Raw genomic sequence first — 46,283 nt, 5'->3', positions numbered from 1 at the left:
AACCGCTGACCTCTTGCATGCCATGCAAGCGCTCTCCCAGCTGAGCTATACCCCCATTTCACTGTACTCACTGTGCTGCCGTGTTACCGTGTGCTGCTGAAGTGCGAGCATTATAGCGGGGCTTCTTGCATTTCGCAAACCCCGTTTTGCGCAATCACAAACCTTTGTTCACGCGAGCCAAAACAGTGTCGCGGCCGAACAGTTCAAGCACGGCATCGATGGCCGGGGTCTGGAGCTGGCCGGTGACGAGCAGGCGCAGCGGCATGGCGATCTGCGGCATCTTCAGGCCGTGCGCGGCGAGCACTTCCTTGAGCATGGCAGCCAGGGCCGCCTTGTTCCACTCCACGGTCTGGCAACGCTCGGCGAAAGCGGCCAGCGCCGGACGCACGGTATCAAGCAGGTGCTGGGCCAGCAGCGCCGCATCCGGCTGCGGCTGGCGGTAGAACAGCATCGCCGCATCGGCCAGTTCGTTGATGGTGTTGGTACGCTCCTTCATCAGGGCCAGCACCGTCGGCAGCGCCGGCGCGCCGTCGAACTGGGCGCCCTGCTCTTCCATCTTCGGGCGAACCAGGCCGGCCAGGCGTTCGTTGTCGGCCTGCTTGATGTAGTGGTTGTTCAGCCAGGCCAGCTTTTCCGGATTGAACTGCGCCGCCGACGCGGTCAGGTGCTCCAGGTTGAACCACTCGGTGAACTGCGCCATCGAGAAGATCTCGTCGTCGCCGTGGCTCCAGCCCAGGCGCGCCAGGTAGTTCAGCATGGCTTCCGGCAGGTAGCCCTGTTCCGGATACTGCATCACGCTCACGGCGCCATGGCGCTTCGACAGCTTCTGGCCGTCCGGGCCCAGGATCATCGGCAGGTGGCCGTACTGCGGCAGCTCGGCGCCGAGCGCACGCAGGATGTTGATCTGGCGCGGGGTGTTGTTCACGTGGTCGTCGCCGCGCAGCACGTGGGTGATCTTCATGTCCCAGTCGTCGACCGACACGCAGAAGTTGTAGGTCGGGGTGCCGTCCGGACGCGCGATGATCAGGTCGTCGAGCTCCTTGTTGGCGATCGTGATCGGGCCCTTCACGACGTCGTTCCAGGTGACTTCGCCGTCCAGCGGGTTCTTGAAGCGCACCACCGGCTTGACGCCTGCCGGCACTTCCGGAAGGGTCTTGCCCGGCTCCGGGCGCCAGGTGCCGTCGTAGCGCGGCTTTTCCCCCAGAGCGCGCATGCGCTCGCGCATCGCTTCGACTTCTTCCGGCGAGCAATAGCACAGGTAGGCGGTGCCGGCCTCGAGCATGCCCTGGATGACCTCGCGGTAGCGGTCCATGCGCTGCATCTGGTAGAACGGGCCCTCGTCGTGCGACAGGCCCAGCCACTGCATGCCGTCCAGGATGGCCTGCACCGCTTCCGGCGTCGAGCGTTCGAGGTCGGTGTCCTCGATGCGCAGGATGAAGGTGCCGCCGAAGTGGCGGGCATAGGCCCAGGAGTACAGCGCGGTGCGCGCGCCGCCGAGGTGGAGATAGCCGGTCGGGCTCGGGGCAAAACGGGTACGGACGGTCATGGTAAAAAGCGAAAGGGTAAAGCGGCTATTTTACCGCGCCGGGCACGCCGCGCGGCGCCGTCCGTCGCAAGCATGCCACCCTGCGCGCCGGGCCCGCCCCGGGTCCGGCGCGCAGGGACTCACGTCCTTCCTTCCTTAACTGTCCGCTTCCGCCGGGGCGGGCGCGGGAGCGCCGGCGCGCTGGCTGTCGACGTAGGCCGCCAGCGCCCTCACCGTCGGGTAGTCGTAGAGCAGCTCGGCGCCGATGGGCACGCCGCTGGCCGCCTCCAGTTCGAGCGCCAGCGGCACCGAAGCGAGCGAATCGATCCCCAGGTCGCCGAAGGACGTGTCGATCCCGATCTCGGGCGCGGGCGGGCAGCGCAGGGTTCCGGTGGCTTGGTGCGGCAGCTCCCCGCCGCGCGGCGCGGCCGCCCCTTCGCGCAGCCACTTGAGCAGGCAGGCGCGCACCAGTTCGACGGTGGACGGCGCCGCGTCCGCGGGTGCTGCGTCGACGGCGCTCGGTTCGCCAGGCGCCGCTACCGCAGCGATCGGCGCGACCGGCGGCGATGCCGGCTGGTCCAGCGCGCCAGCCGCTTCCGGCGCGGCGCGGCGCAGCAGCGGGTCGAGCCGGTGCTCCTCGCCCGGCAGCCCCTGCTCGACGTCGCCGATCGCCAGCGCATGGCCGCCCACGCGCGCCAGCAGCGCCGCACCTGACGGGCAAGCCTGCACCGCCGCCTGCTCGGCGGCGATCGCCTGGCGCAGCCGCTGCAGCCTGCGCGCGGCCCACTGCGCCGCCTCGCCGCGCGCACAGGCGGCCAGCAGCGTCCAGGCGGCGAACTCGCCGTTGCGCCAGTCCTGCCACTGGCCGGCGCCGGCCGCGGGCAGCCGCTCGGGTGCCGCGCCAGGGGCCGCGGATAGCTCGCCGATCCAGCGCGCCAGGGCATTGCCGGACGTGCGCGCCAGGGCGCCCAGGTGCGCATACAGGGCTTCGCTCGGGCCTTCGAGGATGCGCAGCACGCGCGCGTCGCGCAGCAACCGCGGTGCGAGATTGTTCTCCAGGTAGCCGCGCCCGCCGAGCATCTGCATCAGCTGGTCGGCCGCTTCCCACAGCAGTTCCGACAGCACGCACTTGCAGGCGCTGCAGGCATCCTGCGGCAGTTCCCTGCCGTCGTCGACGGCGCGCGCCAGCGCCGTCACCAGCGCCTCGCCCGCCTCGATCGCGCACGCCAGTTCATGCAGGCGCAGCGCGGTCACGGCATTGTCCAGCAGGCGTCCTCCGGCGATGTCGCGCCGCTCGGCATAGCGCAGCATCAGCTGGGCGCAACGGCGCATCGCGCCGATGCACAGCGCACCGATGCCGAGGCGGGAAAACGCCATCGCGTCCTGCGCCACCTCCATGCCGGCGCCTGGCGCGCCCAGCACCTGGGCGTCGGGCACGAACACGCCGTCGAAGCGCACCGCGTTCTGCACCATCGCACGCATGCCCATGGTCAGCGCTTCCGGTCCCTGCGCCAGCCCCGGCGCGTCCTCGGGCACCAGCAGCGCGACGGTGCCGAGCGCCCTGCCCGCCGCGTCGAAGGCGCGCGCGAACACGGCTAGCACGCCCGACCACGAGGCCAGGCCGATCAGGTGCTTCTCGCCGCTCAGGCGCCAGCCGCCGTCGGCGCGCACCGCCCGGGTGCCGATCGCGCGCGGATTCGATCCCGCCTGCGGCTCGCTCAGCGCGAACGCGGCCAGCTGGCGGCCGGCGGCCAGCTGGCGGCCGGCGGCCAGCACCGGGCCCCATCGCGCGCGCAGCTCGGGCGAGCCGAAGCGCAGCAGCGCACGCAGGCCGAGGCCGTTGTGCACGCCCACCACCGTGGCCAGGGTCAGGTCGAGCGCAGCCAGCTGGGCCATCACGCGCACCAGGTCGACGGTCGCCAGCGCCTGCCCGCCGAGCTCGCGCGGCGCCTGCAGGCCGAACAGGCCGCGGTTGCCGAGGTCGAGCACCAGGTGCGGCGCCAGCGTGCGCCGCTCGTCGTCGAGGGCCGAATTGATGCGCCGCGCGCCATACTGGCGCAGCCAGCCGACCAGCGCATCGGCGCGCGCCGCGCTGGCCTCGAGGTCGGCGCGGCCGCGCACGTGCAGCAGGTGCAGCGCGCCGGCCGCCAGCAGGGCCTTGCAGCGCGCGCGCTGGACCTTGCCGCTGGTGGTGCGCGGGAACGCGCCCGACGCCGCGAACAGCAGCGTGTGCAGCGGCACGCCGATACCCGATGCCACCGCGCCGCGGATGCGCCGGCCCAGCGCCTCGACGTCGCCGCTGCGCGCAAGCGCCCGGCTGGCCTCGACCACCAGCGCCAGCCCTTCCCCGTCGGCGCCGTCGATGCCGAAGGCGGCGCAACTGTTCGGCGCCAGCACGCCCGCCGCGCGCTCGACCAGCTCCTCCACGTCCTGCGCATACAGGTTGCGGCCATGGACGATGATCACGTCCTTGCGCCGCCCGGTGACGAACAACTCGCCCTGGTGCAGGAAGCCGAGGTCGCCGCTGCGCAGGAAAGGCGCCGCCGCCGCGCTTCCCCCCTTGTCCGTCACCCGGGCGCCGAAGGCCACGGCGCTTTCCTGCGGCCGTCCGTGGTAGCCGCGCGCGACGGCCGGCCCGGCGATCCAGATCTCGCCGACACGGTCCGGCCCGGCACGCTCGCCGCTGGCCGGATCGATCGCCGCCACCGTCACGCCGGATGCCAGCGGGCCGCAGCTGACGATGGCGCGCCCATTGGCCTCGCCCGGCGCCGCCAGCCGCACCTGTCCCCGTTCGAGCGCGCCGGCGTCGAGCGTCAGGATGCGCGGGCCGCGCCCGCGCGGACCGCCGGCCACCAGCAGCGTCGCTTCGGCCATGCCGTAGCAGGGAAACAGCGCGCCGCGGCGCAGGCCGCGGCTGCCGAAAGCGGCCAGGAAGCGCTCCAGGGTCGCCGCGCGCACCGGCTCGGCGCCGTTGTAGAGCACCTCGAGGCTGGACAGGTCGAGCTGCGCGGCCTGCTCGGCGCCGATCCGGCGCACGCACAGGTCCCAGGCGAAGTTCGGCGCGCCGGTGCAGGTGGCGCGGTAGCGCGTGACCGCCTCCAGCCAGGTCGCGGGACGGCGCAGGAAGGCGCCGGGCGCCATCAGCACCGAGCGAAAGCCTAGCGCCAGCGGCGCGGCCACGCTGCCGATCAGGCCCATGTCGTGGAAGGGCGGCAGCCAGCTCACCATCACGGTGTCGGGGCCGAAACCGAAGGCCTGGCCGATCGCCGCGATGTTGGCGGCCATGTTCGCATGGGTGATCTCCACCCCTTTCGGCTGGGCCGTCGAACCGGAGGTGTACTGGAGAAAGGCCAGGGCCGCGCCCGACGGCAAGGACGGCAGGCCGGGGCCGGCCGGCGCGGCGTCGTGAGCAGTGTCGCAACCGGTGCCGCAAAAGAGCGGCGCGATACGGCCGGCGCCGGCGCGCGCCAGCGCGGCACGGGTGGGAGCCTCGTTGTCCGGCGCCGCCAGCACCAGCGCCGGCCTGGCGTCGGCCAGCAGCGCCGCCAGGCGCTCGTCGTCGCGGGGCCGGTGCGCGGGCGCCGCCGGCACCGCGACCAGGCCGGCGGCCAGGCAGGCCAGGAAGGCGGTCACGAACTCCAGGCCGGCGGGATACAGCAGCAGCGCGCGTTCGCCCGGCGCGGCGCGTTCCGCCAGCGCCGCCGCCAGCGCGGTCACGCGCGCGGCCAGGCCGGCGTAGGAGACATCGAGCGCGGCGCCGTTCTCGCGCAGGAAGGTGTAGGCGATGCGCTGCGGCGTGCGCATGGCGCGCTCGAACAGGCTGTGCAGCAGGGTCGCGCCGCCGGCGTCCATCGCCTCAGCCACGGGAGCGCTCCCCGCGTCCGGGTCCGCGCGCCGGTTCCACCCCGAGCGCGGCGCCGGCGCCGTTGACCGCGGCGCCGACCAGGCGCGCGCCATGCCGCAGCTGCTCCTTCCGATGCGCCGCCATCACCTGCAGGCGCAGCCGCGCCGCGCCCAGCGGCACGCCGGGAAATTCGACCGCGTTCACGTGCACGTTGGCGCGCGCCAGCGTGCGCCCGGCCAGGCGCGCCACCGGCTCGCTGCCGATCCAGACCGGCACGATGGCCGAAGGCACGCCGAGGCAGCGCATGCCGGTTTCGGCCAGGTGCGCGCGCAGCGCCAGCGCATTGCGCAGCAGGGCCGCGCGCAGTTCGTCGCCCTCGCGCCCTTCGACGATGCGCAGGGCTTCCAGCACGCAGGCCGCCTGCATCGGCGACAGCGCGTTCGAGAACAGATGCGGTCCGGCGAACAGCTGCAACTGGCGCTTGAGCGCGCGCGAGGCGCAGGCGACGAAGCCGCCGTTCGAGGCGAAGGTTTTCGAGAACGCCCCCATCACGATGTCCACCTTGCCCAGCATCGCCTGCGCGCCGATGCTGCCGGCGCCGCCCGGCCCGAGCGCGCCCAGGTCGTGGGCGACGTCGACCAGCAGCGTGGCGCCGTACTCGCGGCACAGGTGCTGCATCAGCGGCAGGTCGGGCACGTCGCTGTCCATGCTGAACAGGCCCTCGGTGACGACCAGGATGCCGTTCTCGGTATCGCGCGCGCGGATCGCGGCCAGCAGCTCGCGCACGTGGCCGGTGTCGAGATGGCGGTGCAGCGCGACGTTGCGCGTGCTTGCGGCCGCGCCCTGGCGCAGCGACGCATGCGCCAGCTGGTCGATCACGACGTAGTCGCGCGGGCCGACCAGTGCCGTGACGAGGCCGAACGCGGCGCCCCAGCCGGTCGGGAACAGCGTCACGTGCTGTGCGTGCAGCAAGGCGCCGAGCGCTTCCTCGAGCGCCAGCGACAGGCGGCTGTTCCCCTGCAGGACGGCCGAGCCGGCGCTGTGCGGACCGCAATCGGCCAGCGCGCGCTGCGCCGCCTCCCGTACCGCGGGATGCGAGGCCAGCGACAGGTAGTCCTGCGAAGCGAAGTTCACGCCGGGCGCGGGGCCGGCAACGGCGGCAGCGCCGCGGGCGCCCTCCTCCCTGACCTGGGCCTCGGGGCCGGGCGCGCCGTCGACCGCGCGCGCATACTGCCAGACCCCATGCGCCGCGCGCAGCGCGCACCAGGCGTCGAGCGCCTCGGTGCGGCGGATCAGGTCGGAACCGCGCGGCTGCGCGAACTGGGCGACGTTGCCGCTCAGCGCGCCGCAGCGCGAGAGCTCGGCGACGTCGTCGGCCCGCTCGAAGTGAAGCGTTTCCTCGTGCACGATGTGCTCCTCGGTAAAATGGAAAGAAGGATTCAGGCCGGCAGCGGCGCGGCCAGCCGGCCGGGCTCGCGCGCCAGCAGCGTCGCCACCTGCTCGGGCGCCAGCGGCCGGTCGAACAGGTAGCCCTGGGCGACGTCGCAATGCATCGCGCACAGGTCGGCCAACTGCTCGTTCGTCTCGACGCATTCGGCGATGACTTTCAGCTCGACGCTGTGCGCCATGGAGACGATCGCCTGGGCGATCGCATACGCGCGCGAACGGCTGTCCTGGCCGAGGCGGCGCACGAACAGGCCGTCCATCTTGAGGATGTCGACCGGCAGTTCCGACAGGTAGTTCAGGCTGGAGTAGCCGGTGCCGAAGTCGTCGATCGACACGAGCACGCCCGCCGCGCGCAATTCGCTCATGATGCGGCGGTTGCCCTCGAGGTCGTCGATCAGGACGCCTTCGGTGATCTCGAGTTCGAGGCAGCCGCAGGGCAGCCCGGTGGCCTCGACGATTTCCAGCACGCGGGCGGCGATGCTGGGGGTGCGCAGCTGGCGCGCCGACAGGTTGACCGCGATCTTCAGGCCCGGCAGCCCGGCGTCGCGCCAGGCGCGGTTCTGGGCGCAGGCGGTGCGCAGCACCCAGTCGCCGATCGGCACGATCATGCCGGTTTCCTCGGCCAGCGGGATGAAGCGGCCCGGATCGATGCGTCCGTAAACCGGGTGCTGCCAGCGCAGCAGCGCCTCGACCCCGACCACGCGGCGCGTCGCCAGGTCGACCTGCGGCTGGTATTCGAGGAACAGTTGGCCGCGCGTCAGGGCTTCGCGCAGGCCGTTCTTCAGCGCCAGCCTTTCGCTTTGCGGCGCGCTCACCGCGCTCGAATACAGCTGCACGCTGTTCTCGCCCCAGGCGCGCGCGCTGCGCATGGCGATGTCGGCGCGCTTGAGCAGGGCGTCGAGGTCGCAGTCCTCGGCCGGGTACAGCGCGACGCCGACCGACAGCGTGATGAAGCATTCGCGTCCGCTCGCCGCCAGCGGCAGGCCAAAGCGGTCGAGGATCTTCTCGGCCACCTGGCGCGCATCGGCCTCGCTGCCCAGGTCTTCCAGCAGCGCCACGAACTCGTCGCCGCTCCAGCGCGCCACGGTGTCGCAGTCGCGCAGGCAGCCGCGCAGGATGCCGCCGGCCTGCACCAGCAGCGCGTCGCCCGCCTCGAAGCCGAGGGCGTCGTTGACCTCCTTGAACTTGTTGATATTCAGGAGCAGCAGCGCGATCAGGCGCCGGTTGCGGTCGGCGCGGTCCATCGCGTGGCGCAGGCGGTCGCGCAGCAGGCGCCGGTTCAGCAGGCCGGTCAGCTGGTCGCAGTGGGCGCCGTCGAGCAGGCGGCCGACGCTCGCGCCGAGGTCGCGCGTACCCGCCGCGTCGTCCGGGGCGCCGTCGCGCAGCGTCGCCGCGACCAGGCCATCGCCCTGCCCGTGGCACACCACCCGGTTGCGCCCGCTCGACTTGGCCAGGTACAGCGCCTCGTCGGCGCGGCCGATGGCGTTGCCGATGCTTTCGCCGTTCCTGTACTCGGCAACCCCGATCGAGACCGTCAGCGAGATCTCGCTGGGACCGTCCATGCAGCGCAGCCTGGCGATCGCGGCGCGCACCCGCTCGGCCAGCACCAGCGCGTCGCAGGCCGGCGTCTCCGGCAGCATCAGCAGGAATTCCTCGCCGCCGTAGCGTCCGAAGCTGTCGCTGGCGCGCACCTGCCCCTGCACGATCCGGGCGAACTCGCGCAGCACGGTGTCGCCGGCGCTGTGGCCGTAGGTGTCGTTGATGCGCTTGAAGAAGTCGATGTCGAGCAGGCACAGGCAGAATGCGCGGCTGGTGCGGTCGCTGCGCTCCTTCTCGCGCTCGATCAGGCTGATCAGGTAGCGGCGGTTGTGCACGCCCGTCAGCTCGTCGCGGATCGCCAGCTCGTTGATCGTGCCCAGCGCCTGCTCGAGCTTGACGAAGCCCTGGGTCTTGGTCAGCTCGAACAGCAGCGCGAAGACCAGCACCACGACGAACAGGCCGAGATGGCAGACCAGGTAGAGCAGCGCCATGTCGGTGACCGGATGCTGCGGGAGCGCATGGCCGCCGGCCGCCATCATATAGATCAGGCTGGCCGCGCCGCAGCTCATCGCCAGCCAGAACAGCGCGCTCCAGACGCCGCCGAGGAAGGTCGCGACCAGGGGGCCGGTAACCAGCCAGCTGGCGGTCGGCGCGCTGATCCCGCCCAGGTTGTAGCTCAGCCAGGTGAAGTTGAAGAACAGGGCGCACAGGAACAGTTCGCGCGCGGCGCCGATGCGGCCGCTGACGCGCAGCAGCAGCGGCGAAACCAGCATGAAGGCGCAGCACAGCAGGATCTCGGTGGCGGCCGCGCCAAAGCCCAGCAGGTAATAGGCCAGCGCGTAGAAGGGCCCGGCGGTGGCCGCCAGCAGCGCGGCATTGACCACGTTTTCGGCTCGCGTGAGCGTCTCCGCCTGCTGGTGCAGACCGGCGGGAATGAACCAGTGGGTCGCAGCCAGGTAACGGCTGCTCCAGCGCGCGGAGGTACTGTTCATGGAGGCAGAGGCGGCCGGCAGCCGCCTTGACGAGTCGGTCCAAAGGCGAGTGTATGCAGGAAATTTCCTATTGGACTTATTCTGGCGCAGACGGAAGACGCTTTCGGGCCGCAACCGCACACCGTGCGCTCCGGCTGAGTTGTCAGTTTTGAAATTGTTCTCCTGAACACCATCAGTGGCTGGTTTGGCATAAAATCCGGCGTTTTCAACTTGCGGAAAATCGCGATGTCAACGGCCTCGCCCTTGCTGTCCACCCTGGAAGCCAACCTCACCTCGACGCTGGTTGCGAAGATCCGCGACTTTGCGATCTTCATGCTCTCGCCCGATGGACGCGTCGCCACCTGGAACGCCGGCGCCGAGCGCGCCAAGGGCTATTCGGCCGCGGACATCATCGGCCGCTCCTTCGAGTGTTTCTACACCGAGGAGGACCGCGCGGCCGGGGTGCCGCGCCAGGCCCTGGCGACCGCGCAGGCCGAGGGCATCTTCGAGACCACGGGCTGGCGCGTGCGCAAGGACGGCACGCGCTTCTGGGCCCACGTCGTCATCGATCCGCTCTACGACGACAACGGCGCCCTGATCGGATTCGGCAAGGTCACCCGCGACGTCACCCGCGCGCGCGATGCGCGCGAACGCGAATCGCGCGCCCAGGACGCCCTGCTCCAGGCGCGCACCGAACAGAGCCGGCACCTGCTGCGCCTGGTCGAGCAGGCCCCGGGCTTCGTCTGCTTCTTCCGCGGACCCGGCCACGTCTACGAACTGCAGAACGAATCGCACCACCGGCTCGCCGGCTACCGCGACATCATCGGCAAGCCGGTGCGCGAGGCCCTGCCCGAACTGGAGGGCCAGGGTTTCTTCGAGCTGCTCGACAGCGTCTACGCGTCCGGCAAGCCGCACGTCGGCCGCGCCATGCCGCTGGCCGTGCGCGGCACCGACGGCCGCCTGGTCGACAGCTACATCGACTTCGTCTACCAGCCCATCCTCGACGAGAACGGCCAGGTGCTCGGCATTTTCTCGCAGGGCAGCGACGTCACCGAACAGGTCCTCAACACCCGCTACCTGGCCGAGAAGCAGGCCGAGCTGGAGCAGACCATCGTCGCCCGCACCCAGGCCCTCGACGAGGCGCGCCGGGCGCTGGCGCTGGCCAACGAACTCCAGCTGAGCAATGCCTTCTTCCAGAGCCTGTTCGAACAGGCGCCCGGCTTCATCTGCGTGCTCAAGGGGCCGGACCACGTCTTCGAACTGGCCAACCATGCCTACCGCAACCTGACCGGCAACCGCGAGCTGATCGGCCGGAGCGTGCGCGCGGCGCTGCCCGACGCCGACGGCCAGGGGTTCTTCGAGTTGCTGGACCAGGTCTACCAGGCGGGCGTGCCGGTGGTCGGCCAGAGCGTCCAGCTCGAGCTGCGGGAAGGCCCCGGCAAGATCGTGACCCGCTTCATCGACTTCGTCTACCAGCCCATCCTGAACGCGCAGGGCGCGGCGGTCGGCATCTTCGTGCAGGGCACCGACGTCACCAAGCAGAAGCGGGCCCAGGACGAAGTGCAGAAATACCAGAAGGGCCTCGAGAGCCTGGTCGAAGAGCGCACCGCCGAACTGCAGACGGCGCAGGCCGCGCTGCAGCACTCGCAGAAGCTGGAGGCGATCGGCAAGCTGACCGGCGGCGTGGCCCACGACTTCAACAACATCCTCCAGGTCATCGGCGGCAACCTGCAGCTGCTGCGCGACGGCGACGGGCACGACCAGCAGGCGCTGCGCCAGCTCGACACCGCGATCGGCGCGGTCGAGCGCGGCGCGAAACTGGCCTCGCAGCTGCTTGCCTTCGCCCGCCGCCAGCCGCTGCAGCCGGTGGTCGTCAACCCGGCCCGCATCGTCCAGCAGATGGACGAGCTGCTCCGGCGCGCGCTGGGCGAGACCGTCGCCGTCGAGACGATCCGCGGCGGCGGCCTGTGGAACACCTGCGTCGACCCCTACCAGCTCGAGAACGTCATCCTGAACCTGGCGATCAATGCGCGCGACGCGATGCCGGGCGGCGGCAAGCTGACGCTCGAACTGGGCAACGCCATGCTCGACGACGAGTACGTGGCCATGCATCACGACCTCACGCCCGGCCAGTACGTGCTGATCGCGGTGTCGGACAACGGCTGCGGCATGAGCCGCGAGGTGCTCGAGCGCGCCTGCGAGCCCTTCTTCACGACCAAGCCGGAAGGCCGCGGCACCGGCCTGGGCCTGTCGATGGCCTATGGCTTCGTGAAGCAGACCGGCGGCCACTTCAAGATCTACAGCGAGCCAGGTCACGGCACCACCATCAAGATGTATTTCCCGCGCTCCTGGAAGGCCGAGGCGAACGAGCCGATCGTCAAGAGCGGGCCCGCCGCCGGCGGCAGCGAAGCTATCCTGGTGGTCGAGGACGACCCGGCGGTCCAGGCGACGGTGGTGGAAATGCTGCGCAGCCTGGGCTACAAGGTGGTCAAGGCGGACAATGCCGCGGCCGCGCTGGCGATCCTGAACAGCGGCATGCCGATCGACCTGCTGTTCACCGACGTCGTCATGCCGGGCGAGATGCGCAGCCCGGAACTGGCGCGCCAGGCGCGCCTGATCAATCCTGGCATCGAGGTGCTGTTCACCTCGGGCTATACGCAAAACGCGATCGTCCACGGCGGCAAGCTCGACGCCGGCGTGCAGCTGCTGTCCAAGCCCTACGGGCGCGACCAGCTGGCGCGCAAGGTGCGCCAGATGCTGTCGCAACCCGCGGGCGGATCGCCGCCGGCGCCGGATAGTGCGCCGGCCAGTCCGCTCGAACAGGTCGAGGCGACCCGGCGCGTGCTGTTCGTCGACGACGATCCGGACCTGCTCGGCATGAGCTGCTCGGTCCTCGAGATGCTCAACCAGCGCGTCGACGGCGCCGCCAGCCCGGCCGAGGCCCTGGCCCTGCTGGAGCGCAACGACTACGACGTGTTGATCACCGACTACGAGCTGCCGGGCATGAACGGCGTCGAGCTCGCGCGCCGGGCCAGGACGTCCCGGCCCCAGCTGAAGCTCGTGATCGCCTCCGGCTACGGGCAGGTGGAAGGCGCCGCCGGCATCGGCGCGATCACCCTGCCGAAACCTTTCTCGCCAGACGACCTGAAGCGCATCCTCGCTTAAGCGGCGCCGGCTCCCGGCCAGGCCTGCTGGATCAGTTCGACGTAGCGGCGCGCGCCCAGGCCCATGGGCCGCTCGCGCGACCAGACGATGTCGACCAGCAGGCGCACCTCGTTGCTGGCGTTCTGGAAGCCGATCTCGACCAGGGTGCCGGCCGCGATCAGCGGCTGCACCAGCGTGCGCGGCAGCAGCGCCCAGCCCAGGCCCGCCTGCACCAGCCCCAGGGTCGCCAGCTGGCTGTCGGTATGCCAGACCTGGCGCGCCAGGATAAAGCGCGAGTCGGCGCGGTTGTCGTGACGCTCGCCGGGGTGGTCATTGCTGCGGCCGGTCATGGCGACCTGGCGCAGGTCGACCATGTCTTCCAGGCGCAGCGCGTGCGCCTTCCTGCCGGGCGGCAGCAGGGCCGGCGCCAGCACGGCGATCATGGTGTCGCTGCCCACTTCCTCGAAACCTTCGCGTTCGTCGACCCGTTCGCGCTCGAAGATCAGGGCCAGGTCGGCGCGGCCCTCGTGCAGCAGCCCCAGGGCGTCGGCCTGCGGCGCCGAGATGATCTCCACCTCCAGCGAAGGAAATTCGCGCGCCAGCGTGACCAGCGGCGTGGCCCAGAGGCCGGACAGCAGCTGCGGCGCGACCACCAGCGTCAGGCGCCGCTCCAGTCCCCGGTGCAGGGCCAGCGCGTCGGCCTGCAGCTGGCGCAGCTGGCTGGCCAGGTGGCGCGCCCGCGGCTCGAGCGCACGCGCGGCGTCGAGCGGTCGCGGCTCGCGGCTGGCCCGGTCGAACAGGGGCACGCCGAGTTCGGCCTCGAGTTGCGAGATCACCAGGCTGACGGCCGACGGCACGCGCCCGAGCGCGCGGGCGGCGGCGGAGAAGGAACCGTGGTCGAGCACGGCGAGGAAGACCTTGATGTTTTCGCTGGTAAAAGCCATGAACTGTGAGAAAAACTCAAAGGAGCCAACTTTATACCTCAGGAAACACTGAGTAGACTAGCGGCCCGTGCTTTCCTGATTCGTCCATATGCAAGGTATCAAACGCAAAATCGTTTACGTGGCCCTCTACGAGGCGATCGCCATCGCCAGCATCACCGCCGCCATGACCTGGATGTCCGGCCAGGGCGCCGGACATGCGGGCATCCTGGCCGTCGCCTCCTCCGTCATCGCGATCACCTGGAACCTGGTCTACAACACCCTGTTCGAGGCCTGGGAAGCGCGCCAGCCGACGCGCGGGCGCAGCCTCGCACGGCGCATCGCGCATGCCGTCGGTTTCCAGGGCGTCATGATGCTGATCGGTATTCCGCTGTACGCCTGGTGGCTCGCCGTGTCGCTGGCGCAGGCCTTCATGCTCAACATCGGCATGATCGTGTTCTTCCTGGTCTACAGCTTCAGCTACAACTGGGTGTTCGACCTGGTGTTCGGCTTGCCGGCGTCGGCGCAGGCCAGGCTGGAAGCACTCTAAGGCTTTAGGGAGCGGCGCGCAGGGGGATAGTCCTGCGCCCGGCCCGCGCCCGCAGCTGGCCGCAGCCGCCGTCGACGTCCTGGCCGGCCGAGTCGCGCAGCTTGGTCAGCACGCCGCGCCCGTGCAGGTGGGCGGCGATCGCGCGCGCCTGGTCCCAGCTCGGGCGGCGGTAGTCCAGGTCGGGGATGGTGTTGTAGGGAATCATGTTGAGGATGGCGTACTTGCCCTTCAACAGGGCGACGATGCCGTCCAGTTCGTCCTGGCCGTCGTTCACGCCTTCGAGCAGGGTCCACTGGTACTGGATCGGATAGCCGGACAGCCGCGCGTAGTATTCGCCGAACTCGACCAGCTCGCGCGGCGACAGGCGCGGCGCGCGCGGCAGCAGCTCGGCGCGCAAATCGGCCCGGGTCGTGTGCAGCGACAGCGCCAGGGCCGGCTTCACCCGCCCTTGCGGCAGGCGTTCGAAGGCGCGCGGGTCGCCGACCGTGGAAAACACGAGATTCTTGTGCGGGATGTTCGCCTCGACGCCGAGCAGCTCGATCGCTTCCAGCACATTGTCGAGGTTATGGGCCGGTTCGCCCATGCCCATGAAGACGACCTTCTTCACCGGCCGCATGCTACGCGCCAGCACCACCTGGGCGACGATCTCGCCGCTGCCGACCTGGCGCAGCAGGCCTTCGCGCCCGGTCATGCAGAAACGGCAGCCGACCGCGCAGCCGACCTGGCTCGACACGCACACCCCGTCGCGCGGCAGCAGCACGGTCTCGACCGCCTGGCCGTCGGCGAGCCCGACCAGCAGGCGTGACGAACCGTCCTCGGCCGGATGTGCGCTGACCAGGCGCGCCAGGCCGGCCAGCTCGGCATCGAGCTCGGGCAGGGCCGCGCGTACGGTCTTGGGAAGATAATCGGCGGGCCGGCGCCGGCCGCGCTCGTGCGGCGCGCCCTGTACCCAGTCGCGCAGGATGCGCGCCTCGTGCTCGGGAAGCGCGCCGAGCGCCCGCAGGCGCTCGCGAATTGCGGCAATACGCAATGGAAGAACTTAGTCGTTCTTGACGACGATGCTCGGAAACTTGCTGCTCATGTCCTTCGCCTTGTCGGCCACCTTGATGGCGACCTTGCGCGCGATGTCCTTGTAGACGGCGGCGACCGGACCATCCGGATCGGCGACCACGGTCGGACGGCCCGAATCGGCCTGCTCGCGGATCGACATGGTCAGCGGCAGCGCGCCGAGGAAGTCGACGCCGAAGTCCTTGCACATCTTTTCGCCGCCGCCATGGCCGAAGACCGCTTCGGTGTGGCCGCAGTTCGAGCAGATATGGGTGCTCATGTTCTCCACGACGCCGATGATCGGGATGCCGACCTTCTCGAACATCTTGAGGCCCTTGCGCGCGTCCAGCAGGGCGATGTCCTGCGGGGTGGTGACGATGACGGCGCCGGTGACCGGGACGTTCTGCGACAGGGTCAGCTGGATGTCGCCGGTGCCCGGCGGCATGTCGACGATCAGGTAGTCCAGGTCGCGCCAGTTGGTCTGCTGCAGCAACTGCTGCAGGGCCTGGGTGACCATCGGGCCACGCCAGACCATCGGCTCGTCGGGGTCGATCATGAAGCCGATCGAGGACACCTGCACGCCGTGGTTTTCCAGCGGTTCCATGCTCTTGCCGTCCAGGCTTTCCGGGCGCGCGTTAATGCCCAGCATCATCGGCTGCGAAGGACCGTAGATGTCGGCGTCCAGCACGCCCACGCTGGCGCCCTCGGCGGCCAGGGCAAGGGCCAGGTTGACGGCGGTGGTCGACTTGCCGACGCCGCCCTTGCCGGACGCCACTGCGATGATGTTCTTCACGTTCGGCATGACCTTCAGGCCACGCTGCACGGCGTGCGACAGGATCTTCGTCTGGACGCTGACGCTGACGTTGCCGGCGCCCGGAATCGCCTTCACGCCGTTCACGGCCAGCGTACGCAGGGCTGCGACCTGGCTCTTGGCCGGATAGCCCAGTTCGAGGTCGAAGGCGATGTCGGCGCCGTCGACCTGGATATTCTTGATCGACCTGGAGGACACGAAGTCCTTGCCCGTATTCGGGTCGATAACTTTTGACAATGCCGCTTTGACGTCGTCTGCTGTGATGCTCATGTAAATCTCCGGATGTGATTGCGCGCAGTGTAGCAAAAAACAGGCCTTCGCTTCGGGTGTGGGCGGAATTACCGACAATACCCCCTGAGCAGGTAGGGCCATCCACCTTGGAGCCATCCGCTGGTAAAATGTTTTCTTTTATCGTCCCGAGCGTTTCCGACCATGACCCGCAAGCTGTTCGTCACCACTGCCCTGCCCTACGCCAATGCCGCCTTCCATATCGGTCACATGATGGAGTACATCCAGGCCGACATCTGGGTCCGCTTCCAGCGAATGCAGCGCGACGGCGATGTCCAACGCCAGGTCCACTTCGTCTGCGCCGACGATACCCACGGCACCCCGATCATGATCGCCGCCGAGAAGGAAGGCATCACCCCGCAGGAATTCGTGGCCAAGATCGCCGCCGGCCGCCCGCAATACCTGAACGGCTTCCACATCGCCTTCGACAACTGGTATTCGACCGATTCGCCGGAAAACGTCGAACTGTCGCAAGGCATCTACGGTAAACTCCGTGAGGAAGGCCTGATCGTCACCAAGACCGTCGACCGTTTCTACGATCCGGTCAAGGGCATGTTCCTGGCCGACCGCAACATCAAGGGCGAGTGCCCGACCTGCCACGCCAAGGACCAGTACGGCGACAACTGCGAAGTCTGCGGCGCCGCCTACCAGCCGACCGAGCTGATCAATCCGTTCTCGGTGTTCACCGGCTCGACCCCGATCCTGAAGCCGTCGGAACAGTATTTCTTCAAGCTGTCCGATCCGCGCTGCTTTGCCTTCCTGAAGGAATGGCTGAACACCCCGGGACGCCTGCAGCCGGAAATGGTCAATAAAGTCTCCGAATGGCTGGGCGAAGCCGGCGAAAAGCTGGCCGACTGGGACATTTCCCGTGACGCGCCCTATTTCGGCATCCCGATTCCCGATGCGCCGGGCAAGTTCTTCTACGTCTGGCTGGACGCGCCGGTCGGCTACCTGGCCTCGCTGAAGAACTACTTCGACAAGAACGGCCTGGACTTCGCGGCCTTCCTGAAGGACCCGGACGCCGAGCAGGTCCACTTCATCGGCAAGGACATCGTCTCCTTCCACCTGCTGTTCTGGCCGGCGATGCTGAATTTCTCGGGCCACCCGATCATCGACAAGCTGAAGGTCGCCGTCCACGGCCACCTGACGGTCAACAACGAAAAGATGTCGAAGTCGCGCGGCACCGGCATTTCGCCGCTGCGCTACCTGGAACTGGGCATGAACCCGGAGTGGCTGCGCTACTACCTGGCGTTCAAGCTGAATGCAAAAGTCGAGGACCTGGACTTCAACGGCGACGACTTCGTGGCCCGCGTCAACAGCGACCTGATCGGCAAGTACGTGAACATCGCCAGCCGCTGCGCCGGCTTCATCGCCAAGAAGTTCGACGGCAAGCTGGCCTCCGAACTGTCGGCCGAGGCGAAGGGCTGGATCGCGAAAGCCCTGACCGTGGATGGCGCCGAGCGCCAGGTGTCGATCGCCGCCGCCTTCGAAGCGCGCGAATACGGCCGCGCCCTGCGCGAGATCATGGAAATCGCCGACGTCACCAACCAGTACGTCGACGAGAACAAGCCCTGGCTGCTGGCCAAGGACGAGACCAAACTCGCCGAGCTGCACGAGGTCTGCACCGTCGCCCTGATCCTGTTCCGCCAGCTGACCGTGATGTTGTCGCCGGTGCTGCCGCAGGTGGCCGCGCGCGTCGCCGAATTCCTGGGCGACGCCGCGTTCTCCTGGGCCGACACCCAAGGCGCCGCCGTCCACGAGACCATGCTGGGCCGCACCATCGGCGCCTACAGCCACCTGATGCAGCGCGTCGATGCGAAGATGATCGAGAATTTGTTCGACAAGCCTGCCCCGAACCCGGCCTCGGACGCGCAGCCGGAACCCGCAGCGGCTGCCGCGGTTGTCGATGCAGCCCCGGCCGGTGGCGAGATCGAGGAACTGGCGCCGGAAATCTCGATCGATGATTTCGCGAAGATCGACCTGCGCGTGGCCAGGATCGTCAACTGCGAACACGTCGAAGGCGCCGGCAAGCTGCTGCGCCTGACGCTGGACGTGGGCGAAGGCCGCCACCGCAACGTGTTCTCGGGCATCAAGTCGGCGTTCAAGCCGGAAGACCTGGTCGGCAAGCTGACCGTGATGGTGGCCAACCTGGCGCCGCGCAAGATGAAGTTCGGCGTCTCGGAAGGCATGGTGCTGTGCGCATCGAGTGCCGACGAGAAAGCCAACCCCGGCCTGTACCTGCTCGATCCGATGCCGGGCGCGACCCCCGGCATGCGTATTCGTTAAGCTGGCCCGCCCGACAAGAACCGGTCCGCCGGCCCGCGCAGCGCGGGCCGCGCAGGGCCGCGAAATCCTTTCGCGCCTCTGAGGAAAGACATTCCGGGGGCGCATGGCGGCGTTATAATGCCGTGTTTTTCCAGAAACTTGCGCTCCAGACGCCCCCTTCAAACTCTTTTGATAGGCAGATAATAAAATGACCGAATTGAATCCCCTCCGTCATATTCCACAAGCCAATGTGTTCCGCAAGGGCGACGTCTTCGTTCTCTTCGGCGAACTGTTCGGCCGCGGCTACGTGAATGGCCTGATCGATGAGGCGCGCAAGGCGGGCATGACCATCGTCGGCATCACCGTCGGCCGCCGCGACGAGTCCGGCGCCCTGCGCGCCCTGACCACCGAGGAACACGCGGAAGCGGAAGAAAAGCTGGGTGGCCGCATCGTCAATATTCCGCTGATGGCCGGTTTCGACATGGACGCCCCGGAAGGCGAGCAGAACCCGACCGAACTGCTGTCCGGCATCAAGCTGAAAACCTGGCAGGACGACAAGCTGGACTGGGAAAAGATCGAGCGCTGCCGCGAAGCCGGCGTGCGCCGCTTCACCGCCAGCGCGGCCCAGGCCATGGCTGAAATCGACAAGCTGATCCCGGAAGGCGCGAACGTCTTCTTCGCCCACACCATGGCCGGCGGCATCCCGAAGATCAAGGCCTTCCTGGCCATCGCCAACCGCATCTACAAGGGCCGCGGCGAGCGCTTCGAATCCTCGCGCGCCCTGCTCGACAGCGACCTGGGCAAGCTGATCCTGATGAACTTCGACGAAGTCACGGCCAATACGCTCAAGTACCTGATCGATGCCTCCGCGCCAATCCGCGAGCGCGTCACCAAGGCTGGCGGCGAGGTGCGCTACACGGCTTACGGCTACCACGGCACCGAGATCCTGATCGGCGGCCAGTACGTCTGGCAGACCTACACCAACTACACCCAGGGCTACGCCAAGATGCGCCTGGAAAGCATCGCCGAAGCCGCCTGGAAGGAAGGCATCGCCGCGACCGTCTTCAACTGCCCGGAAATCCGCACGAACTCGTCGGACATCTTCGTCGGCGTCGAACTGTCGCTGTTCCCGCTGCTGCTGGCCCTGAAGAAGGAAGGCGGCGGCGAATGGGCCGAGAAGCAATGGGCAATCTGCCAGGACCTGCTGGGCGAAGGCACCTCGCTGCAGTCGCTGCTCGACACCATCGAGCAATACAACAACGACGCCACCAGCGCCCAGTTCCGCAACTTCGAAGCCTGGCCGATGGACAACACCCCAGCCCTGGCCGAGGTGATGATCGGCACCTCGGAAGCCATCACCGACCTGCACAAGGACAAGAAGGCCCTGATCACCGACCACCTGTCCTCGCTGGTGCTGGAAGGCGCCGGCCCGCTGATGTTCCACGGCGCGTCGGAAAAGATCGCGCCGGTGCTGTGGCTGAACCACGACATCATCGCCCGCCAGCTGAACGCGCTGCATCCGTAAACCTTGACGCCGGGACCGCCGGGCAGAACAATCTGCCTCGCCGTCCCGGCTTTCTTTTTATTGAGCAAGAAAATGCCTAAATTTACCGGTTACGTTTCCGACCACACCAAGTTCATCGAAGAACTGAAGTCCAAGACCCCTGGCATGGAACAGCGCCAGATCGAAGGCCGCAACCTGCTGTGGGACAAGGCCCCGATTTCGCTGGACGAACAGGCGCGCATCCAGGAATCGCGCCTGCGCCAGCAGGCTTACCCGTACCAGACCAAGGTCTAAGGTTCCAGGGGCATGACGCCGCACCAGGCCACGCCGGGCGCCGCAGCGCCGGCGGCGCTGGCCGAGCCGAAGCAGGACGCAGGCGCGCCCGACGCCGCCGCGCTCGACGATGTGGCAGCCGCCGCCATTGCGCGGCTGTACGGCGAACCGCTGCTGCGCATGCCCAATGACCTCTATATTCCGCCCGACGCGCTCGAGGTCTTCCTCGACGCCTTCGAGGGGCCGCTCGACCTGCTGCTCTACCTGATCCGCAAGCAGAACTTCAACATCCTCGACATCCCGATGGCGCAGGTGACCCTGCAATACCTGGACTACGTCGAGCAGATCCGGCAAAGCAACCTGGAGCTGGCGGCCGAGTACCTCCTGATGGCGGCCATGCTCATCGAGATCAAGTCGCGCATGTTGCTGCCCAAGCGCCAGGACGACCTGGTCGAGGACGTCGGCGACCCGCGCGCCGAACTCGTGCGCCGGCTGCTCGAGTACGAGCAGATCAAGCTGGCCGCCGTCCAGCTGGGCACGCTGCCGCAGGAAGGACGCGACTTCCAGCGCCCCGCGCTGCCGGTCGAGCAGGGCCTGGCGCCGCTGCTGCCGCAGGTCGAGCCGCATGACCTGCAGCGCGCCTGGCTCGACGTGCTGCGCCGGGCGAAACTGACCCAGCACCACCGGATCGGGCGCCAGGAACTGTCGGTGCGCGAGCACATGTCGGCCATCCTGCGTACACTGCAATCGCAGCGCTTCGTCGAATTCGGCGAACTGTTCGCCGGCCACGCCTCGGTGCCCATCGTGGTCGTGCACTTCGTCGCCCTGCTCGAGCTGGCCAAGGAAACCCTGGTGGAAATCACCCAGGCCGAACCGTTCGCGCCGATCTACGTGCGCCTGGCCTATTCGCCGGCCTGAAGGCCGGGCGCTCCCTACTTACGCACACAACGAACATGAAAATCATCTCCACCATTGACGAATTGCGCGACCAGCTGCGCGGCCAACTGCGCACCGCTTTCGTGCCGACGATGGGCAACCTGCATGAAGGCCACCTGTCGCTGATGCGGCTGGCGCGCAAGCACGGCGACCCGGTGGTCGCCTCCATTTTCGTCAATCGCCTGCAGTTCGGCCCGAACGAGGACTTCGACAAGTACCCGCGCACCTTCCAGGCCGACGTCGAGAAGCTGGAAAAGGAAGGCGTCTACGTGCTGTTCGCGCCGACCGAAAAGGACCTGTACCCGGAACCCCAGGAATACCGCGTACAGCCGCCCGACACCCTCGGCAACACCCTGGAAGGCGAATTCCGCCCGGGCTTCTTCAACGGCGTGTGCACGGTGGTCACCAAGCTGTTTTCCTGCGTGCAGCCGCGCGTGGCCGTGTTCGGCAAGAAGGATTACCAGCAGTTGATGATCGTGCGTAACATGGCGCGCCAGTTCGCCTTGCCGACCGAAATCATCGGCGCCGAGACCTACCGCGCCGAAGACGGCCTGGCCCTGTCCTCGCGCAACATGTACCTCTCGCCCGAGGAACGTGCCGAAGCGCCGGCCCTGTACCAGGCGCTGAACTTCGTCGCCGGCGAGATGCGCGCCGGCCACCTCGACATCTTCTCGGTCGAGCGCGAAGCGATGGCCCGGCTGTCGGAGCGCGGCTGGAAGCCGGACTACATTTCGGTGCGCAAGCGCATCGACCTGCAGCCGCCTTCGGCCGGCGACCTGGCGCAGGGCACGCCGCTGGTGGTGCTGGCCGCCGCCAAGCTCGGCACCACGCGCCTGATCGACAACCTGGAAATCTGAGGACCCACGGCGGCGCTGCATTTTTGCAAATAGTTCTTTATTTTTTGCAACACTATGCACGCCGGTTTATACTGTCGTGCGCCGGCAAGACTGCCGGAGAAATTCGCTGCAAGGACTGTCGCCGTGACCGATTCCCCTTCCCGTCCGCCCCGCAAGGGGCCTCCCCGTCCCGCCGACGTGCTGGCGCGCATCGCGCCCAACGCCTCGCCGCACGAGATGCGCGACCCCTTCGACATCGGCGAAACCTTGACTGCCCTGGCCGATACGGGCGAGCCCCTGACCATCTATCCGGCGAACCTACCCGAGCCGCGGCTGGCGCGCATCGCGTCGGTCGATCCGGAAGAACCGCATTTCGTGCTCGACCTGGTCGGCGACGAACCGATTACCTGCGGCCGCGCGACCTTCGTCGCGGCGCTGGGCGGCAACGCCAAGCTGCAGTTCGACCTCGAAAGCGACTGGGCTGCCCTGCCCGACCAGCCGAACATGGTGCCGGCCGTGTTCCCGGAAGCCTGCCTGGTGCTGAACCGGCGTGCGGCCCAGCGCTGCGATACGCCGCTGAACGGCAGCTACGCCGCCACCTTCGGCCTGCTGAACAAGCAATATGAGCTACCGCTGTGCGACTACTCGACCGGCGGCGTCGGCCTGCGCGCCACGCCCGACCAGGCGGTGGGGCTGCACGTCGGCAAGAAGCTGAAGGGCGTGCGCCTGCAGCTGGGACCGGCGCTGGTGATCGTCGCCGACCTCGAGGTGCGCCTGCTGCGGCCCTTCCGCAGCTTCCTGCTGGGCGAGCAGGTGCAGATCGGCTGCAGTTTCGAGCACATCGAGATGCAGATGCACCAGCAGCTGCAGAGTTTGGTGAGTACGGGCCGCGATCGTCAGCCGGCTTGATCGACGGGTTTGACCTGGTAGGGTGGACGCCTGTGTCCACGCGGTGCGGCGCCTGCATGGACGCGGCATCGACCACGACGTGAATGTCCGCGTGTCGGCTTTGTAGGGTGGGTTCTCGTACCCACGCCGTTGCGGCGCTTGCGATATAGGGTGAAGGCGCGTCTGCACATGCCGTGAGACCGCGTGGGCACAAGTGCCCACCCTACGAAACCTTAGCGACCCAGGACGAGGCCGTGTCAATGCATGTCGTGAGACCGCGTGGACACAGGTGTCCACCCTACAACACCAACCCGATCGCTTATTGCGTCACCGCCTGCGCCCAGGCCAGCGCCGACAGGTGCGCCTTGTTCACTTCCAGCGGAGACAGGTCGAGCGCGGCGGCGAGCGAGCCGACCAGGTTCGAGCTCAGTTCGCAGGCTTCGGCCAGCGCCAGGTAAGGCCCGTACAGGCCGTCGCGCGCGAGCAGCGCGCGCACGACTTCGGCCGGCAGCGGCACGGTGTCGAGCACTTCCTTCATCGGCAGGCCGAGCAGGCGGTCGAGCAGCGAGAACATCCCGGCGACGAACAGGTTCTCGGCCTCGCCTTTGGCCAGCGCCTGCTGGCCGAGCAGCTCGGTCAGGCGCCCGCGCACCACCGCCGTTTCCATCAGCACCGGCGAATAACCGCTGGTGCTGGCGCTGGCCAGCAGCAGGGTCAGCCAGCGGTAGAGCGGCGCGTAGCCCATCAGGGCGATCGCCTGGCGGATCGATTGCACTTCGCGGCCGGCGCCGAAGCCGGCCGAGTTGATGTTGCGCAGCAGCTTGTAGGTCAGCGCCGGGTCACGCTTGAGCAGGCCTTCCAGCTTGGGAATGTCCTCGTTCTCCTGCACCATCTGCATCAGCTGCAGGATGATGGCCTGGGTCGGATTCAGGCCCTTGACCGGGTTGCCCGGGCGCGGCGTCAGGTGCAGCTTGCCGACGAAGGCTTCCAGCCCCAGCGCGGCGCAGGCATCGTAGTCGATCCAGTTGCTCACCGGCCGCCCGATCATGCGCAGCGCGGACTGCTTGGCGGCGGCATAGGTGCGCGCCTGCTCGGCCACGTTGATGCCGGCGAAGCGCATCTCGACGTGGGAAGCGTAGGGCGCCAGGGCCTTGCTGATGTTGCCGACGTCCAGGCCGCGCAGCGAGATGCCGACGCCGCCGGCGCGCACCGCCTGCACGGCGGCGCGGGTGTCCGGGTCGATCAGGTGGCGCGCCTGCAGGCTCAGCACGGTGCGCTCGGGCGGCAGCGCGAACAGCGCGTCGGTCGAGAGCATGGCGGGAACGGCGTCGAGGAACAGGACCTTGTCGCGCAGCAGCCAGCCGTGCTCCTCGTGCTGGACATGGGCGGCGACGAAGCCGACCAGTTCTTCCAGGTCGGCGTCGAGGACGGGCTGGCCGCCCTGCTGCCAGAGCAGCTCGTAGCCGATGACGCGCTGCGCGGGATCGAGCAGCGGTTCGCGAACAATGTAGTTTTTGTGGTGCATGGATCAGGTCGCGAGTTGAAACAGACGGCACGACAATGGTCGGCGACGACGCAGTGCTTGCGTCGGTTGAACGCGGACTCGTCATGCGGGCCGGCGGCCCGCACGACGACGTCCATTCCCCTTAAAAGCCGAGGCTGTCGAGCAGGTCGTCGACCTGGCCCTGGTCGGCCACCACCTCGGTGTTGCCTTCGGGCTTGATCTGCGGCCCGTTCAGCAAACCGTTGTCCAGCTCGCGCTTGATTTCGCTCGGCGCGAAGTCGATCAGCACCTGCACCAGCTGCTTTTCCAGGTCTTGCGCGATCGAGGTGATCTTGCCGATCACCTGGCCGGTCAGGTCCTGGAAGTCCTGGGCCATCATGATGTCCATCAGCTGGCCACGGGTCGCTGCGGCCGCGCGTTCGGATTCGGCGAGCGAGGCCATGGTGCGCTCGGCCAGGGCGCGCCAGCCGGCATCGCCCTCGGGCTGGGCGTCGAGCAGCGCCTGCCACTGGCCGCGCAGCTCGGCGCTGCGGGTTTCGATGCCGTCCTGCATGGGGCCGGCCGTATCGGTGGCGTCCAGCACGCGCTTGGCGGACTGCTCCGACAGGCGCGCCACGTAGTCGAGGCGGTCGCGCGCGTCGGGAATATCGCTGGCGGCCTTCTCGATCAGCTTGTCCAGGCCCAGCCCGCGCAGGCTGTCGTGCAGCGCGCGCGTCATGTGGCCGATGCGGCTCAGCATTTCTTCCTGGGAAGCCGCGTCCAGCGTCTGCTCCGACATGTCAGGCCTTTTCCATCTTCTCGAAGATCTTGTTCAGCTTCTCGTCGAGCGTGGCGGCCGTGAACGGCTTGACCACGTAGCCGCTGGCGCCCGCCTGGGCCGCGGCGATGATGTTTTCCTTCTTCGCTTCCGCGGTCACCATCAGCACCGGCAGCTTGGCCAGCGCGGGATCTGCACGGATGTTCTGCAGCATGGTCAGCCCGTCCATGTTGGGCATGTTCCAGTCCGAGACGACGAAGTCGAACTGCTCGCTGCGCAGCTTGGCCAGGGCCATGACGCCGTCTTCCGCTTCGTCGACGTTGGCGTAACCCAGTTCTTTCAACAAGTTCCGGACGATGCGCCGCATCGTCGAGAAATCGTCAACAACTAGGAAACGCATCTTTGGATCAGCCATGAATTACTCCGTTGATTCTTTTACTATGGTTAGTGTGGCTTGAGGCGCTGCAACAAGCAGCCTCAAGGATAGCATTTTTGTTGCCGTACGGCGATAAAACCGGCGCAAAACACAACGATCCGGATCAAACCCGCAACGCGCGTCCGCCCTGTGCCGCGAGGTGTCCGAGCACCAGTCCCGGCAAGGCTTGCAGGGGCGCCACTTCGTGGGCGGCGCCGATCGCGATCGCCTCGCGCGGCATGCCGAACACGACACACGAGGCCTCGTCCTGGGCGAAATTGTGCGCGCCGGCGTTTTTCATCTCCAGCATACCAGCAGCGCCGTCCTTACCCATGCCCGTCAGGATCACGCCGACCGCGTTCTTGCCCGCAGCCAAGGCCGCCGAGCGGAACAGCACGTCCACCGAAGGCCGGTGGCGGTTGACCGGATCGGTCTGCTCGATCTTCGTCATGTAGTTGGCGCCCGAGCGCGTGAGCACCAGGTGCGAGTGGCCCGGCGCGATGTAGGCGTGGCCCGGCAGGATACGCTCGTTGCCGGCGGCCTCGGTCACGCTGATCCGGCACAGCGAGTCGAGGCGCCGCGCGAACGAGCTGGTGAAGCCTTCCGGCATGTGCTGGGCGATCAGGATGCCCGGGCAATCCGAGGGCATCTGCATCAGGAATTCGCGGATCGCCTCGGTGCCGCCGGTGGAGGCGCCGATGATGATCAGCTTTTCCGAAGAGATCAACGGGCTGCGCAGCGCCTGCAACGCGGTTGCGGGCGCACTCTGGTGCACGCTGCGCGCCTTGACGCGGGCGCGCGCGGCGGCGCGGATCTTGTCGGTGATCAGTTCGGTGTACTCGCGCATGCCGGTCTGGATCGAGATCTTCGGCTTGGTCACGAAGTCGACCGCGCCCAGCTCCAGCGCGCGCATCGTGATCTCCGAGCCGCGCTCGGTCAGCGAGGACACCATCAGCACCGGCATCGGGCGCAGGCGCATCAGCTTTTCCAGGAAGTCGAGGCCGTCCATCTTCGGCATCTCGACGTCGAGCGTGAGCACGTCGGGGTTGTGTTTCTTGATCAGTTCGCGCGCGACCAGGGGATCGGGCGCGGTCGCCACGACTTCCATGTCGGTTTGCGAATTGACGATCTCGCTCATCACGCTGCGGATCAGGGCCGAATCGTCGACGATCAGTACCTTGATTGTCATCGTCTTTCCTTTCGGGGTCAGAACAGATCGATCTCGCCGCCGACGGGCTCGACCTTGAGACGCTTGGCGTAGTCGAGCTCGCGCTTGGCCAGCGTATCGTTCTGGGTTTGCATCAATTTCTTAACTAATACCTTGCCCGTGCGCGGGAAGAAGTACACCTTGCGCGGGTAGATGTCGTTCAGGTCCTCGGCCAATACCGGGATCCGTTCGGTCTTCAGGAACTGCGTTACGAAGGCGGCATTGCGCTCGCCCACGTTCATGGCGGTGAAGCCACGCAGCACGGCGCCGCCGCCGAACACCTTCGCTTCCAGGTGCTCGCGGCGCGCCCCGGCCTTCAGCAGGTCGTTGATCAGGACTTCCATCGCATAGCTGCCGTAACGCATCGAGGCCGACACCGGGCTGCCGGCGTCGCCGCCGCCGTCGGGCAGCATGAAGTGGTTCATGCCGCCCAGGCCGGTGATGCGGTCGCGGATGCAGGCCGACACGCAGGAGCCGAGCACGGTCACGATCAGCATGTTCTTGCCGGTGTAGTAGTACTCGCCCGGCAGGATCTTGGCCGCCTCGACGTCGAAGGTGCGGTCGTAATAGACGTTGGTGGCGAAGTGGCTGTTCGAATGCATGGTGGTGTGCGCTTCAGGCGCCCTTGCCGTTGAGTTCATAGACCGTCTTGCCGCGCAGGCGCAGCGATTCGGAAACGTAGAGGAAATTCTCGGAGTGGCCGGCGAACAGCAGCGCATGCGGCTTCATCAGCGGCACGAAGCGCGCCAGGATCTTGCGCTGGGTGTTCTTGTCGAAATAAATCATGACGTTGCGGCAGAAAATCGCGTCGAACTGGCCGCTCACCGGCCAGCTGTCGGCCAGCAGGTTCAACTGGCGAAACGTCACCAGCTGGCGCAGTTCCGGACGCACCCGCACCATTCCTTCGTGGCGGCCCTTGCCGCGCAAGAAGAAACGCTTGAGGCGCTCCTGCGACATCTTCTCGACCCGCTCGACGCCGTACACGCCCTCGCTGGCCGTGGCCAGCACGTTGGTGTCGATGTCGGTGGCGACGATCTGCACGTTCGGCGTGAGCGTGTTGAACGCTTCGCATACCGTCATGGCGATCGAATACGGCTCCTCGCCGGTCGAGCTGGCCGAGCACCAGATCGTGAGCGGCTCGCCGGCGCGGCCGCGCAGGCGCAGCACGTGCTCGGCCAGCAGCGGGAAGTGGTGGGCTTCGCGGAAGAACGAGGTCAGGTTGGTGGTCAGCGCATTCGTGAACGCTTCCCACTCGTGCTCCATGCGGCCGGCTTCCAGGTCGTCGAGGTATTTCGCGAACGACTGGATGCCGGTGGCGCGCAGGCGCCGCGCCAGGCGGCTGTAGACCATTTCCTGCTTGCTGTCGGCCAGCGAGATGCCGGCCTGGCGGTAGATCAGGGCGCGCACCCGCTCGAAGTCGGCGCGCGTGAAGTCAAATTCCTTGACCGTGTCGGATTTATGTAGCGGCACTTTGCCTTACCTTCGTGTTCGTTGCGGGTGTCAGTACGAGCCCGCGATTGCCTTGCTCGGTGCCCTACCCTGCCCGCCGGTTAAGCGGCCAGCTTGTCGACCAGGCCCATCTCGGCCGACGACATCAGGCGGTCGATGTCGACCAGGATCAGCATGCGCTCGTCCACGGTGCCCAGGCCGATCAGGTAGTCGGTGCTGAAGGCGGTGCCCATGTCCGGCGCCGGCTTGATCTGGTCCGGGGTCAGGGTCGTGACGTCGGACACGCTGTCGACCACCATGCCCATCACGCGGCCGCCGATGTTCAGGATGATGACGACGGTGAACTGGTCGTAGGTCGGGGTGCCGAGATTGAACTTGATGCGCATGTCCACCACCGGGATGATGATGCCGCGCAGGTTGATCACGCCCTTGATGAATTCGGGGGCGTTGGCGATCCGGGTCACGGCTTCGTAGCCGCGGATTTCCTGCACTTTCAGGATGTCGATGCCGTACTCTTCCGAGCCGAGGGTGAAGGCCAGGTATTCGAGTCCGGCGTCGGCGCCCTGCGCCGGGTTATGTTGGGTAATGGACATGTTTTTCCTTTTGTTTTCAATTCATTGACGGGGCCAGCGCCTCGTCGGCCAGCTGGCGCGACGAGCGCACCAGGGCGGCCACGTCGAGGATCAGCGAGACGCCGCCATCGCCCAGGATGGTCGCGCCCGAGATGCCGGACACCTTGCGGTAATTCGCTTCCAGGTTCTTCACCACCACGTGCTGCTGGCCGACCAGGTCGTCGATCAGGAGCGCGGCGCGGCGGCCTTCGGACTCCAGGATCACGACGATGCCCTCGGCCGGGTCCATCGAACGCGGCGCGATGTCGAACACGCCGTACAGCGGGATCAGCGGCAGGTATTCGCCGCGCACCTTCAGCACCTGGCCGCGGCCGGCGATGTCGCGGATGTCCTCGCGGCGCGGCTGCAGCGACTCGACGACGAACCCAAGTGGAAGGATATAGATTTCCTCACCGCAACGGATTGTCATGCCATCCAAAATCGCCAAAGTCAGGGGCAAGGAGATGGAAATCGTGGTGCCAAAGCCACGCGCGGAGCGGATATCGACCGAACCGCCCATGGCCGTGATGTTACGTTTGACAACATCCATGCCGACGCCGCGGCCCGAGACATCGGTCACGATCTCGGCGGTCGAGAAGCCTGGCGCGAAGATCAGCTGCCACACGTCCGAGTCGCTCATGCTGTCGGACACGGCCAGGCCGCTCTGCGCGGCCTTGGCCAGGATCTTCTCGCGGTTCAGGCCGGCGCCGTCGTCGGCCACTTCGATCACGATGTTGCCGCCCTGGTGGCCGGCCGACAGGAACAGGCGTCCCGCCTCCGACTTGCCGGCGGCGGCGCGCGCATCGGGCATCTCGATGCCGTGGTCGATGCTGTTCCTCACCAGGTGGGTCAGCGGATCGACGATGCGCTCGATCAGGCCCTTGTCCAGTTCGGTCGCGGCGCCATGGGTGATGAAGTCGACCTTCTTGCCGAGCTTGCCGGCCAGGTCGCGCACCATGCGCGGGAAGCGCGAGAACACGAAGTCCATCGGCATCATGCGGATCGACATCACCGCTTCCTGCAGCTCGCGGGTATTGCGCGTCAGCTGGGACACCGAGGACAGCAGGCGCTCGTGCAGCATCGGGTCGAGCCCGCTGGAACGCTGCTCGATCATGGCCTGGGTAATGACCAGTTCGCCGATCAGGTTGATCAGCTGGTCGACCTTCTCCACCGAGACGCGGATCGAGGACGACTCGGCGCCCTTCTCGTCCTTCTTGACCGCTTTCTTCTCTTCGTGCTGCTCCACCACGGCTGCCGCCGCCACGACCGCCTTCGGCTGGGCCTCGGCGCCCGCCATCGCGCGGATCTGCTCGATCGGCTGGAAGAAGCCGTAGCCGCGCTCGTCGTCCGAGCGCTCGTCGGTGGCGGCCGGCGCCTCGTCGGCCGGGTCGAAGAAGCCGTAGCCCTGCTCGTCCTCGATGCGGGCCCGCTCGGCCGCTTCCAGCGCGCGCTGTTCCAGCGTGAGCGGCGGCGCCTCGAAGATCTTCAGGTCGTCCGGATCGAGGACAAACGAGCAGATGGCGACGATGTCGTCCAGGCTCTCGTGGGTGCTGATGATCAGCGCGCTGCGCCCGCCCTCGAGCGGCGTGACCGAGACCCGGCCCATCAGGCCGAGTTCATCCACCAGGGCGTTGATGTCGCGCTGGGCGACGCTGGGCAGCTCGATCTTGTAGCGGTGCGCGCCCTCGCCGGTCTGGGCTTTCGGCTCGGCGTGGAGAAACGAAGGCGCTACCAGCGAAGCGACCGGCACCAGGCCCTCGGACAGGTCGTGCAGCACCATGCGCACGTTGGCGACCGTGTCCTGGTCGACCGCGGCGCCGTTGCGGTGGCCGTCGAGTTGCATCTTGAGCGTGTCCTTGGCGGCCAGGAAGGCATCCACGTGCTGCGAGGTGAGCGCCATCTCGCCCTTGCGGATCCGGTCCAGCAAGGATTCCAGCACGTGGGTGACCTCGCTCATGTCGGTAATGCCGAAGGTCGAGGCGCCGCCCTTGACCGAGTGGGCGGTGCGGAAGATCGCGTTCAGGTCTTCGGCGTCGGGCGCGGCCACGTCGACCGCCAGCAGCAGCCGCTCCATTTCGGCGAGCAGCTCTTCGGCCTCGTCGAAAAAGACCTGGTAAAACTGGCTGATGTCGATCGTCATGGCGAAATCCAGTGGGGCAGGCGATGCATCCGCATCAGCCGATCACTTTTTTGACGACCTCGATCAGGCGCTGCGGGTCGAACGGCTTGACCAGCCAGCCGTTGGCGCCGGCCGCACGGCCCTTCGATTTCATTTCGTCCGAGGACTCGGTGGTCAGCATCAGGATCGGCACCTTCTGGTACTCGGGCAGGCCGCGCAGCTGCTTGATCAGCGACAGGCCGTCCATGCGCGGCATGTTCTGGTCGGTCAGGACCAGGTCCACGGTCTGCTGGCGCGCCTTGTCCAGGCCGTCCTGGCCGTCGACCGCTTCCACCACCTGGTAACCGGCCGCCTTCAGGCTGAACGCCACCATCTGGCGCAGCGAACTCGAATCGTCGACCGCGAGAATTGTTTTAGCCATGTTTTGCTCCTGCTGTTTTCTGTGCCCGGTACACTGCCGGGGATGGTTGTTGTGGTGGGCGAACCGTCAGAACAGTTCGATATCCCCGCTTTCGAGATGCCGCTGCTCGACCGACTTGCGCAGCACGCTGCGCAGTTCGAGCGACTGGATGGCCAGCGCCATGCTGACCTTGCCCAGGCGATCGACGATTTCCTCGCTGCCCGTTTCCGGCGCGATGTCCGAGCCATGCTCGCCCAGCGTGCCGAGGAATTCGCGCAGGCCGGTCACGCGCTTCAGGGTGCGGTCGATCAGCTGGCTGGTCATGTCCTGGAACTGCATGCTGGTGATCGCCGTGTTCACGTGGCCGCCGATCTCGCCGCTCATCTCCGCCAGCGCGGCGCTGTCCTCGGGACTGGGCGTGCCGCCCGCCAGCAGGCGGTCGATCGCTTCCTGGCGCGCGCCGACCGCGCTATGGATGGCCATGAAACTGCTGGTCAGCTTTTCGATCGCTTCCTCCAGCAGCAACTCGGTCTGCAGCAGGTCGGTCTCGACCTCGCTGAGGTGGCGTCGCCCGTGCGCCGACACGCCGGACAGAAGCCGCTTCACGTGCGAGCCCAAAATCTTTTTTCTTGTCATTATTGTCCTCCTGTCAGACGAGGCAGCTTATTGCGTGGCCGCGGTGACGGCTTTCGCCGCCGCCTCGCCGTCCTCGGCCGGCACGTCGAGCGTGGCGGCGTCGCGCATGACGGCGTCCTCGGTACGCTTGTTCATTACGATGATGCTGATGCGGCGGTTGATCGGGTTGAAGGGATCGGCGCGGTCGAGCGGCGCGGCCGCGGCCAGCCCGACCACGCGCAGGATCTTCTCGTCGGCCAGGCCGCCCACCACCATCGCGCGGCGCGAGGCGTTGGCGCGGTCGGCGGACAGCTCCCAGTTGCTGTAGCCGGCGTCGCTGTAGTACGGGGTCGAGTCGGTATGGCCCGACAGGCCGATCCGGTTCGGTACGTCGTTCAGCACCATGCCCAGCACTTCCAGGATGTCGCGGGTGTAGGGCTGCAGCTGGGCCTTGGCGAGCGCGAACATCGGGCGGTTCTGCTCGTCCACGATCTGGATGCGCAGGCCTTCGCTGGTGATGTCGAGCAGCAGCTGGTTCTTGTATTTCTTTAAGGTCGGATTCGCCTCGATGATCGACTCGATCTTGGTCTTGAGCGTACGCAGGCGCTCGCCCTCGGCGCGTTCGAGCGCGGCCTTGGCCGCGTTCAGGTCATAGGTCTTGTGCTCGGGCGGGGTCTCGCCATGCTTGACCTGGCCATTGCGGCGCGTCAGGTCGGCGCCGCCGCCCTTGATGACCGAGGAACTGTCGCCCGAGCCCGAGCCGCCCGACATCGCCACCTTCAGCGGGTTCTTGAAGAAGTCGGAGATGCCCTCGAGGTCGCCCTTCGAGGTCGAGCCGAGCAGCCACATCAGCAGGAAGAAGGCCATCATCGCCGTCACGAAGTCGGCGTAGGCGATCTTCCAGGCGCCGCCATGGTGCCCGCCGGCGGTCTTCTTGATCCGCTTGACGATGATCGGGCGCATTCCTTCGTCGGCCATGGGTACTCGTGTAGGTCAGTGAATGGTGAGAACAGCGGGGGGCTTACTTGCCCTTGGACTTCTTGATGTGCTCTTCCAGCTCGGCGAAGCTCGGGCGCTCGGTCGAGTACAGCACCTTGCGGCCGAATTCGACCGCCAGCGCCGGCGCGTAGCCGTTCAGGCTGGCCAGCAGCGTGACCTTCACGCACTGGAACATCTTCGAGGATTCGTCGAGCTTCTGCTCGAGCAGGTTGGCGAGCGGGCCGACGAAGCCGTAGGCCAGCAGGATGCCGAGGAAGGTGCCGACCAGCGCCTTGGCGATCAGGATGCCCAGCTCGGCCGGCGGGATGCCCACCGATTCCATGGTGTGCACCACGCCCATCACCGCCGCCACGATACCGAAGGCCGGCAAGCCGTCGCCGAGCTTGGCGATCACGTGGGCCGGCACCGCGCCCTCGTGGTGGTGGGTCTCGATCTCGTTGTCCATCAGGTTCTCGATCTGGAAGGCGTCCATGTTGCCCGAGACCATCAGGCGCAGGTAGTCGGCCATGAATTCGACGATGTGATGGTCGGCCAGCACCAGCGGATACTTCGAGAACAGCGGGCTCGCCTCGGGCGCCTCGATGTCGCCCTCGATCGACATCAGGCCCTCCTTGCGCACCTTGGAGAGGACGTCGAACAGCAGCGACATCAGCTCCATGTACATTTCCTTGGTATACGCGGAGCTCTTGAACACGGAAGGCAGCGCCTTCATGGTGGCCTTGATGGCCTTGTTGTTGTTACCGACAAAGAATGCGCCCACGGCTGCGCCGCCGATCATCAGCAGTTCGATCGGCTGGAACAGCACGGCCGCGTGACCGCCGGCCATGACGAAGCCGCCGAACACCGAGGCACAGACAATGACGTAACCAATAATAACTAACAAGACACTGCTCCAGAGGAAAAACCAGCGGGCCGGGCGGTTCGGACTTCAGGGAAATTCGTATCCCAGAAAAAACATTTACGCAGGGAACTACAATAGCTGGAACAATAGCGGGAGAATGGCCTGTGGGCAAGTAAAAGTGCCGGGAATGTCGCCTAAAAGTGCCATATGTAGAGAGTTCGACCAGTCTGCGGCACATGGACCGTGGCGCTTGCTGCGCTTTCGGCAATGGCGAATTCATAACTCATCAGCATGCTGCCGGGGCGCATCTCGCGCCGCGCCTTGCGCCACAGGGCCGTCATCGCGGCCGGCGACAGGTAGGCGAACACCGCGTCGTAGTCGGCGAAATCGAGCGACTCGTAGTCACCGCGCAGGAACACGGCGCGGCTGCCCGTGAAGCGCGCCCGCAGCCAGCTGGCCAGCCAGGGCAAGGGCGCCAGCTCGATGCCGGTCGCCCGCACATCGGGCCGGCGCCGCGCCAGGTACAGCACCAGGCCGCCCAGCCCGCTGCCGATGTCGATCACCGATACCGGCCGGTCCGCGGAGAGCTGGGCAGCCACCGCTTCCCAGGCCGCCCGCCCCGATGGGTAGTAAGGCACCTGGGTGCGGAAGGTCGACCAGTACAGCACCAGCATGAACAGGAACACGGCCAGGAACAGCCAGGGCGGGACCTCGAACTGGCTGGCGCCGAGCACGGCCAGCGGGAACAGCAGCCCGATCGCCAGCCACCAGCGCGCCAGGCGCCGCCAGGCGGTCAGCGCGGCGGCGCACACGCCCTGCACCAGAGCGGCGCTCAGGTAGCCGGGATGGGCGCCGGCGCGCGCCAGCAGGAATACGACCAGCAGCGTCAGCGGGAAGGCGGCCAGCTGGCACAGCAGTGCCTGGACGGACGGCGCGCGCAGGAGGCGTTGGAGAGTCACTGCGCCCTCCCCGCCGCTAACCGCATCATGCGGAAGAGGAAAGCGTTCAGGCGTCGGGCTGCGCGTCCGCCAGGCGGGCGGCGGCATCCTTGGCCTTGCGCGTCTTGCCGGCGCGCGAAGGCATGTGGCACAGGCCGCACAGGTAGTCGCTGTTGAGGTCGAGGGTATCGACGACGAACTTGCCCTTGCACTTGCCGCAGGGCGTCAAGCGCAGCATGCCGCTCTGGAAAAAGCGCACCAGGGTCCAGGCGCGGGTCAGCGAGAGCAGCGGCTCTTCGCCGGGCGCGGCCGGCATCTGTTCGAGGTAGAGTTTATAGGCCTTCATCACGGCCTGGATACCGGTAGCGCCGGCGTTCTCGACCAGGAAATTGTGGATGTTGATGAACAGCGAGGAATGGATGTTCGGCTGCCAGGTCAGGAACCAGTCGGTGGAGAAAGGCAACATGCCCTTCGGCGGCGAGACGCCGCGCAGTTCCTTGTACAGCTTGATGAGGCGCTCGCGGGACAGCGATACCTCGGTCTCGAGCAGCTGGAGGCGTGCGCCCAGCTGGATCAATTCGATGGCAAGCTGGATTTCTTGCGCTTCAGATACGACGCTTTTTTTGCTCATCCTGCAACTCCTGCTTCAGTCCGGCTATCCTACACTATCGAACCGAAGCAGAGGCAAGCTTTTAGGCAATTTCTTCGGCAGGCTGTCCAGCCATCAGGATCGCGGCGTGCGACTGGGCCAGGGCGCGGTCCTTGCTGTGGCTGGTGAGCATCGACAGGATCGCGGTATCGTCGAAGCGGAAGCGGGCCAGCATCATGTTGCCGCCGGCAAGCTTCAGGATCTGGGCGTTGCTCATGCCTTCGATCAGGTCGGCGATGTCGGCCGAGATGCCGAGGCGGAAAATCGCGGTGACCTTGTCGGCGCGGATCATCTGCTGCGCGAGCATCAGGTAGCTCAGGTTCGCGTCGCGGATTTCAGCCATCATGTCGTTTGCAGTCATTTTCCACTCTCCGTTGTTTGATCCTGGCGTGATTGTGTTGCCAGTGAGATAGATTCTGACTGTAGAGAAACATTTGGGGAATCGGACGGACACTGTATTTTGCGTCCGGCAAAGGCGAGATTATCCGTAGGAGTTTGTCTGACAAACCCGCTCGGATGGGGGATGCGCTCCTATGAAAAAGGAGGCTGGCGATGTGTTGCGAGGCTTGCCGTTTTGCAGCTCGGAGCAAACCCGGCGGAAGCATCATGTGTTGGTTTACGTCAACCAAATCGGGAACTTTAGGGTGGTTCTGAAATTTTTTTCAGTCCCGCTTCCTGCCCTTCTGTTCCTTTAACGGCAGCGTTTCGGACAACTTTAGGGTGTTTGGAAAATATTTTTGAAAATCTTTCGGACGCCCTTTTGCTGCCTCTGCATCCTTTACGGCGGACTCGGCGGGAACTTTAGGGTCGAAGGCGACATTTTTTTGAAAAAAGTCGAAAAAAGTTCGTGGGCGTCGCAAATTGCACGAAAAAGATAGCAAAGCGACATTTTTCCAGCGTCTCCCGACGCCCTTTTCTTGCTACACTGCCCGCCGAATGCCTGTCTGGCCTATACAACTGCTGACGGTCGACCAGCCTGGTCATGCCGGCCGTCACCCAACTAGTCAACTATGAGCGAACTCACCATTACCCGCGCCGCCTGCCTCGCACGCGACGCCCGGGACCCGCTGGCGCCGCTGCGCCAGCGCTTCGACCTGCCTGCCGGCGTCATCTACCTCGACGGCAACTCCCTCGGCGCGCGCCCGCGCGCCGCGCTGCAGCGCGCCCAGGAGGTGGTCGCGCGCGAATGGGGCCAGGACCTGATCAAGAGCTGGAACACGGCCGGCTGGTTCGACCTGCCCAAGCGCCTCGGCGCACGCCTGGCGCCGCTGGTCGGCGCCGCCCCTGATGAAGTGGTGGTCACCGACAGCACTTCGCTCAATTTGTTTAAGGCCCTGGCCGCCGCCGTGCGCATCCAGGCCCTGGGCACGGCCGCGAACCGCCGCGTCATCGTCACCGAGCGCAGCAACTTCCCGACCGATATCTACATGGCCGAAGGCCTGACCAGCTGGCTGGAGCGCGGCTACAGCGTGCGCCTGGTCGATTCCGTGGAAGAACTGCCGGCCGCGATCGACGCCAACTGCGCCGTCGTCATGCTGACCCACGTGAACTACCGCACCGGCTACCAGCACGACATGGCCGCCCTCACCCGCCACGCCCACCAGAACGGCGCCCTGGTCGTCTGGGACCTGGCGCACTCGGCCGGCGCAGTGCCGGTCGACCTGAACGGCGCCGAGGCGGACTTTGCCGTCGGCTGCACCTATAAGTACCTGAACGGCGGCCCGGGTTCCCCGGCCTTCATCTGGGTGCCGCGGCGCCACCAGGCGCAGTTCAGCCATCCGCTGTCGGGCTGGTGGGGCCATGCCCAGCCGTTCGCGATGGCGCACGGGTTCGCGCCCGTCGACGGCATCGGCCGCGCCCTGTGCGGCACCCAGCCGGTGGTCTCGCTGGCGATGGTCGAGTGCGGCCTGGAAGTGTTCGAGGAGACGACGATGGAGGCGATCCGCGCCAAGTCGCTGCAGCTGACCGACCTCTTCATCGAACTGGTCGAGTCGCGCTGCGCCGCGCATCCGCTGGGCCTGGTGACGCCGCGCGAGCACGCGCGCCGCGGCAGCCAGGTCAGCTTCACCCATCCGCACGGCTATGCGGTGATGCAGGCCCTGATCGAGCGCGGCGTGATCGGCGACTACCGCGAACCCGAGATCATGCGCTTCGGCTTCACTCCGCTGTACACCAGCTTCGCGGACGTGTGGGACGCCGTCGAGATCCTGAAGGACATCCTCGACCGCGAAGACTACGATGTGGCCGCCGAACGCGGCGCCGTGACCTGAGAACACCATGAGCGAACAAGCGAACAAGCCCGCCGAATGGCACGGCGCCAAGATGGACTTCAAGGAGTCGATGAGCTACGGCGACTACCTGGGCCTGGACCAGATCCTGTCGGCCCAGCACCCGCTCTCGCCGAACCACAACGAGATGCTGTTCATCATCCAGCACCAGACCAGCGAATTGTGGGTCAAGCTGATGCTGCACGAGCTGCAGGCCGTGCGCGCCCAACTGCGCGCCGGCAAACTGGACCCGGCCTTCAAGATGCTGGCGCGCGTCGCCCGCATCATGGACCAGCTGGTGCACGCCTGGGACGTATTGGCCACCATGACGCCCTCCGAATACACGGCGATCCGGCCCTACCTCGGCGCCTCATCCGGCTTCCAGTCGCACCAGTACCGCGCGCTCGAATTCATCCTCGGGAACAAGAACCCGAACCTGCTCGCCGTGCACGAGAAGAACCCGCCGGCGCATGCCATCCTCGAACGCGAACTGCACACCCCGTCCGTCTACGACGAATCGGTGATGCTGCTGGCGCGCAGCGGCTTCGCGATCGCGCCGGAACGCCTGAGCCGCGACTGCACGATGCCGACCGAAGCCGACGAATCCGTGAAGGCGGCCTGGCTGGCGGTCTACCAGGAGCCGGACAAGCACTGGGGCCTGTACGAACTGGCCGAGAAGCTGGTCGACCTCGAGACCGCCTTCCGCTTCTGGCGCTTCCGCCACGTGACCACGGTCGAGCGCATCATCGGCTTCAAGACCGGCACCGGCGGCACGGCCGGCGTGAGCTACCTGCGCAAGATGCTCGACGTGGTGCTGTTCCCCGAGCTGTTCGCGCTGCGCACGGCGCTGTAGTCGTACTTCGCGGCGGTGCTGCACGGCGCCGGGCCGCCCGGCGCGCGCGTAGAATGGCCGGAACGACAACGGAACGAACCGAGGAAGCGCCATGGATTGCGACGTCCTGACTCTCGCCGGCCTGTGGAACTCCGGGCCGCAGCACTGGCAAACGCTGTGGGAAGCGCGCCATCCGCGCTTGCGGCGCGTCGAGCACCGCGACTGGAACAATCCGCAGCGCGACGAATGGGTGGCCGAACTCGACGCCGCCGTCGGCGCCTGCCAGGGCGCGCCGGTGCTGGTCGCGCACAGCCTGGGCTGCATGCTGGCGGCGCACTGGGCCGCATCAGGGTCGCCGCTGCGGGCGGCCGGCGCCCTGCTGGTCGCGCCGGCCGACGTCGAGGCCCCGTCCTACCCGATCGCCACCAACGGCTTCGCCCCGGCGCCGATGACGGCACTGCCCTTTCCCTGCCTGGTCGTGGCCAGCACCGACGATCCTTTCGTCAGCCGCGAACGGGCGCGCGTCTTTGCCGGGGCCTGGGGCGCGCGCTTCGTCGAGATCGGCGCAGCCGGCCACGTGAACGCCGACAGCGGCTACGGCGACTGGCCGGAAGGCGAGCGGCTGCTGCTGGACTTCTGCGCCGGGCTGCGCGACGCCTGAGCGCCTTGCCCAGGCGCGTGTTGTGTGCGCTGCACCATGGGGTATGATGCCCTCACTGCCGCACACACCCGTCAGCCTATGGTAGCTTCCACCCCGCTCCTTGCCCGCCCGCTGTCGCTCTACCTCGACTGCTGCCGCCTGCTGGCGGCGCTGCTGGTGGTCGCCAGCCACTACGGCCCGTTCGGCGTGATCACGCGCGGCGCCGACGCCTGGGTGCCGGACCTCGGCCGCGAGGCGGTGATGATCTTCTTCGTGCTCTCCGGCTTCGTCATCGCCTATACCACCGAGCAGAAGAACCAGTCGCTGCGCGCCTACTGCCTGGCGCGCTGCACGCGCATCTATTCGGTCGCCCTGCCGGTGCTGCTGCTGTCCTTCCTCGGCGCCGGCCTGCTGGTCGCGCTCGGGGAGGCGGATCCGGAGCGCTTCTACCAGCTCGCCAAGCCCTGGCTGTACCTGCCGCTGCACCTGTTGTTCATGGGCGAGCTGTGGACGATCAGCGAGACCCCGCCCCTGCTCGCGCCCTACTGGTCGCTCGGTTTCGAAGTCTGGTACTACGTGCTGTTCGGCGCCCTGTTCTACCTGCGCGGCGCGCGCCGGCTGGTGGTCGGCGGCTCGCTGCTCCTGCTGGTCGGCCCGAAACTCTGGCTGTTGCTGCCGGTCTGGGCCAGCGGCGTGCTGCTCTACCACTGGCAGAAAACCCATGCCCTCGCGCGCCGCCTGGCACTGCTCGGCTGGCTGGCGACGCTGGCCCTGCTGGCCGCCTTCAAGCTGTCCGGCCTCGACACCGGACTGCGCGAACTGGCGCGCGCGACCTGGCCCTTCCCCGCGGTACCCCTGAAGAGCGCCGACCGCTACCTGGCCGACTACCTGGTCTGCCTGCTGGTGCTGGCCAACTTCTGGTGCGCCAAGCACGCCGGCTTCACGGCGCTGCTGCGCTTCGAACGGCCGATCCGGGCGCTGTCCGCCTATACCTTCACCCTCTACCTGGTGCACGCGCTGGTGATCGGCCTGTGGCTGGGGCTGTACGCGCACGATCCGGCCAGCGGCGCCGACGTCGCGCTGCTGAGCGTGGTCATCGTGCTGGCGACCTGGGGACTCGGGCAGTTGACCGAACATCGCAGGCACTGGTTCCAGGCGGGGTTCGAGCGCCTGGCGGCACGCGTGCGGCCGGCGCCGGCACGGTGGTGACAACGCGGCGGCGCTGCGCACACGCATGAAAAAGCCGGGCACGCGGCCCGGCTTGGTCAGGATGATGCCTGATTACTTCGTTGCCAGCAGCATCTCGTTGAGACGCTTCACGAACGCCGCTGGATCCGTCAGGCTGCCGCCTTCGGCCAGCATGGCCTGGTCGAACAGGATGTGCGACCAGTCGGCGAAGCGCGTGCTCTCCGCGTCCTCGTACTTCAGGCGCGTGACCAACGGGTGGTTCGGGTTGATCTCGAGGATGGGCTTGGATTCCGGCGCGTTCTGGCCGGCCGCCTTCAGCATGCGCACCAGGTTGGCCGACAGCTCGTGCTCGTCCGCCACCAGGCAGGCCGGCGAATCGGTCAGGCGGAACGTGACGCGCACGTCCTTGGCCTTGTCCGCCAGCGCGCCCTTCATCTTCTCGACCAGTTCCTTGTACTGGGTCTCGGTCTCTTCGTGCTCCTTTTTCTCGGCCTCGTCTTCCAGCTTGCCGAGATCCAGGCCGCCCTTGGCCACCGACACCAGTTCCTTGCCCTCGAATTCGGTCAGGAAGGACAGCATCCACTCGTCGACGCGGTCGGTCAGCAGCAGCACTTCGACGCCCTTCTTGCGGAAGATTTCCAGGTGCGGGCTATTCTTCGCGGCGGTGTAGCTGTCGGCGGTGACGTAGTAGATCTTGTCCTGGCCTTCCTTCATGCGGCCCACGTAGTCCTCGAACGAGACGGTCTGCTCGCTCGATTCGTTCTGGGTCGAGGCGAAGCGCAGCAGCTTGGCGATGCGGTCCTTGTTGGTCGCGTCCTCGCCGATGCCCTCTTTCAGCACCTGGCCGAATTCGGTCCAGAAGGTGGCGTACTTGTCCTTGCCTTCCTGCTCCTCGCTGTTCGCCATTTCCTCCAGCATGCCCAGCACGCGCTTGGTCGAGCCTTCGCGGATCACCTTGACGTCGCGCGACTCCTGCAGGATCTCGCGCGAGACGTTCAGCGGCAGGTCGTTCGAGTCGATCACGCCCTTCACGAAGCGCAGGTAGACCGGCATCAGCTGCTCGGCGTCGTCCATGATGAAGACGCGTTTCACGTACAGCTTGATGCCGCCGCGCTTGTTGCGGTCCCACAGGTCGAACGGCGCGTGGCTCGGCACGTACAGCAGCTGGGTGTATTCGCTGCGGCCCTCGACGCGGTTGTGGGTGTGGGTCAGCGGTTCCTGGAAGTCGTGCGAGACGTGCTTGTAGAACTCGTCGTACTGTTCCTTGGTGATGTCCGATTTGCTGCGGGCCCACAGGGCGCTGGCCTGGTTGACGGTCTCGACCTCGTCCTTCAGCACGGTGGCCTTCTTCTCCTCGTCCCACTCTTCCTTCTGCATCACGATCGGCAGCGAGATGTGGTCCGAGTACTTGCGGATGATCGACTTCAGCTTCCAGCTCGACAGCAGTTCCTCTTCGCCTGCGCGCAGGTGCAGGATCACGTCGGTGCCGCGGCCGGTTTTCTCGATCGATTCGACGCTGTAGTCGCCTTCGCCGGTCGACTCCCAGCGCACGCCTTCATCGGCGGCGGCGCCGGCGCGGCGGGTCTCGACGGTGATTTTCTCGGCGACGATGAAGCCCGAGTAGAAGCCGACACCGAACTGGCCGATCAGGGCCGCGTCCTGCTTCTGGTCGCCCGAGAGCTTGCTGAAGAATTCCTTGGTGCCCGACTTGGCGATGGTGCCCAGGTGCGAGATCACTTCGTCGCGGCTCATGCCGATGCCGTTGTCCGAGATCGTGATCGTCTTCGCGTCCTTGTCGAAGCTGACGCGTATCTTCAGCTCGTGGTCGTTGCCGTACAGGGCGTCGTTGTTGATCGCCTCGAAGCGCAGCTTGTCGGCGGCGTCGGACGCGTTGGAGATGAGTTCGCGCAGGAAGATTTCCTTGTTCGAATACAAGGAGTGGATCATCAGTTGCAGCAGTTGTTTTACTTCTGCCTGGAAGCCAAGGGTCTCTTTTTCGGCGACAGCCATCTTATTCCTCGTTGGTGATACAGGTTGGTTGAAGGGATGGCAGCAAATATTGGGTTGCCGACATCGATTTCAAGAGGGTCTTTTATACAAGAAACTTTGCAAGGCCTGCAACACGGTAGCGCGCACGGCGCGGCTACCGGCATCTCATGAGCCGCGCACCGGCAGGCCCACCGGCGCCTGCCCCGCCAGCATGCGCCGCGCCACCAGGTGCACGGCCAGGGCGCAGCCCAGCGCCAGGCCGAAGGCGGCGCCGACGCCGCCCGCGCGCAACTGCATCGCCAGCGTGACGCAGAACACGGAAAAGCCGAAATACCCGGCCACCATGCCGCGCAGGAGCGCGACTGCGCTGCCACGCCCGGCGCCGGCGTGGGCAAAACCCACCAGCACCGTGCTCATCACCGGGAACATCGCGAAGAAGCCGGAGAGGCGCGCGCCCAGGTGCGCGGCGCCGGCCGTGACGAGCAGCACCAGCACGGCCGCGGCCAGCATGCGCCAGCCCAGGTCCTTGCGCCGGCTGCCGCCGCCATCCGCGGGCACGGCCGGGAACAGGCGCCCGGCCAGCAGCAAGGCGCACCAGACGAGGGCGAAGGCCAGGCCCAGCGGCAGGCGCAGCGCCTGCAGCGCCCCCACCGCCAGCCCATAGGCAAGCAAGGCCAGCAGCATGGAGCCGGCCACGCCGTAGCGGACGCAGGCCCAGGCATAGGCGAGGCTGAAGACGAGGATTGCCACCACGGCCAGCAGGGTGCCCTCGGCCGCGCTGGCGGCAAACGAAGCGCCCTGTTCGAGCGTCAGGGTCAGCAGGATCGGCCCGGCCACGATGGGAAAGGCGGACAGCCAGCCGGCCACGCCCGGCCCCCAGCGCCGTCCGGCCAGGGTGACGAGCCAGATCAGCAGGGGAACCAGGAAAAGCTTGAGCGCAAGTACCGCAGTCATGATCTGTGTCCCCTTCTGTCGTTCGCCTTCTGGCAATTTCTTTATGATAACACCAAGGGGAATTTTGTTGCCAATGTGACATTTGGTGGATATTGCGCCTTTGCCTTGACCTATACTCGGCAGCTTCACGACCAGCATGCGACCGATGACACCCTCCATTCCCGACCCGTCCATGGCTTTTCCGCGTGCGCTCGCACCGCTGGCGATGCGGATCGCCGCGGAGCTCGCGCCGGATGCGCGGCAAGGTGCGCTCGGCGCTTTCGACGTGTGTGTCGATGGCGAGATCCTGGCGATCCCGGTCCGCGTGTACTACCTGCCGGCGCGCCTGATGCAGGCCATCGAGGCGCCGGGCGACGCCGGCCTGGTCGCCCTCTGCCTCGGCACGCGCCACCACGACGGCTTCGTGCGCGAGGCCTGCCTGGCGCGCCTGCTGGACGCGCGGCGCGACTGGATCGTGCCCTTCGTGGTGCAACTGGTCGGCGAGTACATCCCCCAGATCGTGCGCCGCATCGAGGACGCCCTGCCCGGCCTCGACCACGCGGCCTATGGCCGCTTCCTGCTGGAGAATCCGCGCTTCTTCGCCCGCACCGAAAGGCGCGTGATCAGCTATGGCTACACTTACCTGGCGGCCGGCTACCCGGACCTTCGCGACCATCCCGGCACGCGCACGATCGCCGCGTTCAGGCGGATGCGCGCTGCCGCCGCCGTTTCTTCCGATGGCGCGCAAGCTCGTACCACGTGAGCGCAAGAACGCCCCAGAACCAGAGCAGCGACAGGACGAGGCCGAACCAGGAACTCGCGCGCACGCCCTGGATCAGGACCGCCTCGCCCTGGCCGTCGTGGTAGACGGTGACCTCGGCGCCTGGCGGGAAGCGTTCGACCAGCTTCTTCGCCTGGACCGCGCTGTAGCCGGATGTCGCCTCGATCCGGTGCGCGACCCAGGTCCGGCCGCCGGCCCGGTAGCTGTAGCCGATCGCCGGCATCTTGCCTCCCTTGCCGTGCGCGCGCAGTTCCGCATGGCTGATCCGGCCGGGGGCCGCCTGCCAGCCGAGACTGGCCCGGCCGCGCACGATTTCGCCGGCGCATTCCACGAATTTCCACACCGGCAGCGCGCAGACGGCCAGCCAGATGACCAATGCCATGGCAAGGCCCAGCCAGGCGAGCGGGCGCCGCCAGGGATGGTCAGTCGACGAGGATGGCAAGCGGGCACTCCGTTTTCGGATAAAGAAGCCTCCGATTATGTCATAAGAGCAACATCATTGACCAACCTCGGCCGCGAGATTGTGTCTTTCACAGCTGGCAAGTCGTACAATACCGGTCTCATTCACCGCAACAGGAACATCCATGTCCGTCTACGACAAGCTGAAGGAACTGAACATCACCCTGCAACCGGCCGCCGCTCCCGCCGCCGCCTACGTCATGTACGTCCAGACCGGCAACCTGGTCTTCATCTCGGGCCACATCGCCAAGAACGCCGACGGCTCGGTCAACGTCGGCCAGCTGGGCAAGGACAAGACCACCCTTGATGGCCAAGCCGCCGCCCGCGCCATCGCCATCGACCTGATGGGCACCCTGCAGGATGCCTGCGGCGGCGACCTGAACCGCGTGAAGCGCATCGTCAAGCTGATGAGCCTGGTGAACTCGACCCCGGACTTCACCGAGCAGCACCTGGTCACCAACGGCGCCTCGGAACTGTTCGGCGAAGTCTTCGGCGACGCCGGCAAGCACGCCCGTTCGGCCTTCGGCGTGGCCCAGATCCCGCGCGGCGCCTGCGTCGAGATCGAGGCGATCGTCGAAATCGCCTGAGCGTTTCGATCCAAGAAGCACGTTTGATCACAGGCCCGGCCTACCCGGCCGGGTCTTTTTACAACCGCCTACCAGGCGCGCGTACATTAACAGCCGCGCACCAGCGGCAGTCCTTCCAGTGAGACAAGCATGAAAATCGAGAATCCCAATCCCATCCAGTGGCAGTTTTCGGAACGCGCGCAGCAGCTGCAAAGCTCGTTCATCCGCGAGATCCTGAAGATCACCCAGCGTCCGGAGATCATCTCCTTCGCCGGCGGCCTGCCTTCGCCCGCGACCTTCCCGGTCGAGCGCATGAAGGAAGCCTATGACCGCGTGCTGACCAACGCCGGCAAGGTGGCGCTGCAGTACGGCCCGACCGACGGTTACGGCCCGCTGAAGGAATGGATCGCGAACTCGCTGTCCACGGAAGGCACGACGATCCTGCCCGAGCAGATCCTGATGGTGTCGGGCTCGCAGCAGGCCCTCGATTTGATCGGCAAGGTCCTGATCGACGAAGGCAGCCGCGTGCTGGTGGAGACCCCGAGCTACCTGGGCGCGCTGCAGGCCTTCTCGGTCTACCGTCCGGAGTTCGGCTCGGTGACCACCGACGACCACGGCCTGGTGCCCTCCTCCATCGAACCCGTGGCCGAGGGAGCGCGCCTGCTGTATTCGCTGCCGAACTTCCAGAACCCGACCGGCCGCACGCTGTCGATCGAGCGCCGCCGCGAACTGGTCGAGACCTGCGCCCGCCTCGGCCTGCCGCTGATCGAGGACGATCCCTACGGCGCGCTGTCGTACAAGGGCGAGCCGATGCCGAAGATGGTGGCGATGAACCCGGACGGCGTGATCTACATGGGTTCGTTCTCGAAGGTGCTGACCCCGGGCATCCGCCTCGGCTACGTCTGCGCCCCGCTGCCGCTGGTGCGCCGCCTCGAGCTGGCCAAGCAGGCGGCCGACCTGCACACCGCCCAGCTGACCCAGATGGTGGTGCACGACGTGGTCAAGGACGGCTTCCTCGACCAGCACATCCCGACCATCCGCACCCTGTACGGCAACCAGTGCCAGGCGATGCTGGACGCGATGGACGAGCACTTCCCGGCCGGCGTGAGCTGGACCCGTCCGGAAGGCGGCATGTTCATCTGGGTCACCCTGCCGCAGCACATCGACGCCATGAAGCTGCTGGACCAGGCGATCGCGGCCCGCGTCGCGTTTGTCCCGGGCGCGCCCTTCTATGCCAACGATCCGGAGACCAACACCCTGCGCCTGTCTTTCGTGACGGTGCCGCCGGAACGCAACGCTGGCGAACGATCCACGGGTGATCGATACCTACCTGTATT

At 67.0% G+C, this 46,283-nt stretch carries 40 protein-coding genes and 1 tRNA gene (1 of these 41 running past the window's edge); 15 read left to right on the top strand and 26 right to left on the bottom strand.

The features are described from left to right. The 5 genes from RT688_RS05685 to RT688_RS05665 form a co-directional block, all read right to left on the bottom strand. Positions 1-49: transfer RNA gene (locus RT688_RS05685), tRNA-Ala, on the bottom strand; it reaches 153 nt to the left of the window's first position. Positions 50-154: 105 nt separating this feature from the next. Continuing rightward, positions 155-1,546, bottom strand: a complete 1,392-nt coding sequence (gltX, locus tag RT688_RS05680; protein WP_313703879.1) for a glutamate--tRNA ligase — start codon at positions 1,544-1,546, stop codon at positions 155-157. A gap of 135 nt (positions 1,547-1,681) precedes the next feature. Then, a complete protein-coding gene (locus RT688_RS05675) occupies positions 1,682-5,389 on the bottom strand; it encodes an AMP-binding protein (RefSeq protein ID WP_313703878.1) in 3,708 nt (1,235 codons plus the stop codon). Continuing rightward, positions 5,382-6,776, bottom strand: coding sequence for an aminotransferase class I/II-fold pyridoxal phosphate-dependent enzyme (locus RT688_RS05670; protein WP_313703877.1), 1,395 nt, complete (start codon positions 6,774-6,776; stop codon positions 5,382-5,384). Before RT688_RS05670 ends, RT688_RS05675 begins: the two co-directional genes overlap by 8 nt. 32 nt (positions 6,777-6,808) lie before the next feature. Then, a complete protein-coding gene (locus tag RT688_RS05665; protein ID WP_313703876.1) occupies positions 6,809-9,346 on the bottom strand; it encodes a bifunctional diguanylate cyclase/phosphodiesterase in 2,538 nt (845 codons plus the stop codon). A 225-nt stretch (positions 9,347-9,571) separates the two neighbouring features. Here RT688_RS05665 and RT688_RS05660 point away from each other — a divergent pair, with 225 nt between their 5' ends. After that, a complete protein-coding gene (locus RT688_RS05660) occupies positions 9,572-12,490 on the top strand; it encodes a response regulator (protein ID WP_313703875.1) in 2,919 nt (972 codons plus the stop codon). On the opposite strand, the gene RT688_RS05655 is transcribed toward RT688_RS05660, so the two are convergent. Continuing rightward, positions 12,487-13,413 carry a LysR family transcriptional regulator gene (locus RT688_RS05655; RefSeq protein ID WP_313703874.1) on the bottom strand — a complete coding sequence of 309 codons (927 nt, stop codon included), beginning with the start codon at positions 13,411-13,413 and terminating at the stop codon, positions 12,487-12,489. The two genes, RT688_RS05660 and RT688_RS05655, sit on opposite strands and share 4 nt — an antisense overlap. Positions 13,414-13,501: 88 nt before the next feature. On the opposite strand from RT688_RS05655, the gene RT688_RS05650 reads away from it, so the two are divergent. Further along, the gene (locus tag RT688_RS05650) at positions 13,502-13,939 is read left to right on the top strand and encodes a PACE efflux transporter (RefSeq protein WP_313703872.1); all 438 of its coding nucleotides are present in this window, start codon (positions 13,502-13,504) and stop codon (positions 13,937-13,939) included. 4 nt (positions 13,940-13,943) lie between these two features. On the opposite strand, the gene RT688_RS05645 is transcribed toward RT688_RS05650, so the two are convergent. After that, a complete protein-coding gene (locus RT688_RS05645; RefSeq protein WP_313703871.1) occupies positions 13,944-14,969 on the bottom strand; it encodes an RNA methyltransferase in 1,026 nt (341 codons plus the stop codon). A 9-nt stretch (positions 14,970-14,978) separates the two neighbouring features. Next, the gene (apbC, locus tag RT688_RS05640) at positions 14,979-16,067 is read right to left on the bottom strand and encodes an iron-sulfur cluster carrier protein ApbC (RefSeq protein ID WP_313703870.1); all 1,089 of its coding nucleotides are present in this window, start codon (positions 16,065-16,067) and stop codon (positions 14,979-14,981) included. Between the two features lie 162 nt (positions 16,068-16,229). Here apbC and metG point away from each other — a divergent pair, with 162 nt between their 5' ends. The 6 genes from metG (at position 16,230) to RT688_RS05610 (ending at position 22,808) form a co-directional block, all read left to right on the top strand. Further along, positions 16,230-18,371 carry a methionine--tRNA ligase gene (metG, locus tag RT688_RS05635; protein ID WP_313703869.1) on the top strand — a complete coding sequence of 714 codons (2,142 nt, stop codon included), beginning with the start codon at positions 16,230-16,232 and terminating at the stop codon, positions 18,369-18,371. A gap of 187 nt (positions 18,372-18,558) precedes the next feature. Next, complete coding sequence (locus RT688_RS05630; protein ID WP_313703868.1) at positions 18,559-19,875, top strand: enoyl-acyl carrier protein reductase FabMG; 1,317 nt, start codon at positions 18,559-18,561, stop codon at positions 19,873-19,875. A gap of 72 nt (positions 19,876-19,947) precedes the next feature. Continuing rightward, positions 19,948-20,148: a DUF3460 family protein gene (locus RT688_RS05625; RefSeq protein ID WP_313703867.1), complete on the top strand. Its 201-nt coding sequence runs from the start codon at positions 19,948-19,950 to the stop codon at positions 20,146-20,148. Positions 20,149-20,160: 12 nt separating this feature from the next. Beyond that, on the top strand, positions 20,161-21,045 hold the full coding sequence (locus RT688_RS05620) for a ScpA family protein (protein WP_313703866.1): 885 nt from the start codon (positions 20,161-20,163) through the stop codon (positions 21,043-21,045). Positions 21,046-21,080: 35 nt separating this feature from the next. Further along, complete coding sequence (gene panC, locus RT688_RS05615; protein WP_313703865.1) at positions 21,081-21,920, top strand: pantoate--beta-alanine ligase; 840 nt, start codon at positions 21,081-21,083, stop codon at positions 21,918-21,920. A 123-nt stretch (positions 21,921-22,043) separates the two neighbouring features. After that, on the top strand, positions 22,044-22,808 hold the full coding sequence (locus tag RT688_RS05610) for a PilZ domain-containing protein (RefSeq protein ID WP_313703864.1): 765 nt from the start codon (positions 22,044-22,046) through the stop codon (positions 22,806-22,808). Positions 22,809-23,106: 298 nt separating this feature from the next. Here RT688_RS05610 and RT688_RS05605 read toward each other — a convergent pair whose 3' ends face one another. The 15 genes from RT688_RS05605 to flhD all read right to left on the bottom strand — a co-directional run bounded on the left by RT688_RS05605 (position 23,107) and on the right by flhD (position 35,652). Continuing rightward, positions 23,107-24,312, bottom strand: a complete 1,206-nt coding sequence (locus tag RT688_RS05605) for an HDOD domain-containing protein (protein ID WP_313703863.1) — start codon at positions 24,310-24,312, stop codon at positions 23,107-23,109. 121 nt (positions 24,313-24,433) lie between these two features. Continuing rightward, complete coding sequence (gene cheZ, locus RT688_RS05600) at positions 24,434-25,069, bottom strand: protein phosphatase CheZ (protein ID WP_313703862.1); 636 nt, start codon at positions 25,067-25,069, stop codon at positions 24,434-24,436. Between the two features lies 1 nt (position 25,070). Further along, positions 25,071-25,463, bottom strand: a complete 393-nt coding sequence (cheY, locus tag RT688_RS05595) for a chemotaxis response regulator CheY (protein WP_192052371.1) — start codon at positions 25,461-25,463, stop codon at positions 25,071-25,073. 124 nt (positions 25,464-25,587) lie between these two features. Further along, entirely contained in the window at positions 25,588-26,652 is a 1,065-nt protein-coding gene (locus RT688_RS05590) for a chemotaxis response regulator protein-glutamate methylesterase (protein ID WP_313703861.1), read from the bottom strand. A 17-nt stretch (positions 26,653-26,669) separates the two neighbouring features. Further along, positions 26,670-27,272 carry a chemoreceptor glutamine deamidase CheD gene (cheD, locus tag RT688_RS05585; protein ID WP_313703860.1) on the bottom strand — a complete coding sequence of 201 codons (603 nt, stop codon included), beginning with the start codon at positions 27,270-27,272 and terminating at the stop codon, positions 26,670-26,672. Positions 27,273-27,285: 13 nt separating this feature from the next. Continuing rightward, on the bottom strand, positions 27,286-28,140 hold the full coding sequence (locus tag RT688_RS05580) for a CheR family methyltransferase (RefSeq protein ID WP_313703859.1): 855 nt from the start codon (positions 28,138-28,140) through the stop codon (positions 27,286-27,288). 80 nt (positions 28,141-28,220) lie between these two features. Next, positions 28,221-28,712 (bottom strand): chemotaxis protein CheW, encoded by a 492-nt coding sequence (locus tag RT688_RS05575; RefSeq protein ID WP_312550554.1) that lies wholly within the window; start codon positions 28,710-28,712, stop codon positions 28,221-28,223. Positions 28,713-28,728: 16 nt separating this feature from the next. Beyond that, the gene (gene cheA / locus RT688_RS05570) at positions 28,729-30,870 is read right to left on the bottom strand and encodes a chemotaxis protein CheA (RefSeq protein WP_313703858.1); all 2,142 of its coding nucleotides are present in this window, start codon (positions 30,868-30,870) and stop codon (positions 28,729-28,731) included. Positions 30,871-30,904: 34 nt separating this feature from the next. Next, complete coding sequence (locus tag RT688_RS05565; protein ID WP_313703857.1) at positions 30,905-31,270, bottom strand: response regulator; 366 nt, start codon at positions 31,268-31,270, stop codon at positions 30,905-30,907. 66 nt (positions 31,271-31,336) lie between these two features. Continuing rightward, the gene (locus RT688_RS05560) at positions 31,337-31,885 is read right to left on the bottom strand and encodes a chemotaxis protein (protein ID WP_313703856.1); all 549 of its coding nucleotides are present in this window, start codon (positions 31,883-31,885) and stop codon (positions 31,337-31,339) included. Between the two features lie 27 nt (positions 31,886-31,912). Beyond that, positions 31,913-32,842, bottom strand: a complete 930-nt coding sequence (gene motB / locus RT688_RS05555) for a flagellar motor protein MotB (protein ID WP_313703855.1) — start codon at positions 32,840-32,842, stop codon at positions 31,913-31,915. 43 nt (positions 32,843-32,885) lie between these two features. Further along, positions 32,886-33,746: a flagellar motor stator protein MotA gene (motA, locus tag RT688_RS05550; protein WP_313703854.1), complete on the bottom strand. Its 861-nt coding sequence runs from the start codon at positions 33,744-33,746 to the stop codon at positions 32,886-32,888. Positions 33,747-33,898: 152 nt separating this feature from the next. Next, complete coding sequence (locus tag RT688_RS05545; RefSeq protein ID WP_313703853.1) at positions 33,899-34,663, bottom strand: class I SAM-dependent methyltransferase; 765 nt, start codon at positions 34,661-34,663, stop codon at positions 33,899-33,901. 46 nt (positions 34,664-34,709) lie between these two features. Next, the gene (gene flhC, locus RT688_RS05540) at positions 34,710-35,273 is read right to left on the bottom strand and encodes a flagellar transcriptional regulator FlhC (RefSeq protein WP_313703852.1); all 564 of its coding nucleotides are present in this window, start codon (positions 35,271-35,273) and stop codon (positions 34,710-34,712) included. A gap of 61 nt (positions 35,274-35,334) precedes the next feature. Beyond that, positions 35,335-35,652: a flagellar transcriptional regulator FlhD gene (flhD, locus tag RT688_RS05535; RefSeq protein WP_047826184.1), complete on the bottom strand. Its 318-nt coding sequence runs from the start codon at positions 35,650-35,652 to the stop codon at positions 35,335-35,337. Positions 35,653-36,301: 649 nt separating this feature from the next. On the opposite strand from flhD, the gene kynU reads away from it, so the two are divergent. The 4 genes from kynU (at position 36,302) to RT688_RS05515 (ending at position 40,239) form a co-directional block, all read left to right on the top strand. Beyond that, positions 36,302-37,561, top strand: coding sequence for a kynureninase (gene kynU / locus RT688_RS05530; protein ID WP_313703851.1), 1,260 nt, complete (start codon positions 36,302-36,304; stop codon positions 37,559-37,561). A gap of 7 nt (positions 37,562-37,568) precedes the next feature. Further along, positions 37,569-38,411: a tryptophan 2,3-dioxygenase gene (kynA, locus tag RT688_RS05525; protein WP_313703850.1), complete on the top strand. Its 843-nt coding sequence runs from the start codon at positions 37,569-37,571 to the stop codon at positions 38,409-38,411. A gap of 91 nt (positions 38,412-38,502) precedes the next feature. Next, positions 38,503-39,051, top strand: coding sequence for an alpha/beta hydrolase (locus tag RT688_RS05520; RefSeq protein ID WP_313703849.1), 549 nt, complete (start codon positions 38,503-38,505; stop codon positions 39,049-39,051). Between the two features lie 78 nt (positions 39,052-39,129). Next, the gene (locus RT688_RS05515; protein WP_313703848.1) at positions 39,130-40,239 is read left to right on the top strand and encodes an acyltransferase; all 1,110 of its coding nucleotides are present in this window, start codon (positions 39,130-39,132) and stop codon (positions 40,237-40,239) included. Between the two features lie 72 nt (positions 40,240-40,311). On the opposite strand, the gene htpG is transcribed toward RT688_RS05515, so the two are convergent. Continuing rightward, positions 40,312-42,228, bottom strand: a complete 1,917-nt coding sequence (gene htpG, locus RT688_RS05510) for a molecular chaperone HtpG (RefSeq protein WP_313703847.1) — start codon at positions 42,226-42,228, stop codon at positions 40,312-40,314. Between the two features lie 144 nt (positions 42,229-42,372). After that, positions 42,373-43,161, bottom strand: coding sequence for a hypothetical protein (locus tag RT688_RS05505; protein WP_313703846.1), 789 nt, complete (start codon positions 43,159-43,161; stop codon positions 42,373-42,375). A 172-nt stretch (positions 43,162-43,333) separates the two neighbouring features. On the opposite strand from RT688_RS05505, the gene RT688_RS05500 reads away from it, so the two are divergent. Next, the gene (locus RT688_RS05500; RefSeq protein WP_313703845.1) at positions 43,334-43,903 is read left to right on the top strand and encodes a hypothetical protein; all 570 of its coding nucleotides are present in this window, start codon (positions 43,334-43,336) and stop codon (positions 43,901-43,903) included. Here RT688_RS05500 and RT688_RS05495 read toward each other — a convergent pair. Then, a complete protein-coding gene (locus tag RT688_RS05495; protein ID WP_313703844.1) occupies positions 43,842-44,303 on the bottom strand; it encodes a DUF3592 domain-containing protein in 462 nt (153 codons plus the stop codon). The two genes, RT688_RS05500 and RT688_RS05495, sit on opposite strands and share 62 nt — an antisense overlap. Before the next feature lie 202 nt (positions 44,304-44,505). Here RT688_RS05495 and RT688_RS05490 point away from each other — a divergent pair, with 202 nt between their 5' ends. Beyond that, positions 44,506-44,967 (top strand): RidA family protein, encoded by a 462-nt coding sequence (locus tag RT688_RS05490; RefSeq protein ID WP_313703843.1) that lies wholly within the window; start codon positions 44,506-44,508, stop codon positions 44,965-44,967. A 129-nt stretch (positions 44,968-45,096) separates the two neighbouring features. Next, positions 45,097-46,283: PLP-dependent aminotransferase family protein (locus RT688_RS05485; protein ID WP_313703842.1), on the top strand; the 1,187-nt coding region annotated here is incomplete at its 3' end.

The sequence above is a fragment of the Massilia sp. genome, from assembly GCF_032106685.1.
GTDB lineage: Bacteria > Pseudomonadota > Gammaproteobacteria > Burkholderiales > Burkholderiaceae_D > Telluria.
Note: the sequence above shows the minus strand (reverse complement) of the source record. Positions and strands in the feature narration are given on the sequence as shown.

Coding starts and splice junctions, on each gene's coding strand:
- RT688_RS05490 (WP_313703843.1), top strand. CDS start 44,506: ATGTCCGTCTACGACAAGCTGAAGGAACTGAACATCACCCTGCAACCG.
- RT688_RS05500 (WP_313703845.1), top strand. CDS start 43,334: ATGGCTTTTCCGCGTGCGCTCGCACCGCTGGCGATGCGGATCGCCGCG.
- cheD (WP_313703860.1), bottom strand. CDS start 27,272: ATGCATTCGAACAGCCACTTCGCCACCAACGTCTATTACGACCGCACC.
- gltX (WP_313703879.1), bottom strand. CDS start 1,546: ATGACCGTCCGTACCCGTTTTGCCCCGAGCCCGACCGGCTATCTCCAC.
- RT688_RS05650 (WP_313703872.1), top strand. CDS start 13,502: ATGCAAGGTATCAAACGCAAAATCGTTTACGTGGCCCTCTACGAGGCG.
- RT688_RS05505 (WP_313703846.1), bottom strand. CDS start 43,161: ATGACTGCGGTACTTGCGCTCAAGCTTTTCCTGGTTCCCCTGCTGATC.
- flhD (WP_047826184.1), bottom strand. CDS start 35,652: ATGACTGCAAACGACATGATGGCTGAAATCCGCGACGCGAACCTGAGC.
- metG (WP_313703869.1), top strand. CDS start 16,230: ATGACCCGCAAGCTGTTCGTCACCACTGCCCTGCCCTACGCCAATGCC.
- RT688_RS05655 (WP_313703874.1), bottom strand. CDS start 13,413: ATGGCTTTTACCAGCGAAAACATCAAGGTCTTCCTCGCCGTGCTCGAC.
- cheZ (WP_313703862.1), bottom strand. CDS start 25,069: ATGTCGGAGCAGACGCTGGACGCGGCTTCCCAGGAAGAAATGCTGAGC.
- apbC (WP_313703870.1), bottom strand. CDS start 16,067: ATGAGCATCACAGCAGACGACGTCAAAGCGGCATTGTCAAAAGTTATC.
- htpG (WP_313703847.1), bottom strand. CDS start 42,228: ATGGCTGTCGCCGAAAAAGAGACCCTTGGCTTCCAGGCAGAAGTAAAA.
- flhC (WP_313703852.1), bottom strand. CDS start 35,273: ATGAGCAAAAAAAGCGTCGTATCTGAAGCGCAAGAAATCCAGCTTGCC.
- RT688_RS05495 (WP_313703844.1), bottom strand. CDS start 44,303: ATGGCATTGGTCATCTGGCTGGCCGTCTGCGCGCTGCCGGTGTGGAAA.
- RT688_RS05575 (WP_312550554.1), bottom strand. CDS start 28,712: ATGTCCATTACCCAACATAACCCGGCGCAGGGCGCCGACGCCGGACTC.
- cheA (WP_313703858.1), bottom strand. CDS start 30,870: ATGACGATCGACATCAGCCAGTTTTACCAGGTCTTTTTCGACGAGGCC.
- RT688_RS05625 (WP_313703867.1), top strand. CDS start 19,948: ATGCCTAAATTTACCGGTTACGTTTCCGACCACACCAAGTTCATCGAA.
- RT688_RS05665 (WP_313703876.1), bottom strand. CDS start 9,346: ATGAACAGTACCTCCGCGCGCTGGAGCAGCCGTTACCTGGCTGCGACC.
- RT688_RS05560 (WP_313703856.1), bottom strand. CDS start 31,885: ATGACAAGAAAAAAGATTTTGGGCTCGCACGTGAAGCGGCTTCTGTCC.
- motB (WP_313703855.1), bottom strand. CDS start 32,842: ATGGCCGACGAAGGAATGCGCCCGATCATCGTCAAGCGGATCAAGAAG.
- RT688_RS05605 (WP_313703863.1), bottom strand. CDS start 24,312: ATGCACCACAAAAACTACATTGTTCGCGAACCGCTGCTCGATCCCGCG.
- RT688_RS05620 (WP_313703866.1), top strand. CDS start 20,161: ATGACGCCGCACCAGGCCACGCCGGGCGCCGCAGCGCCGGCGGCGCTG.
- RT688_RS05660 (WP_313703875.1), top strand. CDS start 9,572: ATGTCAACGGCCTCGCCCTTGCTGTCCACCCTGGAAGCCAACCTCACC.
- cheY (WP_192052371.1), bottom strand. CDS start 25,463: ATGGCTGATCCAAAGATGCGTTTCCTAGTTGTTGACGATTTCTCGACG.
- kynU (WP_313703851.1), top strand. CDS start 36,302: ATGAGCGAACTCACCATTACCCGCGCCGCCTGCCTCGCACGCGACGCC.
- kynA (WP_313703850.1), top strand. CDS start 37,569: ATGAGCGAACAAGCGAACAAGCCCGCCGAATGGCACGGCGCCAAGATG.
- RT688_RS05565 (WP_313703857.1), bottom strand. CDS start 31,270: ATGGCTAAAACAATTCTCGCGGTCGACGATTCGAGTTCGCTGCGCCAG.
- panC (WP_313703865.1), top strand. CDS start 21,081: ATGAAAATCATCTCCACCATTGACGAATTGCGCGACCAGCTGCGCGGC.
- RT688_RS05515 (WP_313703848.1), top strand. CDS start 39,130: ATGGTAGCTTCCACCCCGCTCCTTGCCCGCCCGCTGTCGCTCTACCTC.
- RT688_RS05520 (WP_313703849.1), top strand. CDS start 38,503: ATGGATTGCGACGTCCTGACTCTCGCCGGCCTGTGGAACTCCGGGCCG.
- RT688_RS05590 (WP_313703861.1), bottom strand. CDS start 26,652: ATGACAATCAAGGTACTGATCGTCGACGATTCGGCCCTGATCCGCAGC.
- RT688_RS05630 (WP_313703868.1), top strand. CDS start 18,559: ATGACCGAATTGAATCCCCTCCGTCATATTCCACAAGCCAATGTGTTC.